The sequence below is a fragment of the Thalassospira sp. CA1 genome, assembly GCF_059052855.1.
Window position 1 is genome coordinate 173,014 of the sequence record NZ_JBZCIA010000004.1, and the last position, 57,671, is coordinate 230,684.

Consider the following 57,671-nt stretch of genomic DNA (forward strand, 5'->3'; position numbering starts at 1 on the left):
AATGGCCTTGACTCGCTACTTCGCCCGGAAGACTCGGTACTTGTGCTGATCGACCACCAACCTTACCAGCTGGCAAACCTCAATAGCCACGATCCGCATATGGTGGTTAACAACACAGTCGGACTGGCAAAAGTTGCAAAGGCGTTTGGCGTACCGACGATCTTAACAACTGTAATCGCACGTCAGGGCGGTAACATTTTTCCCCAAATTACCGAAGTATTCCCGGGACAGGAAATCATCGACCGTACTTTGATCAACACTTGGCAAGATCCCAATGTGGTGGATCTCGTCAGGGAAACGGGCCGCAAGCAACTTGTTATAGCGGGTCTGTGGACCGAAGTCTGTGTTGCCATGCCAACCATTCAAGCCCTTGGCGAAGGGTGGGATGTCACGGTCATAACCGATGCATCCGGCGGAGTTTCAGTCGAGGCACATGAAGTCGCTATCCAGCGGATGATCGCAGCCGGCGCGAATATGATGACGTGGCTGGCACTGGCCTCCGAATGGCAACGCGACTGGGCACGGGAAGAACATATTTCCGAGCTTTCTGAAATACTTAAGCAACATGCCGGTGCAAGTGGTGTTGTATTCCAGTGGGAACAGCAACTGCTTAACACACCCATCCCCAACCAGGGATAGTCAATAGATCCGTCAGGCTAATAATGAACACCTGACATTTTGTCACGGCTCTTTATCACGTCTTCAGATTCAGACAACTAGATGTCCCCTACCTAGTAAAATCGGCGGGGACACCATTCGGCTACTTCAACACTCTACTGTTTCGCTGAACAAGTTATTGCCGAGAGTGCGCGATGGAACTATCATCATATTTTGCTTTTATCCTGATCTGCGCAGCTCAAAGCGCAACACCCGGTCCATCTACATTGTTTCTTGTAAACAATGCACTTGCCTTTGGTTGGCGTCGTGCCTTGGGTGCGCTGAGCGGTGATCTTGTTGCAATTGCGCTGTTGGCGACACTTTCGGTGGTCGGCTTGGGTGCTTTGCTCGAAGCGTATCCATTGATTTTTCTGACCCTGCGGTTGCTCGGTGCGCTCTATGTCTTGTGGCTGGGATGGACGTATCTCAAACCAATTGACCAACCGCAAGAGCTTCAGGGAACGGCTGAAATTCCACACGGACGCGACGGTTTAGCACTCTGGTTTCACTCATTCGGCGTCGGGATCAGCAATCCAAAGGCCGTTCTGTTTTTTGCGGCATTGTTCCCGCAGTTTATTCCCGCCGAGAGCGGCCCAGCTGTTCTGGCACTTCTGGTTCTGACGTTTGTCGTTGCAAAGCTTGTTGTTCTGGGCGGTTACGCAATTGGTGCGCGGCACGTCGTAAGGATGTTTCGAAAACCGGAACATGCCCGGCGTGGGCGTGCGTTGACCGGCGTAATCTTTGTCGTTTTTGGCGTGCTGATGATCGTGTCTGCGATCCCAATTTCCTAGCCCCCGACCCTTCGCCCTGCGCCTGTTGCATGCAGGCAATGTCGCTTTATCAAACAGGAGACCTAAAATGGAAAAGCTTGAACTTCTTACCCCGCATAACTCTCAGATCATCTTCATCGATCACCAGCCGCAGATGGCATTCGGTGTTCAGTCCATCGACCGACAGGTCCTTAAAAACAACACCGTTGGCCTGGCCAAGGCGGCCAAGATCTTCAACATTCCGACCACGATCACGACTGTCGAGACTGAGAGTTTCTCGGGCCATACCTATCCGGAACTTCTGGCCGTCTTCCCCGAAGTACCGCTTCTTGAACGAACCTCGATGAATTCCTGGGATGACCAGAAAGTGCGTGATGCACTCGCTGCAAACGGTCGTAAGAAAGTGATCGTTTCCGGTCTTTGGACCGAGGTCTGCAACAACTCCTTTGCCTTCTCTGCCATGCTGGGTGGCGACTACGAGATTTACATGGTTGCGGATGCATCAGGTGGCACGTCGGTCGATGCGCATAACTACGCTATGGACCGCATGGTTCAGGCTGGTGTGGTGCCGGTAACCTGGCAGCAGGTTCTGCTCGAATGGCAGCGCGATTGGGCACACCGTGAAACCTATGATGATGTCATGGCGTTGGTGAAAGAACATTCCGGTGCTTATGGCATGGGTGTCGATTACGCCTACACTATGGTTCACAAGGCGCCGGAACGCGTCGAACATGGTCCTCGGATTGCGCCGAAAGCAGCTTCCTGATCGATAAAGGAAACGCGGCAGATACAAAATATCTGCCGCGTTTTTTCGTTCCGAAGCCCTCTGTCACGCCAAACTCTCAGTGCCGTTTCCAAGTCAAGTACCTCACTGAACGGGCGTACATGAGCGGCAGGTGCGGAGCTTGGTGTTGAAAGGTCACACGCATGAAACGCCGGACATTTCTTCAAGGTGCTGCTGCAAGCACAGCACTCAGTGCGCTGCCAATCAGATCAACTGGGAGTACCGAGATGAGCAAGACAGCCGAAACAATCATCCACAACGCCCGTATCACGACGCTTGATCCCAAAAAACCCGAAGTCGACGCCATTGCGATTGCCGGCGGCAAAGTACTGGCAATCGGCGCCGAAGCCGATATGCGCAAGCTTGCCGATGGCAAAACCAAAATGATCAATGGTGGCGGTCGTCGCATCATTCCGGGACTCAATGACAGCCATACCCACCTTATTCGCGGCGGGTTGAACTACAACATGGAACTGCGATGGGAGAACGTGCCCTCTGTGGCCGATGCCCTTCGCATGCTTAAGGCCCAAGCGGCCGTTACACCTGCACCGCAATGGGTGCGTGTCGTTGGAGGCTGGTCGGAATTCCAATTTGCTGAACGTCGTTTGCCGACGCTTGATGAAATCAATGCTGCCGCCCCCGAAACCCCGGTCTTTATCCTGCATCTTTATGGGCAGGCCCTGCTTAATCAGGCCGCCATCAACGTTCTTGGTTTTGATAAGAACACGCCAAACCCGCCCGGTGGCGTGATTGAAAAGGATGCCAAGGGCAATCCGACCGGACTCCTGGTCGCCAAACCATCTGCCCTGATCCTTTACTCCACGCTGGCCAAGGGACCGAAGCTGCCGATCGAAGATCAGATCAATTCCACCCGCCACTACTTGCGTGAGATGAACCGGCTTGGCATCACCAGTGTGATTGATGCTGGCGGCGGCGGACAAAATTATCCCGACGATTATGACGTCATTCAACGTCTGCATGACGACGGGCAAATGACGGTTCGCATCGCCTACAACCTTTTTGCCCAAACAGCGGGCAAGGAATTGAACGATTACGAACGCTGGGTCGAACTGACCGAACCGGGTGCTGGAAGCGACATGCTGCGCATGAACGGGGCGGGCGAAAACCTGACCTGGTCGGCTGCGGACTTTGAAAACTTCCTTGAACCGCGTCCGGATCTGGCACCAGTGATGGAAAGTGAACTTGAACCGATTGTCGAACTGCTGGCTGATCGTGAATGGCCGTTCCGTATTCACGCAACCTATGACGAAACCATCGACCGTTTCCTTGGCGTATTTGAACGCGTCAATGGCAAGAACCCGTTCAAAACCCGGTTCATCATCGATCACGCCGAAACCGTTTCCGAACGCAATATCGAACGGATCAAGGCACTGGGCGGCGGCATTGCCATTCAACATCGTATGGCCTTCCAGGGCGAATATTTCGTCAATCGTTACGGCAAAGACGCCGCCATGGCGACCCCGCCCATTGCCAAAATGCTTGAGCAGGGGCTGCCCGTCGGGGCGGGAACGGATGCAACGCGTGTCGCGTCTTACGATCCGTGGGTTGCCCTTTACTGGCTAACGACCGGTAAAACGGTTGGCGGCATGCCACTTTATGACAATGACAACGTTCTTGATCGTGAAACGGCCTTGATGCTCTGGACCAAGGGTTCGGCATGGTTCTCGGGCGAAGCGGACGTCAAAGGATCGCTTGCGCCGGGGCAATATGCTGATCTGGCAGTTCTGTCGGCGGATTATATGGCCGTTGCGCCCGAAGAAATCCGGCGGATCAACTCGGTCATGACCATGGTTGGCGGCAAAGTGGTTTACGGCGAAGGCAACTATCAGTCCCTTTCACCGAACCTGCCACCGGCATCGCCATCCTGGAGTCCGGTTTTGCATCAACAAAGCCCGGCCCAACGTCCTGAAGCCTCGACACATGAACGTGCATGCCACGATGGTTGTTCGCACGGTTGCGGCGTTCACGGCCACGACCATGGCATTGCATGGAACAATCCAATCCCGGTTGCAGACAGCAAATCTTTCTGGGGTGCGCTGGGTTGTTCCTGCTTCGCGGTATAGCAAAGGAGAAGAGAATGACTGTTTCCCCTTATGTCGTTTCACTTGGAATTGGGCTTGGTGTTGGTGTGATTTATGCGCTGTTGGGAACCCGATCCCCGGCCCCACCCGTCATCGCACTACTTGGACTGCTTGGTATGCTGGCTGGTGAAACTGCGGTGAACTGGGCCAAAGACAGAATGTCTGTCCAAGAAGCCGCTGCACACTGCCTACATGGCAAATCATTTGGTGTAGCAAGTGACGTCAAAGGTGCTCAAACCAAGTGTGGCCCAGCATCGCCTGAAACAAAGTCATAACCCCCCTGGTGCGCCGGTCAATTCCATTTGGAAACCGGCGCACCGAACCGGGTTTGTTTCTGCGTAACTGACAATTTCCGTTTCCTTTACCATGAGAACAATGTCATGACGCCAGCCCCCATCTCGAAGTTGTTAAACAGCGCTATATTTGAATTGGGTATCCGGGTTGCTCTGACCTGTCCGTTCTGGCTTTCTGGTTTGACAAAACTGTTCAACTGGTCGGCAGCGATAGGTGAGATGAACCATTTCGGACTTTCGCCCGCGGCACCACTTGCAGCGGGCATTATCCTTCTCCAACTGGGCGGTTCTATTGCCATCATCCTGGGGCGCCAAGTGTGGCTGGCCGCTGGCGCATTGGGAGTATTTACCGCTGTTGCGACACTCACTGCACATGCGTACTGGACTTTTCCAGAGACGGAGCGCGCCGCACAAAGCAACATATTTTTTGAGCATGTTGCGATCATTGCAGGGCTCGCACTTGCAGCAATTCTGTCCGAAAAAACATCCCAACGCATTTAATGCGCATTGCGGCATTAGGTTCTTACTGCGGGTTGTCATCTTCATCAGGAAGAGGAAAAATGAACGAAACCAAACCAGTTGACACAGGTCCATGGGCACCGTTTCGGCATCGGGCATTCGCCTTTTTGTGGGTGGCAACCGTCATATCGAATATTGGCACCTGGATGCACGATGTCGGCGCAGGCTGGCTCATGACAGAGCTGTCCCCCTCGCCGCTGGTTGTCTCGCTGGTGCAGGCGGCGACCACATTGCCCGTATTCCTGTTTGCAATCTTTGCCGGGGCGCTTGCGGACTTAATGGATCGCAGAAAATTACTGATTTCCATCAATCTGGTAATGGCCGGCTTGGCTGCAGCACTCTCTGCGATGGTTTATCTGCAACTGGTGACGCCTTCGATCCTGATCCTGTTTACATTCTTGATGGGAACCTGTGCAGCATTGATGGCACCTGCATGGCAAGCGATCGTCCCGGGGCTGGTTGACAAACCACGTTTGGGCGCTGCGATTGCGCTCAATTCCATGGGCATCAACGTCAGTCGTGCGATTGGTCCGGCATTGGCCGGTTTTCTGATTGTCAGCGCAGGTCTGGTATCTCCGTTTGCACTCAATGCACTCAGCTTTCTCGGAATTCTTGGCGTTCTGTTCTTCTGGAATCCTCAAGAGAATGTCCAGACCATGCCACGAGAACGCATGGCCGGGGCCATGCGTGCTGGTCTTCGCTATGTATTTAACAGCCCGCCGGTGATCGCCACCTTGATCCGGGCTGTTGCGTTCTTTTTGTTTGCCAGCGCCTATTGGGCGATGTTGCCACTGATTGCGCGCAACATGCTGGACGGCGGTGCGCAGCTATATGGAATTCTGCTCGCCAGTGTTGGCACAGGCGCCGTCGCCGGCGCCATTGTTCTACCCAAAATCAAGTCACGACTTGGTCCAGACAAAACCGTTATGGCCGGTACAATCGGGACAGCTCTTGTGATGTTGAGCTTCGCTTTGGTTCAGCATCCAGTCGTGGCAGTTATGGCCTCCTTCATTGCCGGGGCGTCATGGATAGCGGTTTTATCTTCGTTGAATGTATCCACTCAAACCGCTTTGCCTGACTGGGTGCGTGCGCGGGGTTTGTCGGTATTTCTGACGCTATTTTTCGGCTCGATGTCAATTGGTAGCGTGGCATGGGGCTGGCTTGCCGAACAGTTCTCGATTGAGATGGCTTTGCTGACTGCTGGGGTTGGAGCAATCATTCTGATGATCGCAACAATGCGCATCCGGCTTAATCAGGGTGCCGATCTTGATCTGAGCCCGTCAATGCACTGGCCCGAACCAATCCTGTCTGAAAGTGCCGAACAGGATCGCGGCCCTGTCATGATCAGGATTTCCTATCGGATCAACTCGAAAGATCACGAGACGTTCCAGCAGCTCATGACTGAAATGCGCAAAGCCCGCCAGCGCCATGGCGCATACCATTGGGGGCTTCATCAGGACAGCGCTGATCACGACCTGTTTGTCGAAACATGGTCGGAAGGTTCATGGATAGAACACTTACGTCATCACAAACGGGTGTCTGGCGCGGATCGCGATATTCAGGAAAAGGTTAACCGCTTGCATCTGGGCGAAACAAACCCAAAAGTTGATCATTTGATTGCAGTTAAATGATATGATCCCATTCCTTCAGAAAGCCAAAAATCAGTTAATTTCCAATTGGATTGGAAAAAATGCTGCAATCTTTGCCGCATTAACGATTACGTTTATCAGCACCTTGATCGGTGCGGCACTGGCAGATAATCCATTGGGCTCATCCGCCACTGAACGCAAGACCGTGACACTTGCCTGCAATCCGTTCCCTGCCGCGATGATCGCTGACAACAACGTCATGCCCGGATTTGATGTTGAAATCTTGCGTGCCGCATTTGCCACACGCGACATCACACTCCTTACACCGTTCTATCCTTGGAAAAGGGCTTATTTTCTTGCCAGTGCAGGTCATGTTGATGGGCTTTGTTCTTGTAGCTACCTGCCAGAAAGAGACGCAGAATTCCTATATTCTGATCCACTTGGCGACGGAGAGATCGCCATGTACAGCACCAATGAACAGGTTTTTGACATGATCGACACCGAAGACGCGTCCAAACTGACCGTTGGCGTTGTGAATGGATACAGTCTGGAGGTGTACGCGCGCAAAGCAAAGTTTGATGTCATGATTGCCAATAGCGAAAAAGCGCTGGTCAATCTTTTGAACTCAAATCGAATTGACGCAGCCTTAACGTTTCGCCCCCCTATGGACTATTACCTGCTCAATGGAGATGAGGACGGGCTCCCTGACGTAGAAAGAATAAGAACCAAGGTAATATCGACCAGTTCCCATTACTCCTGCATTTCCCGTAAAACTGAGACCCCAGAAATTCTTCTCGATCACCTAAATCAGGGCCTGAAAACGGTCCATCAAAGTGGGTTGTATGACAGCATTTTGGCGAAGTACCGGATAAGACTGGACCATTCCCCGGCCATGCAGGAATAGGGCGAAAAACTCTGATGTTTCTTGTGAAGCTATAGGACGACCTATAATCAGCTGAGCCATCCTCATGATCGGCTTGCCAGAGGCGCCTGATGTCATCAATACCCAACCGTTGGCATACGAGCGGCCCCCATCAGTAATTGGATGCGAACGTAAACCGATACAGTCCCCCCCCAGCGGTTCCGCCGACAAGCCATCTTGATGGTCTAAAGTCTCCCGCGCGTACCGAGCCCGCCGCTCGGGCTTCCGATAGACAAGTAAGCTTAATCCAGTATGACAATCATCATCATTGCGTTGTCATTTGCTAAACAGCCAACCAATCTTGGCTCTGACAATTAAACCTAATTACACCGGTTATGTCACGACACGCGCCGTTGCGTTTTTTGCGACACAGCTTTCCTTCCCGACCGACTACCGCCCCTTAAAATCAAGTGATATCAATACTCTTATAGACCTTGCGGAACTTTACGCACGACCATTTGCCTGCGTTTCGCACCTAAATCGGAACTTGATTTCGGACCATTTTGGTTCGCGTTCTCGATCTCTGAAGTGACCATCACAGACGGTTCTTAGACGGTTAGGTATCTTCTCCAGATTGCAAAAGGTCAGAAATCCTCCCGTCTACTTTTCAGCCTTTGAATTATTCCGGGAGTTATTTCATGCCAACTAACGATCCCATCTTCACGTTAAACCGACGAGATGCACTTATCTCTGCCGCAGCTCTCGCCGCAAGTTTAGCCATTCCGTCGGGCACATCGCATGCAGCGGCCGCCACGCTTCAACCTCTTCCCACAGGAGAAGACACCATGGGCTACATTACAACTGACGACGGCGTACAGATTTTCTACAAGGACTGGGGTCCCAAAGACGCCCAGCCAATAGTGTTTCACCATGGCTGGCCTCTCAGTTCAGATGACTGGGATGCCCAGATGATCTTTTTCCTGTCGAAGGGATATCGTGTTGTGGCACATGACCGTCGTGGGCACGGTCGATCCGAACAGATTTCCGAAGGCCACGATATTGACCATTATGCAGCAGATGCGTTCGCCGTCGCCAATGCACTTGATTTGCGCAACGCTGTTCACATCGGCCACTCCACAGGCGGCGGCGAAGTTGCACGGTATGTAGCACAACATGGAGAGCCCGCAGGCCGGGTGGCTAAAGCTGTTCTTGTTGCTGCCATCACACCGCTGATGTTGAAGACTGCACAAAATCCCGAAGGCACGCCATTGGAAGTTTTCGATGGATTCCGGGCCGCCTTGGCAGGCAATCGTGCTCAGTTCTTCCGCGATATTCCATCCGGTCCGTTCTTTGGTTTCAATCGCGAAGGCATGACTGCAAGCGAAGGCGTGATCCAAAACTGGTGGCGCCAAGGCATGATGGGCAGCGCCAAGGCACATTATGATGGTATCAAAGCATTTTCGGAAACAGACCTGACTGACGACCTCAAAGCGATTAACGTGCCAACTTTGGTGCTACATGGTGAGGACGATCAGATTGTTCCGATTGCTGCCTCCGCTTTGAAAGCCGTTAAGTTGCTACCGAACGGATCCTTGAAAACTTACCCAGGATTTTCGCACGGAATGTTGACCGTAAATGCGGATGTACTCAACGCCGATCTTTTGAAGTTCGTTGCCAACTGATGTGACAAACGAATTTGCTGACAGGAAACGGGTGGCTGTTAGAAAATCCAACAGCCACCCGATTGTTTTATGCCCACAACTCACCGGAGCCACTATTCCTCAAGTCATCTCCGTTGTTTGAGATAAAAGCTTCGCCTTCGACATGATAGACTTTTGGCTCTTCCGAGAAATACTGCTCCAGGCCCGTCATGAACGTCTGATGGTCCTCACTTTCCTCAAAGCCCGGCGTGTGGTCTTCGAGTGAGCGCCACCGCACAATCAGGTGGAACAGTTCGGGTGTTTCGATCCCTTCCGCCAGCAAGTGACCACGGTACCCCTGCGCACGTGCAAGCAACGGAACAACTTCGGCGAATGCCTGCCGGAAAGATTCAGTTTGCTCCTTGTGTACGGGCAATTGGGCGATCTCATAAATCATGGCTGCACCTTTCAACGTATGCTCAGAGGTCAGGAATCCTGACTTGCGCGATGAGCTGACGGATCCACTGCAATCGCGATCTTTCCACGGACACCGTTATTGCGGGTTTCAAGCCGCGCATGGGCGAGTGAAATGTCTTCAAGCGAATAGACCGCGCCAACGTGTGGTCGAAGCTGACCGCGCTCAACCAACGTGCTAAGCTCATCAAGCTTTCCGCGGTTTTGACGTGTGAAAACGAAGTGAAAACTTGCGTTCTTTCCCCATGCTTCGATGAGGTTCTGTGGCTGTGCGATGTCCACGATCGAGACAACGCGGCCAAGTTGCGCCAGAACGTCCGGACTGCGGGACAATGTGTCGCCACCAAGGGTATCAAATACGACGTCGACGCCCTGGCCATCCGTTTCACGCAAAATGGCGTTGGCATAGTCTTCTTTGGTGTAGTCGATAACCACATCCGCGCCGATGCTGCGTGCGAATTCGAAGTTCTCTTCGCGTACCGTCGTGAAGACCTTGGCACCGATGGCTTTCGCGATTTGGATTGCGACGTGACCGACGCCACCAGCACCGCCATGAACCAAGATGCTTTCGCCCACTCTTAAGGCGACACGCCCGATCAGGGCTTCCCATGCCGTACCGCCAACCAGGCTCAGGCTTGCAGCCTCGAGATGGTTGAGCGAGCTGGGTTTCCTGCCGATGATGTTTTCGGACGCAACGTGGTATTCGGCGTAGCTGCCGTCGCCGTCAAATATTTGCGGTGTGTACCAGACTTCATCACCCGGAACGAAGCTGGTCACGCCCGGTCCGACGCTTTCGACAACACCGGATACGTCATGACCGGTAATGGCAGGCAAGGGAACCAAGTCGCTATAATCGCCGCGCCGAACCTGATAATCCAGCGGATTGATGGAAGTTGCATGGACACGGACAAGGACTTGTCCAGCCTGCGGGACTGGTTTGGCGACATCCTGAAGTTCGAATGCTTCCGGACCGCCAAAGGATTTGAGTATTTGGGCTTTCATTTTGGTACCTCATTTCGGTAAAAAGGGATATCGAGAATTCTCGATATATAAAAGGAAAAAATTACAGTTCTTTTCCTATGGTCTCGGCAAGAGCGCGGATAGCTGCTTCGTTCCGCTTGTAGTAAGTCCACTGCCCGACGCGCCTGACCTCGACCAGCCCCACCCGTTGCAGGGTTGCAAGGTAATCTGACACTGTCGATTGCGACAGACCAACACCTTCCTGAATACTGCTAACGCAAACTCCAACCGTATCAACGTCACCTTCATCCTGCGGAGGGAAGTTCTTCGCAGGCTCTTTCAAGCCTTTGAGGATCTCAAGGCGTGTACGGTTCGAGAGGGCTTTGAATATATCGATCATTTCCATGACACGAAGATATCGGAATTTACCGATATGTCAATATGCGATGTAATCAGAACAGATATGCGTTGATGCAGGCCTCGGATCAGCGCATCGGCAAAGTGGAAACATTGCTGCATAACCCGAAGTTACAACAATTCGGGTAGCTGCCGGATCAGACTGTTTTTTGCGGGAATATATAGAGCGATGGAGCAGTGAGTACGTTCTGTAATCACTGCTGTCAGGTGCCACAAAAGGTGACATCCGACCTCTTGCGAAATCAATGCCTTAGCATTTCCGATTGTCAGATAAGTTGTCATCGATTGTCACAAAAGCTGACAAAAAGCTGCAGAATTGACAGAAAAGCTGACATTTTTCTGATTGGCTTGAATACTGCTCCAACGGAGGGGTGTAAGCACTATGGGCTAAAAGCTACCGCAAATTGTCCGTCCATCATCACACATATATAACGGCAATTATCTTGTCGAAACGAGCTCCCTAAAGCTTTTCGACCAAGATCGAGCCAAAATCACTGCAAGACAGTGTCCCGCCAAGGTCAGTTGTTCGCGTGTTCGGATTTTTGAGCATTTCAGCAATTACCAGATCGAGACGGTTGGCAGTCTGCTGCAAATCGTTGCGTCCGGTTTTTGCTCCCTTCCACTCCAGAAGCAATGCGGTCGACAGCAAAAGCGATACGGGGTTGGCGATATTCTTGCCCGCAATATCCGGCGCGGAACCATGCGACGCCTGCGCAATCGCATTTTCATCGCCAACATTAAGCGATCCCGAAAGGCCAAGCCCGCCTGCAAGCTCGGCCGCCTCGTTTGAAAGGATATCGCCGAACATATTGGTGGTGACAATTACATCAAACGCTTCAGGGGTTCTGACCAGAAGTGACGCCATGGCATCAACATGTTCTTCACGAACCTCAAGCCCGCCTTGCTTTGCGGCTGCTTTTTCTGCTTCGGACAGGAAAAGACCGTCGCTTAACTTCAAAACGTTGGCTTTATGCACGATGGTCAAGTGCCCCCGGCGTTTTGCGGCCAGTCGCGCCGCATAGGCGGCAACACGGTAACTGCCCTGACGTGTTACCTTGCGCGTGGCAAGCGCAAGATCAGGCGTCGGCATCGCCTCGCCAGTTCCGGCATACATTGTGCGATCTGCATAAAAACCTTCTGTGTTTTCACGCACAATCACCAAGTCCATGTTCGCAACAGCCGAAGGAAGGCCCTCAAACACCTTTGAAGGCCTTACATTGGCATACAAATCCAGATTGATGCGCAGTGCCGCCGATGGGTTAATCCCGCCCTGATCCGCCGGTGGGTAATGCGCAGTATCAACCGGTCCAAGAATAGCCAAATCGGCTTTCCGCACACGTTCGATCAGTTCTGGCGTAATGGTGGCGCCATGCTTTTCAAGCGACGTAAATCCGACGTCTTCATTGCTAAATTTTAGTCCCAGGGAAAACGAACGGTCCAATGCCTCCAGCACTTTGCGCGTAACAGACATAATTTCCGGCCCGATCCCATCGCCCGGCATCAAGACAACATCCATCAACCCGCAACCTCCGTCAGAATATTTTCAGGAACAAGGACCCTGCCTTCAAACAACCGGCGCGCTGTGCGGATCACACCACCCGATATCACTGAAAGATTTGGACCCGATCCTTCGATGGTCAGTTCCACGGCAATCACGCCACTTGGATGTTCGATCTGGATCCATTGCTGCGGCTGAGCCTTAAGCTCAATCATACCATCAACGATGCTTCCCGAAAGTGACGCGCAACTGGCAACACATATCGCCCCGGTCACCGCATGGGTTGCATGGCAATTATGCGGCACAAAGTAACGTGATGTAATGTCACCGCCTTTTGTCGGCTCAGATAAAATCGCCATTTTCGGGACGACCTTACCAGTACAGTCGCCCAGTCCCATCAATTCCGATGCCTTGCGACGCACGGCTTCCATCCGGGCAATCAGTTCCGCATTGCCGTCAAGCTGTGCCTTGGTTTCGTTCCCCGTAATCCCAAGATCACGGGCCCGAAACATCACCATCGGCACCGCCACATCTATACAGGTCACTTCAAGCCCGTCGATATAGTTGATCGGCTTGCCGGTTGGCAAAAGCCGTCCGGTTTTGCTGCCCATGATATCCTTGAACCGCAATATCAAGGGCGACGCAGTACCAGGTACGCCATCAATCGCAGCATCACCGCTATAGGTCACCTTACCGCCCGGCGTGGCAACCAGTACGTCCACCAATGCACCGACATTTTGGTTGTAAATCCGCACCAAGGTTTGATCACCCGTCACCGGCACCAAACCGGCCTCGATCGCGAATGGTGCAACCGCGGCGGTCATGTTTCCGCAATTCGGATTGACATCAACCTCGGCCTTGTCAATGGCGACCTGTGCGAACAGGAACTCGACATCGGCGTCCGGTCGGCTGGATGGCGCAACAATGCACGATTTGCTGGTTAACGTATCGGCACCGCCAATACCGTCAATCTGACGTTTGTCGGGCGACCCCATTGCCGCAAGCAAAAGGCGATCGCGCATTGCGACATCTTCGGGCAAATCACTGGCCAAAAAGATCGGCCCCTTGGAAGTGCCGCCACGCATAATCACACAGGGAACGGCATGTTGGTCATTCACAATAACGGTATTTTTCATGTCGATCACCCCAGCGGCCAGGGAAGTTCAATCAGGTCCTGAAGCATCCCTGCCGGGAAATCGAGAACCAGCGACCACGCAAGAATGCAAAGCCCGATAACCGCCAACCCGGTCAAAAGCAGTGTCAGAAGCCAGGACGCCTTGGCCTTGATCCGAAGGAAGGCAATAAAGAAGCCGGTAATTGCAATGAGGAACCCAAACACCGCCGTTCCGACCACCAAGCCTGCAACCCACAGCACGTAGTGCCAAAGACCGGCGGTTGGTTTCACATCCTGATGATCAAGATCATATTCATGGTCGAAATTGGCGGCATGTGAGGCGGGTGATGACACCAGCTGCCAAATCAGGATTGCCGACGCGATCAACATCACAACCGACACAGCACCGGTAAAGACGCTGCCAAGGAAGGAATGCTGGGTTGCATCCCAAATGCCAAAAGCAAAGAAGGCAAAAAGTCCACCAGCAAACATGATTTGCGGCCAGCGTTTCGGATTATGCGAATGGCTGCTTTCTTCTTCTTCAACCGGGTTTGCCGGGTGTTTGCGCATGCCCATCAGAACCGAAATGATGGTCAGGGCTGCGATAATCAGCACGCCAGGGCGCGTCAAAAATTCCCAATTGTAGAACTGCAGCGCCTGATAAAGGTAGGTCTCGGTATTGGAAGCAAGGACAAAGCCGATCAGAAATGCCGGACGCGGCCAACCAAAGCGCTTCATCAGCACACCAAGAACACCAAGCACCAACAACGCAATCATGTCTGACAGGGAACGCGTTGCCTGAAACGCGGCAAAGCAGATCACTGTAATCATGAATGGTGCAAGATAGCCGTACTTGATGGTCGTCAGACGGGATACAAACGGTGAAATCAGCAACGCGCCACCGGCACCAACAACGTTGGCAATCGCAAGCGACCAGATAATCGTGTAGGTGATATCAAGGTCACGCCCGACCATTGCAGGACCGGCTTCAAGACCAATCAGGACCATCCCGCCAAGGAAAACAGCCATGCTGCCCGAACCGGGAATACCAAACAGCAAGGTCGGGACAAGCCCACCCCCCTCTTTGGCGTTATTGGCACTTTCCGGCGCCAGAACACCTCGAATGTCGCCCTTGCCAAACTGGGATTTGTCTTTTGCAGTCTGGACGACATGACCATAGGCAATCCAGTCGACGACACTTCCGCCAAGACCGGGCAAAGCGCCAACGATACTGCCAAGACCGGCGCAACGCAGGCACAGCCATTTATGACGGATCATATCGCGAACACCGTCCCGCCATCCCAGGCCAAGCGTGCCCTTGTCTGAAATAGATCGATTTTGCCGGCAAAGATCGATGATTTCAGGAAACGCGAACATGCCCAGACCGACGATGACAAGCGGCAGGCCATCCATCAAATAAACGGAGTCAAAGCTCATGCGGAGTTCGCCGGTCGCGGGTGCCGCGCCAAGTGCGCCCAATAACAAACCAAGACCCGCAGCAATAACGCCCTTTGGCAGGCTTTGACCGGCAAGAACGCCAACCATCGACAAACCAAGAACAGCCAGCATGAACAGCTCGGCCGAGCCAAATGCCAGAATAAGGGGCCGTGCAATCACAACGAAGCCGGTAAGGGTAACGGCCCCAACCAGGCCACCGACCAATGATGCCGAAAATGCCGCGCCCAGCGCCCGGGCACCATGGCCCTTTTTCGCCAATGGAAATCCATCAAGAACAGTTGCCTGTGATGCACTTGATCCCGGTATCCCCATAAGGACCGAAGTGAAGGTGTCCGAGGTTGGGATAACCGCGACAAGACCGATCAGCATGGCAAGGGCCGAGATTTGATCCATGCCATAGATGAAGGGCAACAGAAGAGACAGCCCGACAATTCCACCCAAACCGGGCAAAATACCAACAACCATGCCCATTCCAACACCCAGCAAAAGATAGATCAGATGGGTTGGTTGCGCGAAATGAGCCAGCGCGGTCATCATTGCATCAAGCATTTGGAAACTCCGTCAAAAGACAAAGTTCGCCCGTTCCCTTAAAACGACCAGACAGTCGAAGGGTGAAAAAAGCGGGGTGGACTAGGCCACCCCGATCAGGATACGGGAGACTTCAGATTTTAATTAGAACTGCACCGAATACTTCTCGGTCAGCCATTTTTGGACCCACTCACGAGCATCTTCAGGAACGTTTACAGCCGTGCGGAAAATTCGTTCTGCAGGCTCGCCAACGATCTGTTTGTACTCGCCAAGGGTTGCCTGTCGATCAGCCACAAAGCTCTCATCTTCGGTGGCAAGCTGTGCCGCGTCACGATACGCCTGGACGATTTCTTCAGGTGTGTCTTTTGGCAAAAAGACCATCTTCTGCGCAGGGAAACCGGCGATGAAGAATGCTTTGTACGCTTCCCATGCCGGGCCTGAAGGCTTTTCACCCTTCATTTTCTCATATGCTTCCGGGAAGCTCGGCAGATCTGGGAATGACGGATCGCGTACGATGTTGCCATCGTCATCCAGTGCCCCCCATGAGAACAACGGAACAGCACTTCCGATATCAACAAGCGGCCGGACGTTGTTAATGAAAGCCGAAGACGTCTGGTAATCGATATTGACCTCGCCGCGCTCAAAGGCAAGACGACCGGCCCCGCGGCCCTTCATGCCAAAGACCGCATCAACATCAAGTCCCAGCAGTTCAAAGGCAAGCAACGGAACGAGATCAAGGGATGTCGCCCCCTGGCTGCCATAGCGCAACTTGACGTTTTCCAGTGCTTTCATGTCGTCGGCCGACTTGAGGCCAAGATCTGAATTCACGTAAACAACACCGCCGGTCGGCGATGCAAGAACAACACGCCAGTCACGCATTTCATATTGTACGCGCTTGTCACGCAGAAGGTACGGAAACTGGGTAGAGCCGGAAGTACCGATTGCGGTCAATCCATCGGGCTCGGCGCGGGCCTGAAACTGATTGGCACCAGAGGTAGAGCCGCCACCCGGAATGTTCTTGACGACAACAGTCGGGCTTCCTGGAAGGAAGACACTGAAATACGGTGCCCAGAAACGGCCCCAGGTATCAGTCCCACCACCTTCGCCAAACGGAATGATCAGTTCGACGCGGTCTCCCTCGAAATTTGCATCCTGTGCGGTTGCTGTACCGGCAAAGGCAAAGGCAATTGCCGCAGCCGCGCACGCGGACTTGAATAACAGATTAAAGTTCTTTCCCCATGACATTGGGCGTTCCCTCCATAACGGTTGTTTTATCTCGAATGGAAGGAAAGAAACGGGTGACGCAGATCGCGCCATCAATTGTCGATTTCCTCCCATTCAGGCTTTCGGCTGTTATTGTTTTTTCCGGTCGTTGCCGGGAGTGCCGCTTGCCCCTGAAGGAAAATCTAAACGAAAAAGCTGTCAGTTAGCTGTCGATGGTCAAATTTTTAATTTTCGCAGCTGTTTTCGATGTTATTTAAGGGAAATGCGCATTCTGATCGTAGAAGACAACCTTGTTCTGGCCGATAAAATCGCTGCTGCTCTTCGGCAGACCGATCATGCTGTCGATATGGTTCATGACGGCGAGGACGCGCTCAACCTTGTTCTGCAAGAGACGTTCGATCTTCTGATTCTCGATTTATCACTGCCGGGACTGGACGGAATTGAAATTCTGAAAACCGTGCGGGCGCGTCAGATCAATTTGCCGGTTATGATACTGACCGCGCGCGGCAATCTCGATGAACGTGTTGCCGGTCTGGATGCTGGGGCTGACGATTATATGGTCAAACCTTTCGAGTTATCGGAACTCGAAGCCAGAGCCCGGGCTCTTCTGCGACGCAATATTGGCAAGCGCAATCCCTATATCACGGTTGGAAAACTGTCCTTCAATTCGGTCGACAGATCCGTGACCATTGATGGTCAGCCTGTCTCGCTGACGCCGCGCGAACGCGGGGTGCTTGAAATTCTGCTGCTAAATATCAGTCAGGTGATCAGCAAGGAGAAAATCGCCCTGCATCTTTTCGGTTTTGATGATGAAGCCAGCGTAAAATCAATCGAGCTTTACATCAGCCGCCTACGTAAAAAAATTGCTTCAGGTGATGTCGAAGTCCGCACCATTCGCGGACTTGGTTACATGATTGACGAATGAACGAAAACGCCACAGCCATCTCCACTTCTTTACGCGCAAGGCTCCTGCGCTGGCTTTTGCTGCCGGGTTTCTTGCTGACCTTCGGGCTGTTGGCAAAGAACTACCTGACCGTCAGTGAAATGGCCAACCGCATACAGGATCGCCTTCTGGTCGCGCTGGCGGTGACCATTTCCGAACATGCGATCAATTCTGGCGGGGATCTGTTGTCGCGCGATATTGAATTGTTGCTTGAACAATTCACCCGCGAAAACACCTATTACCGCGTCCAGGGCCCGGACGGGGCCTTTGTAACAGGTGATTTCGGCCTCCCCCGCCTGCCTGAGGGCGTAACGCTGGAACCCGGTGTTCCCCATTTCTATAATGCACATTACCGTAACGAGGACGTGCGCGCGGTCACCATGAAGTACCTGGTCGCCAATCCATCCTCGAACATCTACGGATGGGTGACCATTGATGTCAGCCAGACTCGTCGCGAACGCGACAATCTGATTTATGACGAGCTGCTGGGGTCGACCACAGACTTTCTGGTTTTGATGTTTCTCGGCGGCGTTTTCGCGTGGATCGGTGTTTCACGCGGGCTTGCGCCACTCAGAAGACTGCAACAGGCAATCCGGCGCAGATCAACGGATGATTTGCGCCCGATCCGCCATGCCATGCCCAAGGAAGTCACCGAGGTCGTCAAGTCTCTCAACGCGCTTCTGGCACGTCTCGAAAGCTCCATCACGGCCAACCAACGTTTCATTGCCGACGCCTCGCACCAGCTCCGCACCCCTCTTGCGACGGTGCAGGCCGAAGCCGAATGGGCCTTGCGCAATGCAAGCAACCCGGAAGACCGGCAGGCACTTGAACGTATCGTTGACCAAACCCGACAAACAGCAAGATTGGCCAGCCAGCTTCTCAATCTTGCACGGGTATCCCCCGAAGGCCGAAAAGCTGTTCGCTATGTGAAAACCGATCTGCTCGCACTTGCTGCGTCGGTAACATCTGGCATGGTCCGTCAGGCAATCCGCCACGATATTGATCTTGGCTTCGACGATCAAAGCGAAGGCATGAACTGCCAAATAGAAACCGGCAACGAGGTTTTACTTCAGGAAATGCTGAGCAACCTGATCGATAATGCCATTGTTTATGGCACGCCCGGGACGATCGTCACGGTTCGGCTGATTGGGGGTGGCGTTGCTGTCGGTCCGGTTCTCGAGGTCGAAGACAATGGCCCGGGGATACCAAAAGAGGATCGCAAAGCAGTTCTGGAGCGTTTCGTAAGACTTGATGAGCAAAACGGACAAGGCTGTGGTCTTGGTCTCGCTATTGTCAGGGAAGTTGCAGACGCACATCGGGCACGCTTGACACTCGAAGACGGTAAAGACGGCAAAGGCCTGAAGGTCCGGATCGAGTTCCCGCTCTAGGCGTTATTTGCCGCGGTTCACCGACCGACTTGGCAATCGGCTGGCACATGATGTGCCAGCCTTTGACGTCATAAATTCAGATAGTCTTCTTGGGCTGGCATACACCGACCACCTGTTTGTGATCGTTTTTTTCTACCGCAAAGACAATCAGCGCAATCAACCGGTAGAACCCGTGGATAAACTTGCCATAGGGCATCGACAAAAACAGGGTCATCACAACGCCCAGATGAAGGCTTAGCATCACCCCGACATAATGCGTATCACGCACAAACATCAGGCAAAGTCCCGTGAGACTGGTCAAAAACAGCAACACTAGGAAACTGACATCCATACCTTTGTTGGTTTTGCCCTTCGGGGCAGCATCGGCCTTGGCCTTAAGCATCAAAAGTCCGGCGGGTCCGACAATAAGACCGATCCCGCCAAGGATGCCAAACAGCTTTGGCAGGCTTAAGTACCCATAGGGTGCAGGAAGATCGAAGCCGTAATGCAATATCGTGGCGCTTGATGTCGCAGCAAAGCACAACACAAAGCCCCAGAAAGTCATTTGATGGAACCAACGTCTGGCCATTGATGGCGTCTCGCCGGGATAGGAACAGCCCTGACCATTCCCGCCATCAAGGTATTTGAGGGAAAGTGCATCCTTTATGCCCTGCATGACGCGTGGATAATCAAGCGTCAGCGGACTTGGCAAATTCATTGTCCGCCAGAACTTCACAACCGATCCCACCAGCGCAAGCAAGACAAAGCCGCCAACGATGCCAAACAGTGTTGCCAAGACATTGTGCGAGATGACGCCATAAAATGCATTCTCATGTGCAGCAAAGAAGTCGGCCCCTGTCAAAATGGCGGTCGCCCCGAAAAACAGTGTGATAACGATGACGGACAGAAGACTGACCCAAAGGCCATTATTGGCAAACAGTCGGCCCATAAAGCCCGGCCATGCATAAACCCCGTAGTTTTCCTGACGGAGCTCGGCCATCGCCGCCGGGACGTTCAGCTGAAATTCGTGTGGCGGCGCATATTGGCAATTGTGGTAACAAGCCCCGCAGTTGTGGCACAGGTTTGCCAGATAATCGAGGGTGTCCGAGTTGAATTCCAACCGCAGTTCCATGGCCTGGAAAACAGCGCAATGCCCCTCACAATAGCGGCAGGCATTGCAGATGGTCATCACACGCGCGGCTTCGGTTGTTTTATCGGTTGAGCGCATAATCGGCAGCCTCGCTTCCTGCAATTCGTCCAAATACATTGCCAATCGTCATGCCAATCCCGGCAAGATATCCTTGGCCTAAAACGTTACCGGCCATGATTTCCCCGGCCGCAAAGATGTTCGGGCTTTCGGTTCCGTTCGCCATCTGCATCTGCGCCTTTTCACTGACCTCCACACCGAGATAGGTGAACGTGATGCCAGGCCGCAGCGAATAGGCACTATAGGGGGGATGATCGAGTGTGCGCGCCCAGTTGGTTTTGTTCACCGCAAGCCCGTTGGTATGCACGCCGTCAAGCTCGGTATGATCGAACTGCCCCGGTTGAACCGATGCGTTATAGTCGTTGACGGTTTTCTCAAGTGTTGCCGGGTCGAGACCAATTTTTTCGGCCAATTCACCGATTGTGTTGGCAACAACGGGTGGGAAGACCGGCGGCATGAATGCACCGCGTGCTTTCTGGTCAATGATGACGTGGGCGACCTGATCCGGCTGATCGGCAACAAGGCGCCCCCAGATTGCATAGCGCTTTGGCCAGAAATCTTCGCCTTCATCGTAAAATCGTTCGGCGTTCTTGTTGACCACAATGCCAAGCGACACGCAGTCAACCCGCGTACAAATCCCGCCATCAAACTTTGGCGCGCGTCCGTCAATTGCAACTGCATGGCATTGATTGGGCTCGCCAATCTGTTGGGCGCCAGCGTCCAGCAGAATACGCAGCAAGTCACCCCGGTTATAAGGAGTCCCACGGATCAGGAAGTTTTCGGCGATGTCACCCCACGCTTCCTTCAGCCATTCAATGTTTGCTTCAAACCCGCCAGCAGCGGCAACGAAGGCCTTGGCCGATATCGTATGCTCACCAACCTGAAGGCTTTTGAATTCTCCGTCTGCAATATCGACGGACGAGACCATCGCATCGTAGTGGACTTCAACGCCAAGCTTCTCGGCATGGCGATAAAGCGCATTCAACAGCTGCTTGCCGCCCCCCATGAAAAAGGCGTTGGTTCGTCCTAGATGCAGGGTTCCACCCAATGGCGGCTGAAACTGCACGCCGCGCTCCTCAAGCCAGGCAACCGCCTCTGTCGAATTTCGCAAAGTCATACGCGCCAGCGTTTCGTTGGTCTTGCCCTTCGTCACGCGCATCAGGTCATCCCAATATTCGGCCTCGTCATAGGTGCCGCTCAGGACAGACAAGGGACCAATATGCATCGGGCGCAAATTACGCGTGTGGCGGGTATTCCCGCCACGATGAGTCCGAGGCGCACCTTCAAGCAAACAAACGCGCGCCCCTTTTTCCGCTGCTACGATTGCTGCAATAAGCCCGGCCTGCCCACCGCCCGCGACAAGAACATCGTAATGATCAAATCTGGTTTTCACAGCCCCCGCACCTCTCTTTGTGTGTTTTTGAATACTTTTGTATACAATTGTCTGCAAGACTTGTGATTTCACAAGGCGTGTGTCAAGTTAAAACCAGACAGAACAAAGCAGGTGCCTCTCAATGAGCCCAGATTCCGCCGATCAGCAGCCACGAAGCGAAGTTGCCTATCAGAAGCTTTTGGCTGCGATTCAGCACGGCGAGCTTAAGCCGGGAACCCGAATCCGCGAAGTAGAAGTGGCTGAAAGGTTCGGGATCAGTCGCACCCCGGTGCGCGATGCCATCCGGCGCTTGGAAAGCGATGGCCTGCTGATCCACCTGCCAAGGCACGGTGCGGTGATCAGGGAACTGGATCACCGCGAAGTGATCGAACTTTATGAAATCCGCGAAGTTCTGGAAGGAACAGCCGCCCGCTATGCCGCGCGCCATGCATCTGAGCTCGAAATTGCCGAGCTAGAAGACCTCAACGAACTGATGCTGAAAAACGGGCAAGACCCGGTAAAAGTCGCAGAAGCCAACCGACTGTTCCACCACGCGCTCTATAGAACGGCGAACAATCGTTTTCTGATTGATGCACTGAATTCTTTATCGAACTCGATGGCACTGCTTGGCGGCACGACGCTGCAATATACGGACAGACCGCAAAGCGCCTATCAGGAACACAAGAACATCATCGACAGCATCCGATCCGGCAACGCCGATCAGGCAGATGCCGATGCGCGACATCACATCCGAAGCGCACAGAGGTTAAGAATCAAGCTGCTACGCGAATAAGGCGTGCAGCTAAGCGTGAAATGGTCGCATACACCCGAATTATTACAATTCAGACGAGTTACTACTTCGGACTGACTTTGAGCGGGATTATTGAGAGCTACGGTGCAGTGATTACATTCTGTAGACACTACTGTCGCATGCCATAGAATTTGACATTTTTCTCCACCCTAGAGCCTTTTCGCGCTTCGGGAAGAGATATTAGGGTTACGCCAACTCCTAAGCGCCCCCAGCCACCCGAAATCAATTTTTGTCTGTGCCGGAAACGTCATCGCCAACCATGCTTTGTCAATTTCCATAACTTGGGTCTGGTATTGCGTGAAGGTCTTGTAGCTCAATTTGTACCCTGCCTCCACTTCCGATACTGAGGTCGGCTCATACAGTTTTGGCGGCACAGTCATACCTGTTGTCAGTACCTTTCCCAAGCTTTCCCGTCCGACCCAAAGTATGGATGCAGCCTCATACTCATTCAGAGACAGTTTGAAGAACTGCTGCCTTAAATGCGCGTTAACATCACTCAACACGGACACAACATCGGCCTCAGCCAGGTTTTCAACATCAACGCCGATCGGGTGGCCTTTATGGTGAATAACGGCAATACAAATCTGGTCCGAATGAGAAATCGAAACACCAAGTTCACAACATCTGACAGATGCGCTCGTAATAATAGGCTGGTGAAAGACACCACTGCCTATGGCGACATCATTTGGTGACACATCATCCAGATGACATTTCAAAGCAAGCTTCGCAGCCAATCGTCCTATCGTGAAACTGTCGCGTCGTTGAGGAAACTCGAAGCCCAGCCGTACTTTCTGTTCCTGTGTGTGCAGATATCTGTTGACCAGACTTTCGATTTCCTCCTGACCAAGGCGTTGCCTGTATATTATCGCAATGGTCGCTTTCAAAATGTCCGTGGCACCAAAGCTTCCGAAAGAACCATCCCGGGTTAATGCCAGTTTTTGCACGACGCAACTTTCCGGAAACATGGTGTTTAACCTCATACTTTTCAGACTGCTTCTGTATGGCCCGACGCAAACGGTTGCTTTCCCAAGCTTCATTCAGGGAACCACACACATTCTCTGTAGACAGGTGCAGGATGCAAACTTCATATACCCAGCACAACTAATTAATTGCGAATGAGTATTATTTTTGATAACTCCTTAAAAACCCATCACCTTAGTCAGGCATGTGACTTGGCAATAACTGACCTCAAAAAACTCTTCCAGTCTCACCAAAGGGAATTGCAGATTTATCTGACGCGTCTTTTGCGTGATGCGGATACAGCAATGGATCTGACACAGGAGACATTTTTGCGTGTGTCGGAACATGCCAGCCCCGATAAGGCAAACAAAGTCACCTATGTCCGTTCCTACCTGTACCGCGTTGCCCATAATCTTGCGATTGATCATGTCCGGGCGCAAAAGCGAAACCCAATCGCAGGCGCCAAAGACATTCCCCTTGATGTCATTCCCAATAATTCACCCTCACCAGAACAGATCGTTGGGGGGCAATCGGAACTTGAATATGTACGTCGCGCGCTTGATGAGCTACCTGACAAAACGCGCGAAATCTTTACTCTTGTGCGCATTGAAGGGCTGACCTATCGCGAAGCGGCCGAACAACTAGGTATTTCTGACAGTTCTGTTCAGAAACATGTCGCGCGCGCAATTGCCCATGTGATGAAGCGCATGCGGGAAAGCCGGTCATGAAACTGCACAAAGTTTTTACGCATTTCTTGCAGTTTTATCGTCCAACAGATAAGGACGCTTTGTCCGAATTGTCGGCAAGTGCAGGTTGGTAACGTGAGCCAAATGCGAAAAACACAGAAAAACATTGATCTGACCGCGGCCAATTGGGTTGCGAAAATGGTCAATGGTGACCTCAGCGCATTTGAGCATGAAGAGCTCAATGTTTGGTTGGATGCAGCGCCGGAAAACCAGCAAGCTTTCATAGAGGCCAATAACGCGCTTGCTGTAATGGATGATGCGATCAAATCGACAGATCGCACAACCGAGAGTCCTTCATCAGAGGTTGTTGAGCTTAAGCATCTGGCAAAACCGCCATCCAAAGCCTCGCTGGCAAAGAAACGTCGCTGGGGCTATGTCGCACTTGCCGCAAGCTTTCTGCTGGCGATTGCTTCAACCCGCGTTATGGTTGGTGATCCGATCGTTTTCCTAAGTGCTGATTACCACACTGCTGTTGGGGAAGTTCGGGCCATTACACTTGAGGATGGTAGCATCGTCACCCTGGGACCCGATAGTGCAATAGCGGTTCAGTTTACCGATCAAACCCGAAATATCGCATTGATTAGCGGACTTGCAGACTTTCAAGCGGTCCCGATGGAACATGCGGACAAGCGTGTTTTCACCGTCACCTCGCCGCATGGCCAGGTGCAGGCTTTGGGCACGCGGTTTATCGTTAACAGTTTTGATGGCCACACCAATGTGGCCGTGCTGGAACATCAGGTTGAAGTCAAACCAAACTCGGCAACATCAAAACAAATAGCGATTTTGGCGGAAAATCAGGCCGCTCGTTATAACCGCCATTCAATCAGCCCAGTTTCGACAATCAATCCTGAAAGGGCGCTTAGTTGGCAAAAAGGCAAGCTGATATTTGATCGCGTTACTCTGCGCGAAGTTGTCTCGGAATTCTCACGGTATCAGCGCGGCAAAATCATGATTGCGAACGAGACTGCGGCACGCAAGCTTGTCAGTGGTGTCTTTGATATGACCGATCCTCAGGCTGGACTTGAACTGATTTCACGGGAACTTGGTGTCCAAAATATCTCGATTACCCCCCTAATGACCGTTATTTACTGAGCATAGCAGCGATCTGAAAAGCCCGGATTTCTCCGGTTTCCGGTCCTTACCGACACAAAAATCAAAAAAACTGAAATTTATCTTACTGAGTCTGACCGCAAATCCCGTCTCACCCAACACAAGCAAATGACAATCATTTGCGTTTTGGAAAAAACTTTCGAGAATGGGGGTCTGCGTAATGCAGGTAATAAAAACCGGCAAAGCTGGATTGGTAAACGTGTTTGGCCATCGTCTGGCACATAGTGTCAGCTTGGTCGCATTGGCTGCGGGTATTGTTGTTGCTGGAGTATCCATGCCTGCAGCCGCACAGCAAAATACAGAAACACAAAGTGACGCAGCATCCGCAATCGATTTTTCCATTCCGGCACAGGACCTTAACCAGGCGCTTTTGACCTTTGCCAATCAAACCAATCTGCAACTCTTTTATGATGTCGATCGGGTTGCCGGATTGCAAAGCACTGCCCTTATCGGCACGCATTCCCCTGCTGAGGCATTGAGTATCCTGCTTTCCGGCAGTGGCGTCAGCTATCGCTTTACAGGCAAGAACACGGTTTCCCTCACCAAACTGGAAATATCAGACAGCAGTGGAGCAACCGTCATTGACCCGCTCTATGTCGAGGCAAACGCCCAGGACTCAGAGGATCTCGCACATGGCTATGTCGCTACGCGAAGCAGTGCTGGTACAAAAACCAGCAAAGCTCTGATTGAAACGGCCAAAAGCATTTCCGTCGTATCTGGCCAGGAAATCGAGGACCGCGCCGTTGCGAGCATCGAAGATGCAGTTGCTTATACCGCAGGGGTAGCAACCAACAATTACGGATATGATCCGCGCTTTGATCAGGTTTATGTGCGAGGCTATCCGGTACATATCTACGGCGACTACCGAGATGGCTTACGCCAGATGACAGGCGTCTATGCAACGTTTCGCACCGAACCCTACAGCCTTGAACAGCTTGAAATCGTAAAGGGCCCCACAGCGGCACTTTACGGGCAATCAACACCAGGCGGCTTACTCAACAGCGTTACCAAACGCCCTCATCTTGGTGCAAAGAACAATGTCTATGGCCGTTTCACCAACACGGACTCATACGAAGGCGGGTTTGATTACAATCTCGGCCTGACAGAAAACGGGACCTGGGCATCACGCATTGTTGGCATGACCCGCTTTGGCGAAACCAGCAACGAAATTCAGGATGATCGGCAAATGTTCGCGCCAACAATTCGTTGGCAACCCAATGCAGATACAGATCTGACTATCTATACCTTGTTCCAGCATGACGAAACGGATGCCTCGGCAACCCTTCTGAACCTGAATGGCGAAATCCTTGATTACCGCACCAGCGACGCGGATTACGACTATCAGAAACAGGATCAGTTTCAGGTCGGCTATGATCTGACCCATGATCTAAGCAACCTGCCTGTTACCTTGGCCCAGAAGGCGCGGTTTGGATATTTCGATCTTGAAGCGCGGTACCTGACTGGCGGCGTGACCGGCGGCGGCTGGAAGAACTCAAACACGGAATATCACCGCGCAGCACAAGCTGTTGAGGAAACCCTCTGGAGCGCGCAGGTCGACAACCAAGTCATCACGACTTTCGAGACCGCTGACGCCAAACACGAAGTAATGACCGGTCTTGATCTGATGTATTCAAAGTCGGATTACCGTTTTGGCTCAAGCGGTGTACTCAGTGATTACATCTTCTATCTCAATGACCCAAATCGGTCGATTTCGGGCACGAGACCAGCTTACACAACATTTGATGACGTAACCTACAATCAGTCCGGTATCTATGTTCAGGACCAGATTGAACTTGGCAACTGGCATCTTAATGGCGGTGTACGCTTTGATTATGCAGAACGCAAACGTATCAGCCGACTAACCAATACGGGTTCAACCGACTACAATACCGCAACGACCTTTAACGTTAGCGCCCTTTATGCCTTTGACAATGGCATCTCGCCTTATGTCAGTTGGGGCACCTCCTTCTTGCCTAGCACTAGTCAGGACTCTGAAGGCAAAATGCTCAACCCGACCGAGGGTGAGCAGTATGAAGCCGGCATCAAGTTCGAACCGGTCGGGTTTGATGGCTTCTTCACGGTTTCCGCCTATCGCCTGACCGAGGACAACGTCGCACGCTATGCTGGCTACAGTGGCTCTATCGGTTCGTATTATGACTCAATTGGCAAAGTTGAATCGCGCGGACTTGAGATTGAAGGCAGTGCCAATGTAACTGAAAATCTTAGCCTGGTTGGCAACCTTGCCTACAACAATGCCAAAATCGTCAAAGGTTCCTATCGCGGTAATACCCCACTTGTGACACCGGAAAAGGCTGCATCCTCTTGGGCAAACTACAACTTCAATCAAGGCCCTCTTGATGGATGGGGATTTGGCGTTGGTGTTCGCTACACCGACTCAAGCTATGCCAATTACACCAATACGAGCAAGAACAAGCCCTATACGGTGCTTGACGCTGCGATCCGCTATGACTTCGCAGCACTTAGTAACAAGCTGGATGGTCTGACCCTTGCGATTAATGGCACTAACCTTGCCGAAAACGATGCAGCTATCTGTAACAACGGTTACTGCTACCAGATCGAAGGACAGACCATAGCTGCAACTCTGAAATACGACTGGTAATCGATTAATCCGGGGCGCACGGTTGCGCCCCGGCCCCATTCTCGCAATCCGCGTTCACCGCGGATTTTCTGCGTTTATCGAGAGCTAATTATGGCCATGGATTTATCTGATCGTCCTGCTGTCCTTGGAATGCAAAAAGCCCGCTTTGAAACGGCTAGAGGCGTGACACTCCTTGACAACATATCCGTTACTTTCCGCGCTGGCTGCCTGACAGCAATTGTCGGCCATAATGGGTCTGGGAAATCCACTGCGCTTAAAATGCTGGCCGGACTGAACAAGCCAACCAGTGGAGCTGTCACACTTGACGGGAATGACGTTGGGCGGTTTAGCGCACGTGAGTTTGCCAAAAACGTTGCCTATCTCGCACAGGACCCGGGGCACGGGGCGGACTATACCGTCGAAGAACTGATTGCGCTTGGTCGTTATCCATGGCACGGGCCATTTGGTCGCCTGCGCGAGCGCGACAAACAATCGATTGAACGTGCGATCCTTTTGACGGGCCTCGAAGCCCTTCGCAAACGCGCAGTCAGTACGCTTTCAGGTGGTGAACGCCAAAGAGCCTGGATCGCAGTTACACTTGCGCAACAAGCCTCCTGCCTTTTGCTCGATGAGCCGATTTCTGCGCTGGATCTATCACATCAATACGAAATCCTGCTTTTACTCGAACAGCTCTGCAAACAGGACGGTCTATGCATTGTTGCCGTCTTGCATGACATCAATCTGGCCGCGCGCTTTGCCGATCATATTGTCGCGCTTAAGGGCGGTAAACTGATCGCGGATGCGCCACCGGCGACCATCATGCAGTCAGACATGCTTCGCGATATTTTTGGCATGGATATGCTGGTGCAGCCTCACCCCACCAATGGGCATCCTTTTGCCCTTGCCAATGTGTGATTGGGGGCGATTCAATGCACCAACAACATCAGGCATGTTACAGACGACATTTTCTTAAGGGCCTTGCTGGTCTATCTGCCATTGCAACGCTCACACCTGTGCTGCCAGAAAGCTTTACACGCTCCGCTAAGGCTGATGTTCCCAAGCGTGTCGTCATCGCAGATGGCGCACTTGCTGAAACAGCACTTGCGATGGGGATCGTTCCGCTTGCCATGGCGGATGTGCCAGGATACCGCGCCTGGGTTCAGGAACCAAAAGTTCCTGAACAGGTCATCAATCTTGGCGCACGTTTTCAACCAAGTCTGGAAAGATTGGCGCAACTTGATCCCGATCTGATACTGACCAGCAGTTTCTATGCAAACCAGTATTCCCGACTTTCCGACCTGGCCCCGATTGAAAAAATCGACATTTATAGCAGTAGCAAGACGCCCTTCCTGAATGCGATAGCCGCGGCACAAAAGATTGCCGAAGTTACCGGGCATCGGGGCACTGCCGAGATACTGATCTCGGACACCCTAAGCCGCATAGATCAAGCCTCTCGCGAACTTACTTCATTGCAGGCCAGTTCGGTACTTGTCACCAGCATGCTCTCGCCGCGCCACATGCGGGTCTATGGGCAAAACAGTCTGATGCAGGATGTGATTGATCGCCTTCCCGTCAAAAACGCCTGGACAGGCCCCACCAATCATTGGGGGTTTGCGACCGTGACGATCGATCAGATCGCGCAATACTCAAACGCAGCCCTCATCGCGATCAAACCCGTTCCAGACAATGTCGACCGCGCAATTGTACATAGCCCGATCCTTTCGGAACTACCGTCCATCAAACGCTTTGGGCTGATCACGATGCCACCAGTAGCAACATTTGGCGGGCTTTTTGCCGCCGGTCGCTTTTCTGATCTGCTTGCCAATGCCCTGACATCGCAAGGTGCTGCTCATGGGGAATTCGCGTCATGACAAGTCAAGCCATGCGCAGACATGCGATCCAATTCCATGCGGTTCCCGTTTCGCTTTGCATCCTTGCCGTTTTGCTAAGCCTGCTGTCTCTGGACATTGAGGCCGGTAGCCTGTCCCCGGCGGCAATATTCGACCTTGCGGCTGGATCGGACACGCGGTCGTTGTTGCTCACCCAGGGCTGGATACCAAGGTTTTTGATTGCACTTGTCGCTGGTGCGGGTCTTGCCGTTGCCGGTGCTTTGTTTCAACACACGTTAAAAAACCCGTTGGCATCGCCGTCCACACTTGGCCTTGCAGGCGGCGCTAAACTGGCGCTGACACTGGTGACGCTCTATGTGCCGGGTGCGCTTGCCATTGGTCAGGAAACGATTGCACTGTTGGGTGCACTTGTTGTCGGTTTTCTGGTATTTGCCTTGGCGCGCCGCAGTGGCTTCTCGCCACTGATCGTCATCCTGACAGGTATGATAATCGCGCTCTATTGTGGGGCAGTAACAACTGCCTTGGCAATAATTCACCATGAATGGCTAAAAAGCCTGTTTATCTGGGGAAGCGGCGACCTTACCCAAGACGGTTGGTATATCCTTGAACCATTGGCAGCGAAAGTATTCATGGGTGCGGCACTGGCTGTCGCCTTGGCCCGACCGCTTGAAATGCTTAATCTCAGCGATCATCAGGCGACCGTCCTTGGCGCATCGCCAGGACGACTGCGACTATTTTGCCTTTTGATCGGCTGTTGGCTTACGGCAACCATTGTTGCAGCGGTAGGTATTATCGGGTTTGTCGGACTGGCTGGACCAGCCATTACGCGCATGCTGGGCTTCAGACGGTTGCGATCAAAACTTCTGATGTCTGCTGTTTTCGGCGCCGTACTATTGTGTGCTGCAGACCAAGGTGTTCAGGTTTTATCAGGATATATTGGGACATTGGTGCCTGCTGGTGCGCTGACCGGGATTCTCGGTGGACCGCTTTTAATCATTATGATCCGGCAACTGCGCAGCAATTCTCAACCATCGCAAAACACGTCACCCGCCCCAGAACCTGATCAGCGCAACATTAGAAATCACTTGCGCGTTCTGGCTGGTGTGCTTCTGGTGATCATAGGGGCGATCTTGGTCGGTCGAGATATTCACGGTGACTGGCAACTTCAATTGGGTAATGCACTGAATACCGTCTGGCCGTGGCGCGGTCCGCGTATTCTCGGCGCAATGGCTGCTGGAACCATGCTGGCAATTGCAGGCACCATATTGCAACGCATGACGGCAAACCCGATGGCAAGTCCCGAAAGTCTGGGTGTCAGTGCAGGTGCTGCAATCGGTATGATTGCGATTGTCTTCCTGATCGATGCACCAACGGTTTGGTTGCAGATTTCTGGTGCAGCAATTGGTGCATTCATTACCCTGGGGGCGATCTTTGCGCTTACCCGAAAATCTGGATACGCGCCGGAACGGATTTTGATTGCCGGTATTGCGATTGGTGCTTTGTTTGATGGCTTCATCGCATTTCTGATGGCCGGTGGTGATCCCCGCGCAACACGCTTGTTGGCCTGGAGTTCGGGATCAACATACGGCCTTGGCTTCGACCGCGCGAGTGTTCTGGCAATCATTGCTGTGAGCGCCTTACCCATTCTTCCAGCATTTGCCCGTTGGCTTAATCTGTTTCCGCTGGGGCCTGTGACAACCAAGTCGCTCGGTGTCGATCTGTCGATCTCGCGCGGGGTTATGCTGATGTTTTCTTCTATCCTGACAGCGGCAGCTACTTTGTTGGTTGGCCCACTAAGCTTCGCCGGTTTGATTGCACCGCATCTGGCAAAACTGGCCGGGTTGCGACATGCATTACCGCATACGGTCGGGGCCGCGCTGATCGGAGCTGCTTTAATGGTTGCCGCTGACTGGCTTGGGAGAATGTTATTCTTTCCTTGGGAAATTCCGGCCGGACTGATGGCCGCTATCATTGCCGGGCCTATCATGGTCTGGCTGCTTATGCGCGTCGGGCGGGGTGCCTCATGATGAATGCCCTTCAAAACGGCTCTGAAAAGAACGCTTCTAACGCCATAGGCAATTCCCCTACCACCCGATCAATGTCTGAGATCAAAACCGATCTCTTTCAAGGACCCTATCAAGGGCTTGGTGACCGGCATCAGATCCTGACGACGCACAGTGGCGGAATTGATTGCTTTGCGCTCCACGATCCTGATTGTTTGGCACCACTTCTTGATCACTATTGCCAGGCAAAATATCCGCAAGATGATCGGCGTGCCGCCATCTCGATGTGGTCACAATGGTATTTCGGAATTCTGTTATCCCCTGTGCTGATTTTGGCCGCAGCAGGCGAAGCAGTCCTTACGTTTCAGCCCAACTTTATCAGTCTGACAACGGACGATAATCAATGTCCGGCCGGGTTCGAGATTCATGACCGGCAGGTGCATGAGTTGAAAGAAAAATCAATCCCGCCTGATCCTTGGGCTCATCTGGAATGCCTGATTGACGGACATCTCGAACCGATGGTTGCTTCACTGGCTGCATCGTCAAAAGTTTCGCCAAAGGTGTTTTGGTCCAATATTGGCGTTGTCGTTGCTTACGTTGAGAAACATGTCCTGAAAAACACCAGGGTATCGCTTGCACCACTGATCAACGACGTCAAGCGTCCCGATGGCAATCGAAACCCGATGGCGAACCCCTACAGCACCAAACAATCCGACGATGGCACCCCGTCAAGACGTGTCTGCTGCCTTCGCTATTTACTGACGTCCGTCGACATTTGTCCAAGCTGCCCGCTGGCGAAACTTTAGATTTCTCGCAGGTAGTCTGCTTTCCTGCGGCATGAAATCCGCTCTGCAAAATTCCTTACTGAAGCTCATTGAAAATCCCGTCTTATGAACAACGGACGGATCTGATTTGCCATCAGATCCGTCCGAATGACAAAAGATGATCGACCCCGTGGAGAGTGCAAACCGCGTCCCAAATTTGCAAGTGACTATTATTTTCACTAACGAGCAAACTAACGGAGACATTCGGAAATGCACCAAGCAAGCCAAACTGCCCCACTTCCAAAAGACCAATTTCAGCGACAAGCTTTGCTAACTATCGCCAAAAGCCAAGAGGGGAAATTGCGACGCGTTGCCCAGTCTATCGTAAAATGTCCCCATCTGGCGGATGACATTGTTCAGGATACCTATGCCAAACTGCTCACTGCACAAATAGACACAGAAGTCACCACACCAAGTGCCTTCATAACGCGCATTGCTAGAAACATGGCAATCGACAAGGTTCGCCAAATTACGTTCGAACGCACTCTTTTCGCGGACAGCGATCCAACTGATCTTTGTCCTGCTGGAAACGCAGACTGCCCCGAAGCACGTCTCAGTGGTTACCAGGCCCTTCGGGTCATTGAGAACGCGTTAAAAGAGCTGCCACCACACGTGCGCACCGCTTTTTACCGGCATCGCGTGGACGGGTTCGCGCAAAACGTCATTGCAAAGGATATCGGTGTCTCCAAAGCATCTGTTTGCGCATACATCCATCAGGCCGATCAGCGATGCCGTCAGGCACTCCATAATGTAGAACTGACCCGTCCAGCATAAGGCTTCCGGATCTGCAGCCTGTTCACTAAGTCGAACAGGCTGCAGATTTCAGTTTGCCGTCCCTAGCCCCAGGCCTGCACGACAGCACCACCTGCCCGGTCCCCAGTACCGGCAACCCAGTCAACAATCGGTGGATTTTGATCAAGATTGAAGACATTCTTGCCTGTCAGAGCATTTACAATCTTAGCACTTCGCCAAGCCATCAGGCTTAGTTGAGGCTCAAAGATCCCCAAATCGATCCTGCCGGCATTTTGAACAAAGATGTTTCGGTCAGATGGTCCATCCCATTGGGCACGGAATTCCGCATCCAAGCGGTAGGCACCTGATGCCCCCACTTCCAGAAGTGAACGCAGTGGCGCCATGAATTCCGGCAATGTCGTTTCATAACCGGTTGCCAGAATCAGCGCATCCGCATCGAAGAACTCGACATCCTGATTAAGCCCGTTTCTGGCAGCAATCCTCATTGTTTCACCATCTTGCTGAACCTGAAAGACTTCACGTTGCGGCAGGAGCCGACCGGCAACATGGCCCTCCTGCAGGTAACGCTGCCGGTATAGCAGCTGATAAATCGACTTGAGCGTTGAAAGCGATGCACCATCACTGGCAAGCTTTTGTCGAGACATCAAATCCTGTTTATTGGCATCCGGCAGACCTGCGAAGACATCTGCATATCCGGGCGTGAAATACTCATTCACAAATGGAGTATCATCAAGGGGTTCGAAATTGTCGCGACGCGATAACCAGAGAACTTCTTCAACACCTTTGACGTTTCCACCAAGCAGATACTCAACAAGTTCAGCACCACTCTGTCCCCCGCCAATAACGGCAATTCTCTTGCCGCGCAGCTTTGGCAAATTCGACTTCGCTTGGCTTGTGTGAAAGCATTTATGCTTGGGCAACTGGCGCGCCCAGGCGGGAATAAATGCAGGCTTGCCGACACCAATGGCAAGATTGCTCGTGACATAACTTGTATGATCCGTACGAACCTTAAAGTCTTGACCATCGAATGCGACTTCGCGCACCACATTGTCAAATGCCAAGCCTTCCAAATGGTCTGCAACCCATTTCATATAAGCGGCGAATTCCCGTCTTGGCACCGCGGCAAAATCCGCGTTCATGAAATCAAGCATGCGTTTCTGGCCGACCATGTAAGACAGGAAAGACCATTTGCTCGTCGGATTGGTTAGGGTTACCAAATCTTTCAGAAACGAAGTCTGAAGCTCAACACCGGGCAGCATCATGTCCGGATGCCAGGCAAATTCAGAACGTTGCTCAAGAAAGATTGAAAACACATCAGCAACCCCGTCCAGCTGCGCAGCAAGACTAAGATTGAAAGGACCAATTCCAATCCCGACAAGATCCAATTTATCCATCGTTCAAGTCCTTCTATTTGCTTGAAAATTTCATATCGGCTGGTTGTTCGAAAGCGTTCGTCAAACGTTTGCCAAACCGCGTGTGGAATGCCGGATCACCGATGATCGTCAAATGATCCGTTCCGGGAATATGCTCAGGGGCCTCGGCAAGGCGTGAAAGTGACTGCCAATCAATCAGATCAAGTTTTCGACTGACCGTATCGCCTGCAAGCCATGAAGCAATCGGCACGTCATAGGGCACAAGTTCATGACGGCGGAAAACAAGGGCATTGTCGATTAGCACCCAGAACGTATGTTCGCGCGTACCGATCCCCGGCCCGTCTGTGGGCAGCCCGAATTCGCTTTTTCCCACAAAATGGACAAACTGCGCATAAGCAAGGTCATCCATCAGCGCCAAAAGGCGTTCCCATTCTTCACGCATCTTGGTTTTCTGCAGCCAGACCCGAATGCGTGCTTCAATCTCGGCCCACTGCCCCGGCTGGAATTTTGGCCGTGCGTTCAGATCAAAATCGTCGTCCATGTCACAGACATCAACCATTCCGACAACTCGCAAATCGATGTCATTCCCCAGCATTCGCGCAGCTTCGTATGCAAGCAAACCACCCCAGGACCAGCCCAGAAAGGCGCAGGTACGTCCCCTCGCTTCCCGATAAACCAGCTCTGCATATCGCGAACTGATATCGGTGACCGAAACATCAAGTTCCTGATTTTCTGTAAGCGAGTGGCACATGAAGCCCACGGCGGATTGATCCTCGCCCAGACTTTTCACCAGCTTCATATATTCGCGCGTGCTGACAAGCAGCCCCGGAAAGCAATAAAGCACAGGCTGATCGGGCTTGCCTTGCTGCAAATGCACGATATCCGCCCCCGGCTTGCATTCGGGTTCAGACAGCGCCAACAACAAGCTTCGGATGGTCGGAAAGTTGAAAAGATCCGTAATTTCCGCATTGCGTTCAGGAAACTGATCGCGAACTTTTGCCAGTACACGCAGGGCTGTTATCGAATTCCCGCCGATCTCGAAGAAATTATCGGTCACTCCGACTTCATCGAGACCCAGTGCGGATTTCCAAATGATCAACAGAGCGGCCTCGTCGTCATTAGCTGGCTTGATTATGGCCCCCTCGCGACGCGGTAGCGGCAACTGTGATTTATCGACCTTGTGATTGGCATTAAGTGGCAACATCGTCATTTCAATGATGTAGCTAGGCACCATTGCGCTTGGCAGCAGGTCCTGCAACCGCACACGAACTGAACGGGTATCAACCGATGCTCCGGAACGCGGTACGACATAGGCAATCAGTTCCAACCGTGAGGCAACTTCAGCTGCGACGACGACACAGTTGGCAACATCATCAAACCCACGCAAAACTGTTTCAATTTCTGCCGGCTCGATACGGTGCCCACGAATTTTAACCTGATCATCGACCCGTCCAGCAAACTGGATCATGCCATCCGGAAGGAATCGGCCCAAATCACCGGTGCGATACATTCGTGCATGATCATTCAGCGCAAAATTATCGTGAATGAACAGATCGGCGGTCTTTTCAGGCAAGTTGTTATATCCACGGGCAACACAATAGCCGCCAAGATGTATCTCACCGATTTCGCCGGGTGCAACCGCGTTGCCATCCGCATCAAGGATATAGGCCCAACGATCTCCGACCGGTCTTCCGATCGGGGCTGTAACGGTCTCACAAAGCCGGTCCTGAGCGACACGCCACAACATGGGTGTCATCACGGTTTCCGTCGGACCATAACCGTTGATCAGATAACGAGAATTGATGGCCCGCGCGATCCGGTTGAAAGTTTCCTTTGGCATTGCCTCACCGCCAAAGGAACAAAGTATCAGATCAAGAGTCTGGCCCTTCTCGCGAAGCCACCCTGCCAACTCATGTACATAGCTGGTCGGAAATGAAGCATGGGTCACGCCATGTTTGCGAATGGCGTTAACTGTGTCTTCCGGCGTCCAGAGTAATTGGTCAGGCAATAAAATACTGCCACCTGCCATCAACGGCACGATCCAGCGTTCATGACCACCATCAGATGAAAATGGAAGAAACGGTAATTCTCGCGAATCTTCATCCATCAGATAGATTGGCCCGGTAGCATTCAAATGGTCAATCAACGGGCCTTGATCCACCATGACCCCTTTAGGTTTACCAGTCGAACCGGACGTGTAGATAATATAGGCAAGCTGATCGGCAAGCGGGGCGACGGCGAGGAAGTCGGCTTCCGACGTGTCGAGCTCATCGACAAGAACAACCTCAAGCTCCTGCTGACCAAGAACCGTCAAATCCCTGCCGGTGGTAACAGCGTAACGTGCATAACAATCAGTCAATACGTGCTGATTTCTGGTCTCGGGGTGCTGCGGGTCCACGGGAACAAAAGCCCCACCAGCTTTCCAGACACCAAGAATGGCTGCAATCGCCATCGCAGATTTCGGAAGCGCAACAACAACAACGTCACCACGCTCGACCCCATTGGCAATCAGAGCGCAGGCAATCGCATCTGACGTTTGTTTCAGGCGCTTTCGCGACCAAACCTCATCTGTTGTCAGGATGGCCGGGCGGTCGGGATCATCGTCGCAAAAACGGTCAATGACTTGGTGCGGATATCCTTTCATCCGCCAGGGTTCCACCGCCCATGGCAAACCAACAACATCTTCTGAAATTGAATGAAAACCGGGTTGCGAACTCGGTTCGTTTGATGGGTTTAAGGACGCGGCATTTACCGCCTGAGAACCATTCATGGTCGTCTCCACATTGGCAAAGCAAGTTTCAAGCATTTGCACCAAAGACGAACCGTCACCTGCCAAGTTCAGAAGTTTCTGCATCTCGAATCGAAAAAATGCACCTGAACTTCCAATCCTCTCATCCGTCCGGACTACAGAGACTTAACGAACCCAATCGGGTTGGAAACTTAGACATCAGGAGATCTGAATATGAATGTCATTGCATTAGAAGCACCAACTCAAAACTCATCCCAGAAACTGGAAGTTCCTCACTTTCAGAACGCCGGAAACTGGCACTCGTCCATCGAGGACGGACATATTCAGCTTTGTGGGGAAAGTGAAAATCATGACTTCTATTTCACCCTCTCACCGGACCAGATCGTACTTGATGATGTTGCAAGCCTGACGCTTAACGTTCTAGATGCCAAAGGTTTGGCTGCGCTGGGCGAAGCACTTCTGATTGCTCATCCTTCTCGATCTGAAATCAAACTTCCCCCGCAATTGGATCCGGAATGGACAGCGAACATGTTTCGCAACGGTCTGATTTCTCATTCAGGTGACAGCATTGTTGTCAGTTCACGCAATCTCTATCAACTAACGCTGAACTGGTTGGCACATCCCGAACGCGACCCTTTCCCTTTGCGTTACACGTCAACCAACGGACGCCGTCATCCAGTCCGTCGCCCAAGTGCCTCGCACACACTTTATGCGCGTTACATCCCTTGGATCGACAAAACTATCCGGTTTGAACGCGCGGATATTCGTCGTCATCTCGGGTGCTTCCATAAATGGATGAACGACCCGCGCGTCGACGTCTTTTGGGAAGAGTCCGGCTCAGAGGAGAAGCACGAAGCCTTCATCCAAAGCCGACTGGATGATCCCAGAACCGAGCCGCTGATCGGGTATTTCAACGACACCCCATTCGGGTATTTCGAGCTCTACTGGGCACAAGAAGATCGCCTTGGCGAACATTATGATGCAGATGACTTTGACCGCGGCTGGCATGTTGCCATTGGCGAAGAAGCATTTCGCGGAAAGGAATATCTGACCGCATGGCTTCCGTCTCTGATGCATTACATGTTCCTTGATGACCCAAGAACGCAACGCATTGTCGGTGAACCTGATGCAGGCCACAATCAGCAAATCCGCAACCTTCTGCGTTCAGGCTTTGCCGGCATTAAACAGGTTCGTTTCCCACACAAGACGTCACTTCTTGTTATGTTGCTGCGCGAACGCTTTTTTGATGATCGACTGTATGTTCCGGACTTTGTCCACGATGAGGATGCTTCCTGATGCGAAAGCGTGCTCTTCCGGACCTGAATGATCCGGCGATTATGCGATTGATCCTGCGACTGGCCCTGCCATCTGTGGCTGGGCTTTCGATCAATGCCATCAATCAGGTCGTCGATGCCTTCTTTGTTTCCCAATATGCGCTTAGTGCCATGGCGGGGGTAACTTTATCCATTCCCTGCTTCATGCTGGTCGGTGCAATCGGGCACGGATTGGGCCTAACAGCCTCAACCGAAATCGGTCGTGCACTTGGCAGGGACAATGTCCATGATGCCGCAAGAAGCGCATCCCTTGCCTTGGCTTTGGCCATTGGCTTTGGCGTTAGCGTTGCCATCCTGATCACATTATTCCACGGACCAATTCTGCATCTGCTCGGTGCGCGCAACGAGGTTTTCACCGAAGCTTCCATGTACATGCGAATTCTTGGGGCCTGCTCTGTGCTGGTACTGTTGCAGATCGTCTGCGATTTCATTGCAATCGGTGAAGGTAACAGCCGATTTTCGATGTACACCTTGCTCGGGTCGTTTGGTCTGAACATGGTACTTGACCCGATACTTATCTTTGGATTCGAATTGGGGGTTGCAGGGGCGGCGTGGGCAACGATCATCTCACAGATCGCGGCCCTTTGTGCGTATGTCTATTACTTCAAAAAGCGCCTTGGACGAATACATCCCGATGTCGGAGCTCTTCACGCGCTTTCTTGGCGCAAAGCTCTAGTACCGTTTGGCAAGCTCGGCATTCCAGCCAGTACAACCACTATTCTGGCATCAATATGCTTTGCCGCTCTGATGCAGGCAGCCACCAGACATGGCAACGAAGAAGAACTGGCAGGATTGGCCATCTCGTTGCGTATCGTGCTTCTTGCTATTCTTCCGATCATCGGCTTTTGTCTGGGTTCACAACCCATCCTGAGCTACGCAGCAGGTGCAGGTAATCAGGCACGGTTTGAGGCCGTGTTTAAGGGCATCCTTCTCTATTGCGCGGGTTTCTCGATTACCTGCGCAGTTATTGCCTTTCTGTTCGGGGATTGGTTGATTGCCGCCTTTGTCAGCAAAGCGGAATTGATCACCTTTGGGGCGCATTTGCTCGATATCCTTGCCATACAAGTCGCGTTCGTTGGCATCTATCAACCGATGGTATCGCGCTTTCAGGCTGCTCATAATGCGCGGTGCGCTGCCATCGTCAGCATGGCACCACAGGGCTACATTCAATTACCACTGGCGCTATTTTTACCCATGGCATTTGGCTTGGACGGAATTGTCATGGCACCTGCGCTCGCGGCCGGACTGACTGCACTCATTGCCGTTGCTTTGACGTTTTCTGATCGCAAAACACTCTTGATCAAGGAGCTTTCATCATGAACGAGCTACCTTCAAAGCCACTCTCGCTGCAGGACCACGGATCCCGGCATCACGGTGCATTTGATCCCAACTACGAGCGCCACTTCCGGGCGGTTTCCCAACCAATTTATCAAACGTCGCTATTTGCATTCCGTGACTTTGACGACATGGCAAATGCCTATGCCGGAAATCCTGGCGGTCCCATCTATGCTCGTGGTGACAATCCCACCGTAATGGCATTCGAACGGGAAATTGCAAGATTGGAAAACACCGAAGCATCCCGTGCCTTTGCAAGCGGGATGGGGGCAATCAGTGCAACCGTCATGGCACTTGTCGAACCGGGCGACCGGATCGTTACCGTTCACAATGTCTATTCCGATGCATATCGGCTTTTTGAAACCATGCTCAGACCAATGGGCGTGGCCATCGACTATGTCGATGGCACCAAGACAGATGCTGTAATTGACGTCATTTCAGGTGCAAAACTTTTGTTCCTTGAAAGCCCGACATCTCTGACATTTGAGCTCCAGGACCTGGAAAAACTGGGCCAAGCAGCGAAAGAGCAAAATGTTATCACCGTTATCGACAACTCGTGGGCAACACCGGTTTTTCAGCGCCCGGCCGATCACGGTATCGATCTTGTCATCCATGCCGCGTCGAAATTCCTGTCTGGTCACAGCGACACTGTTGCCGGCGTCGTCACCGGGCGAAAGGACCTGATCAACAAAATCAATGGTTCAACCTTCCCTTATCTCGGTGGGAAACTTGGTCCGTTTGAAGCATGGCTTTTGCTACGCGGCCTCGACACACTTGAGCTGCGCATGCAACGACACGCCCAAACCGGTGAGTATTTGGCCACAAGCCTGTTCAAGCACCCAAAGGTCTCACAAGTGCTATATACCGGGTTCAGCAACCATGCTGGGAAACGCACATTACATGGCCATTCGAGCCTGTTTTCCATCATTCTCGATGAGACGGTCGACATTCGAAATTTCAGCAACGCCCTTCGAACATTCAGGTTAGGCGTAAGTTGGGGTGGTCCCGAAAGCCTGATCGTTCCCGCCGCTGCGGTACTTCACCAGAAATATGAAATCAGTGCGTTTCGTCATTTCCAGTTGGACCGGCAACTTGTGCGCATCTACTGCGGGCTGGAAAACCCGTCTGACCTTCTGGCAGATTTGGAACAGGCAATCGATGCTGGGACAACCAGTCAAGCCAGAGCTTAGGCCAATCCTCTGAACAGAAAAGGTAAAGGGCGCCAAACTGGCGCCCTTTTGCATTTCCGACTGTTGCGGCTTAACTGCTAACCGACACAACTCCTTGCCGGGAGTTCGGCCTTGTGAGAACCGCCAAAATCAATTCAAGCGGTCCGCGTGATGCGAAGCAGAACCAAAGCTTGGCAAAAACGATCCACCCCAGATACATCACGACTGAAATCCACAAACAATCAGCCAAACGAACCTGATTGTGCATACCGGCACCGTAACCAAAGAACACCAATCCCATAGCCAATGACATTCCCAAATAGATCGTGAGCGACATGCGGCCAGCAGGCGCAATGAATGCAACCAAATTGCTACAAACCCTTGCGCGAAAGGCGACAAGACCATATGCGACAAGAACAATGGACAATGGTACCGCAAACAGCGGGCGCAAAACCAATGTCATCATAAAGAAGCGCTCTGGCTCAAATCCCGCGGGCAGCGATGCAAGCGCCCCATAAAAAAGGCTTCCTGCAATTCCCGGAAAAGCGGCAAACGCCGCAATGGTGCGTAATTTGACAACAAGAGCATCAAAGCCGTTTTCATCACAAAACCGCGCGGCGGCAAGCCCCGAAACCATGGCAGCAGCAACAAGCAGATAGTTGCTCCAAAGACAATAAAGCTGGAAACCGACCCAACTCTCAAGACGCACCGCCATTACATCGGCAAAACTCCCGGTCGCCAGAACCACCGAAACTGGTATCTCTGGCGCAATGTAAGGCGATGGGTTCACTGTCAGGTTCACCCCAAACAGCGCATTCCCAAGTACAGCCATCGCCCAAAGAGCAACACCACAAACCATAAGTCCGCGAACAGACGTGTGCCGAACGATCAACAAAAGGAGCCCGATCACTGCATAGGGCAACAAAATGTCTGCTTCGAAAAGGAATACCAGATTCACAACGCCGAACAGTGCCAGCACACAAAGCCGCCGAACATAAGCGCCGGCCCCATATCGTTTGAACTGCTGTAACGCGGCAAACCCGAACAGAGCCGAAAAAATCAGAATGAATTTGCTTTCAAACAATCCCTGGATCACGCTCGCGGCAAGCACATTCAGCCAAAGCGGCTCCCCGTCCTGCCATGCCCTGCCAGCAAAACCAAAAGTAATCGCAAAGAAGGGCAAATTGACCACAAGTATCCCGAACAAGGCGAACGCTCGAAGGGCGTCAATTGATGACTCACGTTGCAGAAACATCTTACGTCTTTCCTCTTGATTGGAACTCTTAGTGGAAAGACGTTTGGCAACTGATTTAATTCAGGGGACAAGGGCGACTTCTGCGCTGCTTATGCATGCTCGACCGCAAGTCTAGTAACCCCAAATTATGACAACTCGGGCATCTGCTGGATCAGACTGCTTTTTGCGGGAAGATTGAGAGCGATGGAGCAGTGAGTACGTTCTGTAATCACTGCTCCACGGTAGGCCCGGAGGGACTTGAACCCCCAACCAGACCGTTATGAGCGGTCGGCTCTAACCAATTGAGCTACGGGCCCCCAAGACAAAAGTCCGGGTAAAGAAAAGACCGCACCAGATATCTGGTGCGGTCCCGAAAACTAGCGATTTTCCGGCCAAGGTCAAGCCCGAACGTCGCGTAATTTCTTAATAATCGAGGAACGAACGCAGTTTGCGCGAGCGCGACGGATGCTTGAGCTTGCGCAGCGCTTTTGCTTCGATCTGACGGATACGTTCGCGGGTCACAGAGAACTGCTGACCAACCTCTTCGAGGGTGTGGTCGGTATTCATCCCGATCCCGAAACGCATACGCAGAACACGTTCTTCACGCGGGGTGAGCGATGCCAGAACGCGCGTGGTGGTTTCACGCAGGTTGGCCTGGATCGCAGCATCAAGCGGCTGAACGGCGTTCTTGTCTTCGATGAAATCGCCCAAGTGGCTGTCTTCCTCGTCCCCGATCGGGGTTTCGAGCGAAATCGGCTCCTTGGCGATTTTCAGAACCTTGCGGACCTTTTCAAGCGGCATCTGCAGTTTTTCTGCCAGCTCTTCCGGGGTCGGTTCACGGCCGATTTCATGCAACATCTGACGCGAGGTACGCACCAGCTTGTTGATGGTTTCGATCATGTGAACCGGAATACGGATCGTACGGGCCTGATCGGCAATAGAACGCGTGATCGCCTGACGGATCCACCAGGTCGCATAGGTCGAGAATTTATACCCACGGCGATATTCGAATTTATCCACCGCCTTCATCAGGCCAATATTGCCTTCCTGAATCAGGTCAAGGAATTGAAGACCACGGTTGGTATATTTCTTGGCAATCGAGATCACGAGACGCAGGTTGGCCTCGATCATTTCCTTTTTCGCACGACCGGCTTCGCGTTCGCCCTTGTTGACCACGCCGTAAACGCGACGGAATTCGCCAACCGGCAAACCGACTTCGGCCGAAACACCGCCGATGCCTTCGCGCAGATTGGCGATTTCTTCGGAATAGCGTTCAACAAAGGTTTTCCAACCCTTGCCCGGCAAGCCGCCAACACGTTCCATCCAGTTCGGGTCAAGTTCATGGCCCTGATACTGTTTGATGAAATCGGGGCGTTTGATCTTGCAACGATCGGCAAAGCGCAGAAGCTTGCCTTCAAGGCCGAGCAGACGGTTGTTCAAACCGGTCAGGTGATCAAGAAGTTCCTCAATGCGGAAGTTGTTCAGGTGAACATCTTCCATCAGGTCAACCATCTCGTTCTTGAGCTTGTTGTAGCGCTTTTCAGTCGCGGCCGGAACGGCCTCACCCTTGTTCATTGCCACCAGACGCTGTTCCTGCGCCTTGTGCAATTTCTCATAGGTCTTGGCGATCAGTTCGAACTTCTCGAGAACCTGCTCGGTCAGTTCCTCTTCCATTTTGGAAAGCGAAACGTTGACCTGCTCGTTCTCGTCATCGTCGTCATCATCGTCGCCGTCAGCGCTGGCCTCACCCTCTTCGTCGTCGGACTTTTCAGACTCGTCGTCCTCTTCGTCCTCGGCCTCGTCGGTGAGGCCGGCCGGGGTTTCGGTCTCGGCTTCTTCGTCATCGTCGTCATTGGCCGACTCGAAACTTTCGACATCTGCCTCCGGATCGACTTCGGTATCTTCTTCGTCTTCACCTTCGGCCGCGGCAATTTCCGCATCCGGACCGCCGCCATAGGTGGTTTCAAGGTCAATGACGTCACGCAGCAAAAGTTCGCCAGCCTGAAGCTGGTCATGCCAGTTCACAATCGCCCGAATGGTCAGCGGGCTTTCGCAAATCCCGCCAATCATCATGTCGCGACCGGCTTCGATACGTTTGGCAATGGCGATTTCGCCTTCGCGCGACAGCAGTTCGACACTGCCCATTTCGCGCAGATACATGCGTACCGGATCATCGGTCCGGCCAACATCATCTTCGGAGATGTTGCCACGCGGATCAGCATCGGAATCGTCGTTGTCGTCATTGTCGTCGGCTTCATCGCCATCGATGACATTGATGCCCATCTCGTTGAGATTGCTCATCACGTCTTCGATCTGCTCCGAGGAGAAATGCTCGGATGGCAGGGCCGCGTTCAACTCATCGACCGAGATGTGGCCCTTCTCCTTGCCCTTGGCAATGAGCTTTTTTATGGCCGACTTATATGTATCGAGAAGAGGTCCGTCTGCGTTTTCAGAAGAGTTCTTTTTCTCTTCAGCGTTCGAAGTCTTAGACGACATCTATTCCCCGTTTCCCGCTGGGTACGTTCGTACCGTTGTTGTCCCAAGCGCCGTGTCTTTCAGCGCAAATCACAAATAGCCCGATCGCTGATCCAGACCACACACGTGATCAATGATCAGTCGTCGAGCTTAAACACTTTCTCCCGGCGTCGGGCCAGATCCTCTCGTCTGTGAGAAAATCTCTCCCATTCCTCCTCGCTGGTATCTGCTGCCAACTGTCGGACGGCGTATTTTGCCTCTTCGTCCTCCAGGGAGCTTACAGCCATGGAAAAAACCTGTTTCCAACCCGTCAGGGCCCGTTCGAGCGGCGTTTCGGGCTTGGCGAAAGCGGCGTGCGCAATAACATCGGCACTAACCACCCGCAAAACTGTCTCTGACAGCCCGTCGCGCTCCAATTGGGCCTTGATCGTTTCGCAATCAAGTCCAGGATCATCGTCAAGCAGCTTTAAGACGGCCCGACGAAGATTGTCAAGCGCGGAGTCTGCACAACTGTAGATTCCCAGCTGTTCACCAATCTCATCATGCAGCGCAGGATGATTGATCAGCGTCAGCAAAAGAATGGAGTCTTGCAGGTCACGCTTCTTTTGCATGGGCGGTCGCGACATGCCCGGAACCGCTTTACCGGCCGGACCCCAGAAATGGTCATTTTTTCCGCGTTTGCCACCCCATCCGGATTTTTTATTTTGGAAATTGCCCGAATTTCCCGACCGGTTTGCGGGCTTTCCGCCCCGATCGCCCTTGAACAGCTTCCAGATACGATCGCGGAAAAACGAATTGTATTGCGACCGCACGGCTTCATCGGCAATCACGGAAATACGTTGATTTATCGTCGCCTCAAGGGCGGCACGACGTTCCGGGGTGTCAATCTTGTGCGTGCCCGCATCCATGCGCCAGACAAGCTCGGCCAACGGCACGGCATGTTCGATGATCTTGCGAAAACTGTTAAAGCCATCCGGGGATGCCATCAGGCTGTCCGGGTCTTCGCCCTCGGGCAGGATCGAAAACAGCAATGACTTTCCCGGGCGCAAAATCGGCAGTGCGCGTTCTGCGGCACGCACCGCTGCGCGCTTACCGGCAACATCGCCATCCAGACACAGGATCGGCTCGTTGGTCATTTTCCAAAGTTCGCCAATCTGTTCTTCGGTCACCGCGGTGCCAAGGGGGGCCACCGCCCCGCGAAAGCCCGCACGGTGCAGGGCAATCACATCCATATAGCCTTCGGTAACAATGATCGGCGCATCCTGTTGCGATGCTTCACGGGCCTGCGGCAGGCCATAAAGCAAGCGCCCCTTGTGAAATAGCGGCGTATCCGGGCTGTTAAGGTATTTCGGCTTGCCATCACCCATGACGCGCCCGCCAAAGGCCACCACCCGTCCGCGCCGATCCAGGATCGGGAACATGACGCGCCCCCGGAAGCGGTCATAGCTTTGCCGGTTGCCATCTTCGGGCTCGATCAGAAGCCCGGCCTCGATCATCAGTTTTTCGTCAATATCTTCGCGCTTGAGCGCTGCCTTCAGCGCCCCGCGACTGTCCGGGGCATAGCCCAGCCGGAAGTCGGATATCGTTTTGTCATCCAGTCCGCGCTGATGGAAGTAATCCAGCCCCTCCTTGCCTTCGGGCATGCGCAACATGCGTTCAAAGAACGCACAGGCTGCCTCCATAACCTCGTAAAGGGTTTTGGCCTTCTGTTCGCGTTCCTGGGCTTCGCGGGATTGTTTGGGGACTTCCATGCCGACCTGATTGGCCAGCACCTCGACCGCCTCGATAAAGGTCAGGCCACGGGTATTCATCACAAAGCTGATGACATCGCCATGCGCACCACAACCAAAGCAGTGATAGAAACCCTTTTGCTCATTGACCGTAAAGGACGGGGATTTTTCAGAATGGAACGGGCACAGCCCGGAGTATTCCCGGCCGCGTTTAATCAGCTTCACCGATGTACCGACGACATCCGCCAGTCCCACCCGCGCCCGCAGGTCGTCTAGAAACGACTGGGGAAAGCTCATGTGTGCCCCGTTCCCGTAATGTCACAGCAGTGTGCTGCAACTCTGTTGATTGGTCCCTGCCCCGGTCGACCTGGTTGATGTGATTATTGTCCGGTCCCGGGACGACGAAAGCCGGACGATTTTACACGCCCGGCTTCCAAATTACAGTGTGCTGTTAGGATTAACCCAACAGTTTTTTGGCGACACCACCAGCTTTGCCGAAATCCATCGTGCCGCTGTATTTTTCACGAAGGGCTGCCATGGTGCGGCCCATATCCTTAAGGCAGGTCGCACCGATTTCCGAAACAGTGCCACGCACGGCGTCTTCGATTTCTTCATCGGACAGCTGGGCCGGCAGGAACTTTTCGATGACCTCGATCTCGGAGGCTTCCTGTTCGGCCAGTTCCGGGCGATTGCCCTTGGTGTACATTTCAATGCTTTCGCGGCGCTGTTTTACCATCGCCTGAAGCAGATTGATGATTTCATCATCTGAAATGCCATCGGTGTTGCCGTCGCTCCGTGCGGCGATATCGCGTTCTTTCAGTGCCGCCAGAATAAGGCGCACGGTGGTTACGGAGCAGGCATCCTTGGCAAGGACGGCCTTTTTCAAAGCGTCGTTAAGCTGCGATCGCAGCATGGCTCATCTCTGATTCTGTGGAAGAAAGGAGCGAACATACCGCAAAACGGCATTTGACGCAAAGAAAACGTTAACGCGTAAGTTGTTGATTTTATTATAAAAATAAAAGTTTAGATGCGTCCTTGACATGCCATGGCGACTCCCGTAGACATCCGCCAATTTGCCTGCCGGGATTACGCTTTGCCCCGCTTTCCGCAACCCCTTGCTGACGCTTTTGCGCTGTCGGCATACCTTGCTGGAAACCACTTGGCACGTCTGCATGGCCGGTATGCAGGTTAACAGCAGCCGTTTTTGTCGGCCTGCGCAGAATTATTATATATAAAAAGAATCCGTGTTTCACCGTGGAAAGATCGAAAGGACATTTGCCAATGTCAGCGCCCACGCACACCCCGCCCCCTGGTGCTTCTGCCGTTCTGGTTCTCGCAGATGGTTCAGTTTTTTGGGGACGCGGCGTCGGGGCCCGAGGAGAGGTCGTTGGTGAAGTCTGCTTCAACACGTCGATCACGGGCTATCAGGAAATCATGACCGACCCTTCCTATGCCGGTCAGATGATCACCTTTACCTTCCCCCATATCGGAAATGTCGGCACCAACGACGAAGATATCGAAAACGCCAAACCGGTCGCCCTTGGCTGCATCCTGCGCCAGGACATTACCGAGCCATCAAACTACCGCGCGCAGAAACATTTCAACGACTGGCTGGCTGAACATGGCCGGATCGGGATCGCCGGCGTGGATACCCGCCGCCTGACCAAACGCATCCGGACCGAAGGCGCGCCGAACGGTGTGATCTGCCATAGCGAAGATGGCAGTTTTGATATCGAAGCCCTGATCGCCAAGGCCAATGATTGGCCGGGCCTCGAAGGCATGGACCTTGCCAAGGACAACAGCTGCACCACCGGTTACGACTGGGACGAAGCGCTTTGGACCCGCGAAGGCGGATACGGCAAGGTTGGCAATGCCAAGCACCATGTCGTTGCCATCGATTACGGCGTAAAGCGCAACATCCTGCGCAACCTGGCAAGTCTTGATTGCAAGGTCTCGGTTGTTCCGGCCACCACCTCGGCCGATGAAATCCTTGCGATGAACCCGGATGGGATTTTCCTTTCCAACGGCCCGGGCGACCCGGCCGCCACCGGTGAATATGCGGTTCCGACCATCAAAACCCTGATCGAAAGCGGCAAGCCGGTATTCGGGATTTGCCTGGGTCATCAGATGATGGCGCTCGCCCTGGGTGCGAAAACCATGAAAATGGATGTCGGCCACCGTGGTGCCAACCACCCGGTCAAGGACACGACCACGGGTGTTGTTGAAATCACTTCGCAGAACCATGGCTTTGTCGTCGACAAGGACAGCCTGCCCGCAAACGTCGAAGCAACGCACTTCTCCCTGTTTGACGGATCCCTTGCTGGTCTGCGCCTGAAAGACAAGCCGGTCTTCGCTGTTCAGTACCACCCCGAAGCATCGCCGGGGCCGCATGACAGCCACTACCTGTTCAAACGTTTCGTTGGTCTGATCGAGGACGCCAAAGCCTGATCCCCGGATCAGGACACGCCCAAGATTACGCGATTAACGGACTTAAACGAGGCGGTGCAGCCATAGCGCCTGCCCTTGCGAAAAGCGGAAAACGACATGCCGAAACGTACAGATATCAAATCAATCCTCATCATCGGTGCCGGCCCGATTGTTATTGGCCAGGCTTGCGAGTTTGACTATTCCGGTGCCCAGGCCTGTAAGGCCCTTAAGGAAGAAGGTTACCGCGTCATTCTGGTCAACTCGAACCCGGCGACCATCATGACCGACCCGAACCTGGCCGATGCGACCTATATCGAGCCGATCAAACCGGCCATGGTTGCCAAGATCATCGAAAAGGAACGCCCGGACGCGATCCTGCCGACCATGGGTGGCCAGACGGCGCTGAACACCGCACTCGCCCTGTTTAACGACGGCACGCTTGAAAAATACGGTGTCGAGATGATCGGTGCGAAAAAGCACGTCATCGAAAAGGCCGAAGATCGCCAGTTGTTCCGCGAAGCCATGGACAAGATCGGTCTTGAAAGCGCGCGCTCAGCCATGGTTCGCACCTTTGAAGATGCGGTCAAGGCACTCGAAGTTACCGGCCTTCCGGCAATCATCCGCCCAAGCTTCACCCTTGGCGGTGAAGGCGGCGGCATTGCCTATAACCGTGAAGAGTTCGAACAGATCGTGCGCAATGGTCTGGCGATTTCGCCGACCCACGAAGTGCTGATCGAAGAATCCATTCTCGGCTGGAAAGAGTATGAAATGGAAGTCGTCCGCGACAATGCGGATAACTGCATCATCATCTGCTCGATCGAAAACGTCGATCCGATGGGCATCCATACCGGCGACTCAATCACTGTCGCCCCGGCGCTTACCCTGACCGATAAAGAATACCAGATCATGCGCGACGCCTCGCTGGCGGTCCTGCGCGAGATCGGTGTGGATACCGGCGGCTCGAACGTTCAGTTCGCGGTCAACCCGGATGACGGTCGCCTGATCGTCATTGAAATGAACCCGCGCGTGTCGCGTTCTTCCGCTCTGGCATCCAAGGCAACCGGCTTCCCGATTGCCAAGATCGCAGCCAAGCTTGCGGTTGGGTATACCCTCGATGAGCTTGATAACGACATCACCGGCGTCACCCCGGCCTCGTTCGAGCCGACCATTGACTATGTCGTCACCAAGATCCCGCGCTTTACCTTTGAAAAATTCCCGGGCGCCAAGCCTCTTTTGGGGACTGCGATGAAGTCGGTCGGCGAAGCGATGTCCATCGGTGGCTGCTTTGCCGAAAGCCTGCAGAAAGGTCTGCGGTCGATGGAGACCGGGCTTACCGGCCTCAATGAAGTCAAAATCGAAGGTGCGCCGGACAAGGCCGCCATCCGTGCCAAGCTGACCCAGCCGATCCCGTTCCGTATCCTGTATGCTGCCCAGGCTTTCCGTCATGGCCTGACACTTAAGGAAATTCAGGGTGCGACCAAATTTGACCCCTGGTACCTAAAGCAGATCGAAATGCTGGTGGCCGAGGAAGAAAAAGTTCGAGCAAATGGCATTCCGAGCGACAAGCAGGAATTACTCCGCCTGAAAAAGCTCGGCTTCTCAGACGCACGTCTTGCCGAACTGGCTGGCAAGGATGAAGACGCTGTTCGTGCGGATCGCCATGCCCTTGGCCTGCGCCCGGTTTACAAGCGCATTGATACCTGTGCGGCCGAATTCCCGTCGCGTACCTCGTACATGTATTCCATGTATGAAGGCGATGGTTTCGTTGAGCCGGAAAACGAGGCAGAAGTCACGGATCGCAAGAAAGTCATCATTCTTGGTGGTGGCCCGAACCGTATCGGTCAGGGCATCGAATTTGATTATTGCTGCGTACACGCGGCCTATGCGCTGCGCGAAGCTGGCATCGAAGCGATCATGGTCAACTGCAACCCGGAAACGGTTTCAACTGACTATGACACCTCGGATCGTCTGTATTTCGAACCGCTGACCGCCGAAGACGTGATCGAGCTTTGCCAGCTCGAACAAAGCAACGGCGAACTGCTGGGTGTGATTGTGCAGTATGGCGGCCAGACCCCGCTGAAACTTTCTGCGGCCCTTGAAAAGGCAGGCGTTCCGATCCTCGGCACCAGCCCGGACAGCATCGACCTGGCCGAAGACCGCGACCGGTTCCAGGCCCTGATCAACAAGCTTGGCCTGCGTCAGCCGGCAAACGGCATTGCCCGTTCTGTCGACGAAGCCGTCAAAATCGCCGAGAGCATCGGATACCCGATCGTCATCCGCCCAAGCTACGTTCTGGGTGGCCGCGCGATGGAAATCGTTCACACCACCGAAGACCTTCTGCGCTACATGCACGAAGCGGTTCAGGTATCAGGCAAAAGCCCGGTTCTGATCGATAGCTTCCTTCAGGACGCGATCGAGATTGACGCCGACGCGGTATCTGATGGCGAGAACGTCTTTGTCGCCGGCATCATGCAGCATATCGAAGAAGCCGGTATCCATTCCGGGGATTCGGCCTGCTCCCTGCCGCCCTACTCGCTTGATGAAGCAATGATCGAACGCCTTAAGGAACAAACGGTTCAGCTTGCCAAGGCACTTGACGTTATTGGCCTGATGAACGTTCAGTTCGCGATCAAGGATGACATCATCTATCTGATCGAAGTGAACCCGCGTGCCTCGCGTACGGTGCCGTTCGTTGCCAAGGCAACCGGCAACCCGATTGCCAAGATCGGTGCGCGCATCATGGCCGGCGAAAAGCTCGGCGACTTTGAAATTGATCGTGGTCCGTTCAAGCATATCGCGGTCAAGGAAGCAGTCCTTCCGTTCAACCGCTTCCCGGGCGTTGATACCTTGCTTGGCCCGGAAATGCGTTCGACCGGCGAAGTCATGGGTCTGGACACCGATTTCGGTCGCGCCTTTGCCAAGGCACAGATGGCAGCAGGCCATACGCTTCCGCTTGAAGGCAAGATCTTCATCTCGGTCAAAAACTATGACAAACCGGCTGCTGTTCAACTGGCGCGCGACGCCATTGCGCTTGGCTTTGGCATCGTTGCGACCCATGGCACAGCAGAAGCTCTTGAAAAAGAAGGGCTAGACGTCACCCCGGTCAATAAGGTACAGGAAGGACGTCCCCATATCGTGGACATGATGAAGAACGGCGATATCAAGCTGGTGTTCAACACCACCGAAAGCAAGCAGGCCGTGGTCGACAGTTTCTCGATCCGCCGTACTGCGCTTACTGATGACATCCCGTACTACACCACTGTCGCCGGTGCCCGCGCTACCCTGCGCGCCATCGACAACCTGAAACGCGGCGCACTTGAAGTCCGTCCCGTTCAGGAATATCTTGGGGACAAGTACTAAGGTTCTTAATCTGAACCTGACGGAAGAATTCAGACCGCCCGGCGGGATGCCGGGCGGTTGATTTTGTAGTATCGACCGCTAATAAGAATAGGCTGTGAGCGCGATGGAAAAAGTACCAATGACCCCCCAGGGGCATCAGCGTCTCGAAGAAGAACTGAAGCATCGCAAGTCCGTCGAGCGTCTTGAAATCATCAAGGCCATTGCGGATGCCCGCGAGCATGGCGATCTTTCGGAAAATGCCGAATACCATGCCGCACGCGAACGCCAAAGTTTCTGCGAAGGTCGTATTGCCGAGCTCGAAGACGTGCTCAGCCGCTCCGAAGTTATCGACATCAAATCCCTTGCAGGTGATGTCGTGAAATTCGGCGCCAAGGTTCAGCTCGTTGACGAAGACACCGACGAGGAAACCACCTATCAGGTGGTTGGCCCGATCGAAGCCGACATCAACGCTGGTCGTATCTCGACCACGTCGCCAATCGGCCGTGCGCTGATCGGAAAGTCGGTCGGTGACTCTGTCGAAGTCACCGTGCCCGGCGGCACCAAGAGCTATGAAATTCTCAAGGTCGATTTTTCCTGACCGGGAAACAACTGATGCGTATCAGGGCCCGGGCATTCCCCGGGCCTTTTTCATTTCAGAATTTCATCCGAGACACAGACAAAGAAAAAGCCGGGCATTTGCCCGGCTTTTTCGCAGGTTGGGACGCGTATTGCGATCTAGCCCGATTTCGCCAACTGATCGAGAACCTCTTCAACATTTTGGTTCAGATCGGATGCTTCCGAACCCAGATGATCCGCACTGCCCAAAAGCTCTGTCGCGGTTTCCCCGGTCTGATCGGAAATTTCAGAAAGCTGATGGATCAGATCCGAAAGGTCACGGGTTGCGTCAACCGTCACATTCAGGCTTTGCGCAATCTCGCGCGTTGCGCCTTGCTGTTGTTCCATCGTCGCTGAAATCGTGGTTGTTACTTCAACCAAATCGCCAATGGTTTCCGAAACCCCGTTTACGGCCGAAACGGAATCCCCCGTGGCAGCCTGGATTTCAGAAATCTGCTGGGCAATCTCATCGGTCGCACGTGCTGTTTGGTTGGCAAGGTTCTTGACCTCGTTGGCCACAACCGCAAAGCCTTTGCCCGCTTCACCGGCACGCGCCGCCTCAATCGTGGCATTGAGTGCCAGCAGGTTGGTCTGGGACGCAATATCGGTAATCAGGTTGACGACTTCACCAATTTTCTCGGCCGCCTTGGACAACCATTCGATCCGCTCGCTTGCGGTTGAGGAACGCGCGACCGCGTTGTCGGTGATTTCACGGGCACGCACGATCTGACGCGAAATCTCGTCGGCGGATGCGTTGATTTCTTCAACGGCTGAGGCCGCTGATTGAACATTCTGCGAGGTTTCCTCGGACGCATGAACCGCACCGAGCGATGCTTCACGGCCCGTGCGTGCGCGATCATTCAGGCGCTGCGCACGCTTCTGCAATTGAACCGATTCCGCATCCACGGCACCGGCAGATTTCCCAATCATCTTGGTAATCTGATCTGCCAATTCGCGCTTGAAGTTATCACGTTCAATGTTGCGCTGTTTACGAAGCTGTTCGTTCTGGGCCAGCAAATCCTGTGCAGATTTGGCGGCCTCTTCGGCTTCGCTGCGCGCGATATCGGCATGCGCCAACGTCGAATAAAGGCTTTTACACGACCAGACCAGAACCCCGGCCTCAACAATCACCACCACCGCATGCAAAACCACACGGAAGAAATCGGCACCTTCCGGAAAGACCCAATAGGGCACGACAAAGTTCAGGATCAGGTGGTGCAGGGCTATCACGCCGGTTGCAACAACAATCGTTTTCCAGCACACCAGCGCGCCAAGCACAGCAAGTGCTGCAAAGAAATACATATGAATGTCGATCTGCCATTCATGTCCGCGGAAGGCATAGACCAGTACCGCGACCTGCAAAATCATTGCAGAAGAAACTATAAAGCGCGAAATCTGGGCCTGCGGCCCGGCAGCACGGCAAATGACGAAGGCAACAGCCGCAAAAATCGTACTGGCGATCAATGGCGAAACCGCATCATTGCTGGCGAAATATCCGGCGACTGCACTCAGTGGAATATGAATTGCCAGAATGACGAACAAGGCCTTGATCGCATTCGCGCGAATTTCGACTAACTTTTCCATAGGTTCAAACCCGATTATCAAAAGGCATTTTTGCTGGCGTCAGCATCAAAACAGACCGACGCAATCAAGGGAGAAAGGGTAAACAAAGCGCCGAAATCGTCGGCTTCTGGCACCACACCATCGTCATGCACGACAACAGCCATATGCCCAAAACCGCCGAACCTCGTAACGCGACCGCCAGAAGCACCCACCCGTTCAAGGATCTCGGCCTCGGTCATGTCAAACGGGAACACCATCCCGACCCCCTGAAGCGCTTCAGAAGGGCGATAGGACAGAATCACAAGCAGCACCAAACCCGCAAAGGCAAACAGTCCGGTTGGCACAATCCCGCGCCAGCCATCTTCTTCCGAAGACAATCTTGGCGTCACTTCCGTATGTTTTTGAAATAATTCCAATTACTATCCCAAAATATAAAACTGATCTCGAATGGATAGGCACTCTTTATGTATGCACTATACCGGCAAGCAACAAGGACACTTTGGCGAGATGTTTCTGCGCCCTAAAGAAAACGTTCTTTGAAATCGGCGAAAATGGCCGTCTATCTGGGATTATTTACGCAAACCATCTGATACAGATCATGTTAACTGCCAAATAAATGGCGTCTTTGATCAGGCGCAACGGCACATAGCAATATGTATAGGTCGAGTAGGATTGATTAGATTTCCCGCGCGATAAAATGGCGCAAAACAAATAAACCGGCGCTTCTGGGCGCCGGTTTCTGCAGGGTTCGTCGGGAATGTCAGATGTCGTAAAAACTGACTAATCAGTCTTCGACCTCAATATCGATCGGCACTCCGGGCATGTTTTTCGCAGTGCGAATCGAAAGTGCCGACTTAACGTGATTGACGTTCTCGGCAACTGTCAGTTCGGTGGTCAGGAATTTCTGATATTCATCCCAGCTGTGCGAGACGATTTTCAGAAGAAAGTCCATTTCACCCGCCACCATGTGGCATTCGCGGACTTCCGGCCAAGCGGCCGCGCGGGCTTCAAACGCACGCAGATCATGTTCTGCCTGGCTGGCAAGCCCGACCATTGCAAACACAGTCACGTTGTAGCCCAGCGCCTGCGCATCCACATCGGCATGATAGCCCTGAATGAAACCGGTTTCCTCGAGTGCGCGCACACGACGCAAACAGGGGGGCGCTGAAATACCTGCACGGCGTGCAAGTTCCACATTGGTCATGCGGCCATCTTCCTGCAGATCGCGCAAAATTCTGCGGTCGATCTTGTCGAGTTTGACCCGTTGCATTTATTCCTCGATTCTGTGCGCGAAACTTACCCCGATTGAAACAATATTACAGCGAGGCAAGTTGCTGGCAATAATATAATCCGCATCAGAATGCAATCTTGTGCTTGGATGCCGTAACTGAAAACGCTGAAAAATCTGCTTTTTGGCCCAAATTTGCGCCATCCCGCACGACCATTCCGATACGCTTCGATGTCACAGTGAAACTACCTGTTTCAAACGTAAAATTTCACCATTCAAAAAACGCGAAACAAGGTGCTCAAACTTTGCGTGAAGCGGTTGCGTCTTGCCCGGACTGCCCATATGTTCGATCTCTGTTTTTACTCATCTCGGACGTATACAAAGAACATGGCCCAGGAACATCAGACCAAAGTCCTCATCATTGGCTCCGGCCCTGCCGGGTACACCGCAGCGATCTATGCCGCGCGCGCGAACCTTGAACCTATGATGGTGATGGGTCTTCAGCCGGGTGGCCAGTTGACGATCACAACTGATGTCGAAAACTATCCGGGTTTTGCCGATGTCATTCAGGGTCCGTGGCTGATGGACCAGATGAAGGCACAGGCCGAGCATGTCGGCACCAAAATGGTGCATGACCTGATCACCGAAGTCGATTTTTCCAAACGTCCGTTCGTCTGCAAGGGCGACTCCGGCGATACCTATATCGCAGACACGGTCATCATCTCGACCGGCGCGCAGGCACGCTGGCTTGGCCTTCCGGGCGAAGAGAAATTCAACGGCCGTGGCGTTTCGGCCTGCGCGACCTGTGATGGTTTCTTCTATCGCAACAAGCCGGTCACAGTTGTCGGTGGTGGCAACACCGCGGTTGAAGAAGCCCTTTATCTTGCCGGTATCTGCTCCAAGGTCACCCTGATCCATCGTCGCGATGAACTGCGTGCGGAAAAAATGCTCCAGGACCGTTTGCTCAAGCATGAAAAGATCGAGGTCGTCTGGGACAGCGTGGTTGAAGACATTCTTGGCGGCGACGGTCCGATGGACGGTGTTGAAGGTGTGCGCGTACGTAATGTCAAAACCGATGCGCTGCTTGATATTCCGGCGGACGGTTTCTTTGTTGCCATCGGCCATGATCCGGCAACGGCTGTGTTCAAAGGCCAGGTCAACATGGATGACGAGAACTATATCCTCGTCAAGCCGGGCAGCACGGTGACCAATATCGAAGGCGTCTTTGCCGCAGGCGACGTAACCGACAAGGTCTATCGTCAGGCGGTGACTGCCGCTGGTATGGGCTGCATGGCCGCCCTTGAGGCAGAAAAATTCATCGCAGAGCAAGAAGCCTGATCTTCTGGCGCAAATGAGCCTAAAGACCAAAGGGGGCGCATCTGGCGTCCCCTTTTTTAATCGTTTCAAACGGCCGCGATCCGGCCAATTGACTGACATTGCGTCGAAAACCGCACCCCGCCATGGACTTTGCAGGAAAATGTCTTCTTGCAGAAAATGTCACAGGCCTCATATTGATTGAATAATCATGCACTTGGTCAAAGCTTGTGATGCACTTAATAGTGTGGAAACCAAATTGGCCATAAAAGAAGAGAACAATTATCAGGGGTCCTGCGCATCGACCGTGCGCTGGCACATCTAGGAGCAGGTCTATGGACTGGGACAAGCT

Annotated in this window: 47 protein-coding genes and 1 tRNA gene (2 of these 48 only partly in view); 28 read left to right on the plus strand and 20 right to left on the minus strand. The window is 53.0% G+C overall.

Annotated features, from left to right (window positions below; translation table 11 throughout):
- From AC5Q5A_RS09415 to AC5Q5A_RS09455, 9 genes are all read left to right on the plus strand, one after another.
- Positions 1 to 639, plus strand: partial view of a hydrolase gene (locus tag AC5Q5A_RS09415; RefSeq protein ID WP_493895085.1) — the 3' portion only. Its footprint begins 12 nt before the window's first position; the window shows 639 of its 651 coding nt (coding positions 13–651); its start codon lies off the left edge, out of view; its stop codon occupies positions 637 to 639.
- 173 nt (positions 640 to 812) lie between these two features.
- The gene (locus AC5Q5A_RS09420) at positions 813 to 1,448 is read left to right on the plus strand and encodes a LysE family translocator (protein ID WP_493895086.1); all 636 of its coding nucleotides are present in this window, start codon (positions 813 to 815) and stop codon (positions 1,446 to 1,448) included.
- 67 nt (positions 1,449 to 1,515) lie between these two features.
- The gene (locus AC5Q5A_RS09425; RefSeq protein WP_493895087.1) at positions 1,516 to 2,193 is read left to right on the plus strand and encodes a hydrolase; all 678 of its coding nucleotides are present in this window, start codon (positions 1,516 to 1,518) and stop codon (positions 2,191 to 2,193) included.
- A gap of 245 nt (positions 2,194 to 2,438) precedes the next feature.
- The gene (locus AC5Q5A_RS09430; protein WP_493895088.1) at positions 2,439 to 4,295 is read left to right on the plus strand and encodes an amidohydrolase; all 1,857 of its coding nucleotides are present in this window, start codon (positions 2,439 to 2,441) and stop codon (positions 4,293 to 4,295) included.
- Between the two features lie 14 nt (positions 4,296 to 4,309).
- Positions 4,310 to 4,588, plus strand: a complete 279-nt coding sequence (locus AC5Q5A_RS09435) for a DUF1427 family protein (protein WP_296994763.1) — start codon at positions 4,310 to 4,312, stop codon at positions 4,586 to 4,588.
- Between the two features lie 105 nt (positions 4,589 to 4,693).
- Positions 4,694 to 5,107: a DoxX family protein gene (locus tag AC5Q5A_RS09440; protein ID WP_493895089.1), complete on the plus strand. Its 414-nt coding sequence runs from the start codon at positions 4,694 to 4,696 to the stop codon at positions 5,105 to 5,107.
- A 59-nt stretch (positions 5,108 to 5,166) separates the two neighbouring features.
- Positions 5,167 to 6,756 carry an MFS transporter gene (locus AC5Q5A_RS09445; RefSeq protein WP_493895090.1) on the plus strand — a complete coding sequence of 530 codons (1,590 nt, stop codon included), beginning with the start codon at positions 5,167 to 5,169 and terminating at the stop codon, positions 6,754 to 6,756.
- A gap of 1 nt (position 6,757) precedes the next feature.
- Complete coding sequence (locus AC5Q5A_RS09450) at positions 6,758 to 7,618, plus strand: substrate-binding periplasmic protein (RefSeq protein WP_493895091.1); 861 nt, start codon at positions 6,758 to 6,760, stop codon at positions 7,616 to 7,618.
- A 656-nt stretch (positions 7,619 to 8,274) separates the two neighbouring features.
- Positions 8,275 to 9,258, plus strand: coding sequence for an alpha/beta fold hydrolase (locus AC5Q5A_RS09455; protein WP_493895092.1), 984 nt, complete (start codon positions 8,275 to 8,277; stop codon positions 9,256 to 9,258).
- A 67-nt stretch (positions 9,259 to 9,325) separates the two neighbouring features.
- Here AC5Q5A_RS09455 and AC5Q5A_RS09460 read toward each other — a convergent pair whose 3' ends face one another.
- The 7 genes from AC5Q5A_RS09460 to AC5Q5A_RS09490 all read right to left on the minus strand — a co-directional run bounded on the left by AC5Q5A_RS09460 (position 9,326) and on the right by AC5Q5A_RS09490 (position 16,910).
- Positions 9,326 to 9,673: an antibiotic biosynthesis monooxygenase family protein gene (locus tag AC5Q5A_RS09460; RefSeq protein ID WP_493895093.1), complete on the minus strand. Its 348-nt coding sequence runs from the start codon at positions 9,671 to 9,673 to the stop codon at positions 9,326 to 9,328.
- Positions 9,674 to 9,702: 29 nt separating this feature from the next.
- Positions 9,703 to 10,692 (minus strand): zinc-dependent alcohol dehydrogenase family protein, encoded by a 990-nt coding sequence (locus AC5Q5A_RS09465; RefSeq protein ID WP_493895094.1) that lies wholly within the window; start codon positions 10,690 to 10,692, stop codon positions 9,703 to 9,705.
- A 61-nt stretch (positions 10,693 to 10,753) separates the two neighbouring features.
- Complete coding sequence (locus AC5Q5A_RS09470) at positions 10,754 to 11,056, minus strand: ArsR/SmtB family transcription factor (protein ID WP_493895095.1); 303 nt, start codon at positions 11,054 to 11,056, stop codon at positions 10,754 to 10,756.
- Positions 11,057 to 11,527: 471 nt separating this feature from the next.
- On the minus strand, positions 11,528 to 12,583 hold the full coding sequence (locus AC5Q5A_RS09475) for an isocitrate/isopropylmalate dehydrogenase family protein (RefSeq protein ID WP_493895096.1): 1,056 nt from the start codon (positions 12,581 to 12,583) through the stop codon (positions 11,528 to 11,530).
- A complete protein-coding gene (locus AC5Q5A_RS09480) occupies positions 12,583 to 13,701 on the minus strand; it encodes a 4-oxalomesaconate tautomerase (protein WP_493895097.1) in 1,119 nt (372 codons plus the stop codon). Before AC5Q5A_RS09480 ends, AC5Q5A_RS09475 begins: the two co-directional genes overlap by 1 nt.
- 5 nt (positions 13,702 to 13,706) lie before the next feature.
- Complete coding sequence (locus tag AC5Q5A_RS09485) at positions 13,707 to 15,686, minus strand: tripartite tricarboxylate transporter permease (protein ID WP_493895098.1); 1,980 nt, start codon at positions 15,684 to 15,686, stop codon at positions 13,707 to 13,709.
- Between the two features lie 123 nt (positions 15,687 to 15,809).
- Positions 15,810 to 16,910 carry a type 2 periplasmic-binding domain-containing protein gene (locus AC5Q5A_RS09490; protein WP_493895099.1) on the minus strand — a complete coding sequence of 367 codons (1,101 nt, stop codon included), beginning with the start codon at positions 16,908 to 16,910 and terminating at the stop codon, positions 15,810 to 15,812.
- Between the two features lie 136 nt (positions 16,911 to 17,046).
- Between AC5Q5A_RS09490 and AC5Q5A_RS09495 the strand changes: the two genes are divergently transcribed.
- Both AC5Q5A_RS09495 and AC5Q5A_RS09500 read left to right on the plus strand, forming a co-directional pair.
- Positions 17,047 to 17,814 (plus strand): response regulator, encoded by a 768-nt coding sequence (locus tag AC5Q5A_RS09495; protein WP_493895100.1) that lies wholly within the window; start codon positions 17,047 to 17,049, stop codon positions 17,812 to 17,814.
- Positions 17,811 to 19,220: a sensor histidine kinase gene (locus AC5Q5A_RS09500; protein WP_063088749.1), complete on the plus strand. Its 1,410-nt coding sequence runs from the start codon at positions 17,811 to 17,813 to the stop codon at positions 19,218 to 19,220. Before AC5Q5A_RS09495 ends, AC5Q5A_RS09500 begins: the two co-directional genes overlap by 4 nt.
- A 76-nt stretch (positions 19,221 to 19,296) precedes the next feature.
- Here AC5Q5A_RS09500 and tcuB read toward each other — a convergent pair whose 3' ends face one another.
- Both tcuB and tcuA read right to left on the minus strand, forming a co-directional pair.
- Positions 19,297 to 20,427: a tricarballylate utilization 4Fe-4S protein TcuB gene (gene tcuB / locus AC5Q5A_RS09505; RefSeq protein WP_493895101.1), complete on the minus strand. Its 1,131-nt coding sequence runs from the start codon at positions 20,425 to 20,427 to the stop codon at positions 19,297 to 19,299.
- Entirely contained in the window at positions 20,411 to 21,799 is a 1,389-nt protein-coding gene (gene tcuA / locus AC5Q5A_RS09510) for an FAD-dependent tricarballylate dehydrogenase TcuA (RefSeq protein ID WP_493895102.1), read from the minus strand. Before tcuA ends, tcuB begins: the two co-directional genes overlap by 17 nt.
- Positions 21,800 to 21,920: 121 nt before the next feature.
- On the opposite strand from tcuA, the gene AC5Q5A_RS09515 reads away from it, so the two are divergent.
- Positions 21,921 to 22,571 (plus strand): GntR family transcriptional regulator, encoded by a 651-nt coding sequence (locus AC5Q5A_RS09515; RefSeq protein ID WP_493895103.1) that lies wholly within the window; start codon positions 21,921 to 21,923, stop codon positions 22,569 to 22,571.
- A gap of 167 nt (positions 22,572 to 22,738) precedes the next feature.
- Here AC5Q5A_RS09515 and AC5Q5A_RS09520 read toward each other — a convergent pair whose 3' ends face one another.
- A complete protein-coding gene (locus tag AC5Q5A_RS09520) occupies positions 22,739 to 23,533 on the minus strand; it encodes a 4'-phosphopantetheinyl transferase family protein (protein WP_493895104.1) in 795 nt (264 codons plus the stop codon).
- A 171-nt stretch (positions 23,534 to 23,704) separates the two neighbouring features.
- Between AC5Q5A_RS09520 and AC5Q5A_RS09525 the strand changes: the two genes are divergently transcribed.
- The 8 genes from AC5Q5A_RS09525 (at position 23,705) to AC5Q5A_RS09560 (ending at position 33,455) form a co-directional block, all read left to right on the plus strand.
- Positions 23,705 to 24,277, plus strand: coding sequence for an RNA polymerase sigma factor (locus AC5Q5A_RS09525; RefSeq protein ID WP_493895105.1), 573 nt, complete (start codon positions 23,705 to 23,707; stop codon positions 24,275 to 24,277).
- A gap of 78 nt (positions 24,278 to 24,355) precedes the next feature.
- Entirely contained in the window at positions 24,356 to 25,387 is a 1,032-nt protein-coding gene (locus tag AC5Q5A_RS09530; RefSeq protein ID WP_157097685.1) for a FecR family protein, read from the plus strand.
- Between the two features lie 178 nt (positions 25,388 to 25,565).
- Positions 25,566 to 28,025, plus strand: coding sequence for a TonB-dependent siderophore receptor (locus AC5Q5A_RS09535; RefSeq protein ID WP_493895106.1), 2,460 nt, complete (start codon positions 25,566 to 25,568; stop codon positions 28,023 to 28,025).
- Between the two features lie 162 nt (positions 28,026 to 28,187).
- A complete protein-coding gene (locus tag AC5Q5A_RS09540; protein WP_296988789.1) occupies positions 28,188 to 28,919 on the plus strand; it encodes an ABC transporter ATP-binding protein in 732 nt (243 codons plus the stop codon).
- A 14-nt stretch (positions 28,920 to 28,933) separates the two neighbouring features.
- On the plus strand, positions 28,934 to 29,875 hold the full coding sequence (locus AC5Q5A_RS09545) for an ABC transporter substrate-binding protein (RefSeq protein ID WP_493895107.1): 942 nt from the start codon (positions 28,934 to 28,936) through the stop codon (positions 29,873 to 29,875).
- The gene (gene fhuB, locus AC5Q5A_RS09550) at positions 29,872 to 31,881 is read left to right on the plus strand and encodes a Fe(3+)-hydroxamate ABC transporter permease FhuB (RefSeq protein ID WP_493895108.1); all 2,010 of its coding nucleotides are present in this window, start codon (positions 29,872 to 29,874) and stop codon (positions 31,879 to 31,881) included. Before AC5Q5A_RS09545 ends, fhuB begins: the two co-directional genes overlap by 4 nt.
- A complete protein-coding gene (fhuF, locus tag AC5Q5A_RS09555) occupies positions 31,878 to 32,663 on the plus strand; it encodes a siderophore-iron reductase FhuF (RefSeq protein WP_493895109.1) in 786 nt (261 codons plus the stop codon). Before fhuB ends, fhuF begins: the two co-directional genes overlap by 4 nt.
- 228 nt (positions 32,664 to 32,891) lie before the next feature.
- Positions 32,892 to 33,455 (plus strand): sigma-70 family RNA polymerase sigma factor, encoded by a 564-nt coding sequence (locus tag AC5Q5A_RS09560; protein ID WP_493895110.1) that lies wholly within the window; start codon positions 32,892 to 32,894, stop codon positions 33,453 to 33,455.
- 62 nt (positions 33,456 to 33,517) lie between these two features.
- On the opposite strand, the gene AC5Q5A_RS09565 is transcribed toward AC5Q5A_RS09560, so the two are convergent.
- Both AC5Q5A_RS09565 and AC5Q5A_RS09570 read right to left on the minus strand, forming a co-directional pair.
- Positions 33,518 to 34,828: a lysine N(6)-hydroxylase/L-ornithine N(5)-oxygenase family protein gene (locus AC5Q5A_RS09565; protein WP_493895111.1), complete on the minus strand. Its 1,311-nt coding sequence runs from the start codon at positions 34,826 to 34,828 to the stop codon at positions 33,518 to 33,520.
- 13 nt (positions 34,829 to 34,841) lie between these two features.
- Entirely contained in the window at positions 34,842 to 37,451 is a 2,610-nt protein-coding gene (locus AC5Q5A_RS09570; RefSeq protein WP_493895112.1) for an amino acid adenylation domain-containing protein, read from the minus strand.
- A 318-nt stretch (positions 37,452 to 37,769) separates the two neighbouring features.
- Between AC5Q5A_RS09570 and AC5Q5A_RS09575 the strand changes: the two genes are divergently transcribed.
- The 3 genes from AC5Q5A_RS09575 to AC5Q5A_RS09585 are packed head-to-tail and all read left to right on the plus strand — an operon-like array spanning position 37,770 to position 41,415.
- A complete protein-coding gene (locus tag AC5Q5A_RS09575) occupies positions 37,770 to 38,852 on the plus strand; it encodes a GNAT family N-acetyltransferase (RefSeq protein WP_210514468.1) in 1,083 nt (360 codons plus the stop codon).
- A complete protein-coding gene (locus AC5Q5A_RS09580) occupies positions 38,852 to 40,210 on the plus strand; it encodes an MATE family efflux transporter (RefSeq protein WP_493895113.1) in 1,359 nt (452 codons plus the stop codon). The genes AC5Q5A_RS09575 and AC5Q5A_RS09580 overlap by 1 nt, the downstream gene beginning before the upstream one ends.
- Complete coding sequence (locus AC5Q5A_RS09585; RefSeq protein ID WP_493895114.1) at positions 40,207 to 41,415, plus strand: aminotransferase class I/II-fold pyridoxal phosphate-dependent enzyme; 1,209 nt, start codon at positions 40,207 to 40,209, stop codon at positions 41,413 to 41,415. Before AC5Q5A_RS09580 ends, AC5Q5A_RS09585 begins: the two co-directional genes overlap by 4 nt.
- A 70-nt stretch (positions 41,416 to 41,485) precedes the next feature.
- On the opposite strand, the gene AC5Q5A_RS09590 is transcribed toward AC5Q5A_RS09585, so the two are convergent.
- The 5 genes from AC5Q5A_RS09590 to AC5Q5A_RS09610 form a co-directional block, all read right to left on the minus strand.
- Positions 41,486 to 42,649, minus strand: a complete 1,164-nt coding sequence (locus AC5Q5A_RS09590; protein WP_493895115.1) for a DUF418 domain-containing protein — start codon at positions 42,647 to 42,649, stop codon at positions 41,486 to 41,488.
- A 222-nt stretch (positions 42,650 to 42,871) separates the two neighbouring features.
- Positions 42,872 to 42,945, minus strand: a tRNA-Ile gene (locus AC5Q5A_RS09595).
- Positions 42,946 to 43,051: 106 nt separating this feature from the next.
- On the minus strand, positions 43,052 to 45,124 hold the full coding sequence (gene rpoD, locus AC5Q5A_RS09600; protein WP_493895116.1) for an RNA polymerase sigma factor RpoD: 2,073 nt from the start codon (positions 45,122 to 45,124) through the stop codon (positions 43,052 to 43,054).
- 116 nt (positions 45,125 to 45,240) lie between these two features.
- Positions 45,241 to 47,130 carry a DNA primase gene (dnaG, locus tag AC5Q5A_RS09605; RefSeq protein ID WP_493895117.1) on the minus strand — a complete coding sequence of 630 codons (1,890 nt, stop codon included), beginning with the start codon at positions 47,128 to 47,130 and terminating at the stop codon, positions 45,241 to 45,243.
- Positions 47,131 to 47,290: 160 nt separating this feature from the next.
- Positions 47,291 to 47,746 (minus strand): GatB/YqeY domain-containing protein, encoded by a 456-nt coding sequence (locus AC5Q5A_RS09610; protein ID WP_008889523.1) that lies wholly within the window; start codon positions 47,744 to 47,746, stop codon positions 47,291 to 47,293.
- A gap of 368 nt (positions 47,747 to 48,114) precedes the next feature.
- Here AC5Q5A_RS09610 and carA point away from each other — a divergent pair, with 368 nt between their 5' ends.
- From carA to greA, 3 genes are all read left to right on the plus strand, one after another.
- Complete coding sequence (carA, locus tag AC5Q5A_RS09615; RefSeq protein ID WP_493895118.1) at positions 48,115 to 49,281, plus strand: glutamine-hydrolyzing carbamoyl-phosphate synthase small subunit; 1,167 nt, start codon at positions 48,115 to 48,117, stop codon at positions 49,279 to 49,281.
- A gap of 96 nt (positions 49,282 to 49,377) precedes the next feature.
- A complete protein-coding gene (carB, locus tag AC5Q5A_RS09620) occupies positions 49,378 to 52,620 on the plus strand; it encodes a carbamoyl-phosphate synthase large subunit (RefSeq protein ID WP_493895119.1) in 3,243 nt (1,080 codons plus the stop codon).
- Between the two features lie 103 nt (positions 52,621 to 52,723).
- A complete protein-coding gene (gene greA, locus AC5Q5A_RS09625) occupies positions 52,724 to 53,197 on the plus strand; it encodes a transcription elongation factor GreA (protein ID WP_008889520.1) in 474 nt (157 codons plus the stop codon).
- Between the two features lie 137 nt (positions 53,198 to 53,334).
- Here greA and AC5Q5A_RS09630 read toward each other — a convergent pair whose 3' ends face one another.
- From AC5Q5A_RS09630 to AC5Q5A_RS09640, 3 genes are all read right to left on the minus strand, one after another.
- Positions 53,335 to 54,798, minus strand: a complete 1,464-nt coding sequence (locus AC5Q5A_RS09630; protein WP_493895120.1) for a methyl-accepting chemotaxis protein — start codon at positions 54,796 to 54,798, stop codon at positions 53,335 to 53,337.
- A gap of 17 nt (positions 54,799 to 54,815) precedes the next feature.
- Entirely contained in the window at positions 54,816 to 55,154 is a 339-nt protein-coding gene (locus AC5Q5A_RS09635) for a hypothetical protein (protein WP_493895121.1), read from the minus strand.
- A gap of 407 nt (positions 55,155 to 55,561) precedes the next feature.
- Complete coding sequence (locus AC5Q5A_RS09640; RefSeq protein WP_008889517.1) at positions 55,562 to 56,047, minus strand: Lrp/AsnC family transcriptional regulator; 486 nt, start codon at positions 56,045 to 56,047, stop codon at positions 55,562 to 55,564.
- A gap of 345 nt (positions 56,048 to 56,392) precedes the next feature.
- Here AC5Q5A_RS09640 and trxB point away from each other — a divergent pair, with 345 nt between their 5' ends.
- Together trxB and AC5Q5A_RS09650 are read left to right on the plus strand one after the other, a co-directional pair.
- A complete protein-coding gene (gene trxB, locus AC5Q5A_RS09645; protein ID WP_008889516.1) occupies positions 56,393 to 57,343 on the plus strand; it encodes a thioredoxin-disulfide reductase in 951 nt (316 codons plus the stop codon).
- Between the two features lie 311 nt (positions 57,344 to 57,654).
- Positions 57,655 to 57,671, plus strand: the beginning of a protein-coding gene (locus AC5Q5A_RS09650; protein ID WP_063088740.1) for a LysR family transcriptional regulator. The gene runs 916 nt beyond the window's last position; the window shows 17 of its 933 coding nt (coding positions 1–17); its start codon is at positions 57,655 to 57,657; its stop codon lies beyond the right edge, outside the window.

What these genes read in the sequence shown, in the direction of transcription:
- AC5Q5A_RS09480 (WP_493895097.1), bottom strand. Translation starts at nt 13,701, where the DNA reads ATGAAAAATACCGTTATTGTGAATGACCAACATGCCGTTCCCTGTGTG.
- AC5Q5A_RS09525 (WP_493895105.1), top strand. Translation starts at nt 23,705, where the DNA reads ATGAGTATTATTTTTGATAACTCCTTAAAAACCCATCACCTTAGTCAG.
- AC5Q5A_RS09590 (WP_493895115.1), bottom strand. Translation starts at nt 42,649, where the DNA reads ATGTTTCTGCAACGTGAGTCATCAATTGACGCCCTTCGAGCGTTCGCC.
- AC5Q5A_RS09560 (WP_493895110.1), top strand. Translation starts at nt 32,892, where the DNA reads ATGCACCAAGCAAGCCAAACTGCCCCACTTCCAAAAGACCAATTTCAG.
- AC5Q5A_RS09565 (WP_493895111.1), bottom strand. Translation starts at nt 34,828, where the DNA reads ATGGATAAATTGGATCTTGTCGGGATTGGAATTGGTCCTTTCAATCTT.
- trxB (WP_008889516.1), top strand. Translation starts at nt 56,393, where the DNA reads ATGGCCCAGGAACATCAGACCAAAGTCCTCATCATTGGCTCCGGCCCT.
- AC5Q5A_RS09475 (WP_493895096.1), bottom strand. Translation starts at nt 12,583, where the DNA reads ATGGATGTTGTCTTGATGCCGGGCGATGGGATCGGGCCGGAAATTATG.
- AC5Q5A_RS09445 (WP_493895090.1), top strand. Translation starts at nt 5,167, where the DNA reads ATGAACGAAACCAAACCAGTTGACACAGGTCCATGGGCACCGTTTCGG.
- tcuB (WP_493895101.1), bottom strand. Translation starts at nt 20,427, where the DNA reads ATGCGCTCAACCGATAAAACAACCGAAGCCGCGCGTGTGATGACCATC.
- AC5Q5A_RS09610 (WP_008889523.1), bottom strand. Translation starts at nt 47,746, where the DNA reads ATGCTGCGATCGCAGCTTAACGACGCTTTGAAAAAGGCCGTCCTTGCC.
- AC5Q5A_RS09425 (WP_493895087.1), top strand. Translation starts at nt 1,516, where the DNA reads ATGGAAAAGCTTGAACTTCTTACCCCGCATAACTCTCAGATCATCTTC.
- AC5Q5A_RS09450 (WP_493895091.1), top strand. Translation starts at nt 6,758, where the DNA reads ATGATCCCATTCCTTCAGAAAGCCAAAAATCAGTTAATTTCCAATTGG.
- AC5Q5A_RS09420 (WP_493895086.1), top strand. Translation starts at nt 813, where the DNA reads ATGGAACTATCATCATATTTTGCTTTTATCCTGATCTGCGCAGCTCAA.
- AC5Q5A_RS09515 (WP_493895103.1), top strand. Translation starts at nt 21,921, where the DNA reads ATGAGCCCAGATTCCGCCGATCAGCAGCCACGAAGCGAAGTTGCCTAT.
- AC5Q5A_RS09500 (WP_063088749.1), top strand. Translation starts at nt 17,811, where the DNA reads ATGAACGAAAACGCCACAGCCATCTCCACTTCTTTACGCGCAAGGCTC.
- AC5Q5A_RS09575 (WP_210514468.1), top strand. Translation starts at nt 37,770, where the DNA reads ATGAATGTCATTGCATTAGAAGCACCAACTCAAAACTCATCCCAGAAA.
- AC5Q5A_RS09430 (WP_493895088.1), top strand. Translation starts at nt 2,439, where the DNA reads ATGAGCAAGACAGCCGAAACAATCATCCACAACGCCCGTATCACGACG.
- AC5Q5A_RS09570 (WP_493895112.1), bottom strand. Translation starts at nt 37,451, where the DNA reads ATGAAAGGATATCCGCACCAAGTCATTGACCGTTTTTGCGACGATGAT.
- fhuB (WP_493895108.1), top strand. Translation starts at nt 29,872, where the DNA reads ATGACAAGTCAAGCCATGCGCAGACATGCGATCCAATTCCATGCGGTT.
- AC5Q5A_RS09470 (WP_493895095.1), bottom strand. Translation starts at nt 11,056, where the DNA reads ATGGAAATGATCGATATATTCAAAGCCCTCTCGAACCGTACACGCCTT.
- AC5Q5A_RS09585 (WP_493895114.1), top strand. Translation starts at nt 40,207, where the DNA reads ATGAACGAGCTACCTTCAAAGCCACTCTCGCTGCAGGACCACGGATCC.
- AC5Q5A_RS09545 (WP_493895107.1), top strand. Translation starts at nt 28,934, where the DNA reads ATGCACCAACAACATCAGGCATGTTACAGACGACATTTTCTTAAGGGC.
- AC5Q5A_RS09465 (WP_493895094.1), bottom strand. Translation starts at nt 10,692, where the DNA reads ATGAAAGCCCAAATACTCAAATCCTTTGGCGGTCCGGAAGCATTCGAA.
- AC5Q5A_RS09580 (WP_493895113.1), top strand. Translation starts at nt 38,852, where the DNA reads ATGCGAAAGCGTGCTCTTCCGGACCTGAATGATCCGGCGATTATGCGA.
- AC5Q5A_RS09460 (WP_493895093.1), bottom strand. Translation starts at nt 9,673, where the DNA reads ATGATTTATGAGATCGCCCAATTGCCCGTACACAAGGAGCAAACTGAA.
- carB (WP_493895119.1), top strand. Translation starts at nt 49,378, where the DNA reads ATGCCGAAACGTACAGATATCAAATCAATCCTCATCATCGGTGCCGGC.
- AC5Q5A_RS09640 (WP_008889517.1), bottom strand. Translation starts at nt 56,047, where the DNA reads ATGCAACGGGTCAAACTCGACAAGATCGACCGCAGAATTTTGCGCGAT.
- dnaG (WP_493895117.1), bottom strand. Translation starts at nt 47,130, where the DNA reads ATGAGCTTTCCCCAGTCGTTTCTAGACGACCTGCGGGCGCGGGTGGGA.
- AC5Q5A_RS09535 (WP_493895106.1), top strand. Translation starts at nt 25,566, where the DNA reads ATGCAGGTAATAAAAACCGGCAAAGCTGGATTGGTAAACGTGTTTGGC.
- AC5Q5A_RS09630 (WP_493895120.1), bottom strand. Translation starts at nt 54,798, where the DNA reads ATGGAAAAGTTAGTCGAAATTCGCGCGAATGCGATCAAGGCCTTGTTC.
- greA (WP_008889520.1), top strand. Translation starts at nt 52,724, where the DNA reads ATGGAAAAAGTACCAATGACCCCCCAGGGGCATCAGCGTCTCGAAGAA.
- AC5Q5A_RS09435 (WP_296994763.1), top strand. Translation starts at nt 4,310, where the DNA reads ATGACTGTTTCCCCTTATGTCGTTTCACTTGGAATTGGGCTTGGTGTT.
- rpoD (WP_493895116.1), bottom strand. Translation starts at nt 45,124, where the DNA reads ATGTCGTCTAAGACTTCGAACGCTGAAGAGAAAAAGAACTCTTCTGAA.
- AC5Q5A_RS09455 (WP_493895092.1), top strand. Translation starts at nt 8,275, where the DNA reads ATGCCAACTAACGATCCCATCTTCACGTTAAACCGACGAGATGCACTT.
- AC5Q5A_RS09485 (WP_493895098.1), bottom strand. Translation starts at nt 15,686, where the DNA reads ATGCTTGATGCAATGATGACCGCGCTGGCTCATTTCGCGCAACCAACC.
- AC5Q5A_RS09490 (WP_493895099.1), bottom strand. Translation starts at nt 16,910, where the DNA reads ATGTCATGGGGAAAGAACTTTAATCTGTTATTCAAGTCCGCGTGCGCG.
- AC5Q5A_RS09440 (WP_493895089.1), top strand. Translation starts at nt 4,694, where the DNA reads ATGACGCCAGCCCCCATCTCGAAGTTGTTAAACAGCGCTATATTTGAA.
- fhuF (WP_493895109.1), top strand. Translation starts at nt 31,878, where the DNA reads ATGATGAATGCCCTTCAAAACGGCTCTGAAAAGAACGCTTCTAACGCC.
- carA (WP_493895118.1), top strand. Translation starts at nt 48,115, where the DNA reads ATGTCAGCGCCCACGCACACCCCGCCCCCTGGTGCTTCTGCCGTTCTG.